Here is a 57,671-nt window from a genome sequence, read left to right as displayed (position 1 = left end):
ATTCTCCAGACGACTGGACAAGCGAAATGGCTGCGTACATTAAAAGCGTAGATTCTAATCATCTCGTCATGGACGGTCATTATGGCATTGCGGCGGCTTCTCTGGATGATCCCAATATTGATATCGTTTCCAACCATTATTATGAGGGCGGAGGCGCCGACTATGCTCTGCGCGCCGAAGCCGACAGAGCGTTGAGCAAAGGAAAGAAAGCACTTATTATCGGCGAATTCGGCGGCTCATCCACGTCGAACTTCACCAATCTGTTCAATGAAGTGATCCAGAACGGGACATCGGGCGCCATGCTGTGGACGCTGAAATTTCACAACAAGGACGGCGGGTTTTACAACGGAGATTATCGTTGGCCGGGATTTCCTTCAGGGGAGGCTTACGATGAAACGGCCGTCATGCAGTTGATTCGTGAAAAGGCTTACGAGATACGCGGCCTCTCTGTGCCGCCGAGAGAAGTCCCGGATGCACCGAGCTTGCTGCCGATCGAATCGGTTCTCGGGATATGGTGGAGAGGATCGGTAGGAGCGGAAACCTATAGGATTGAACGAGCTACGGATCCGAACGGCCCATGGGCAGTTGTAGGGGACAATGTACTGGACAGTGATATTCCGTTCGTACCCTATCAAGATTCAGACTTCATCGAAGGCGAAATGTATTATTACAGGATCAAGGCCGTTAATATAGCGGGTATATCGGAACCTTCCAACATGGTGGGTCCGGTGATGGCATCCAGCGTGCTTCCTGTTCCCATTGCGCCCGTCTTGTATCCGTTCCAATCTGTTTCCGCCATAACATGGGGGAAGGTGACATGGGCGGAATCGTACGATGTGGAACGGGCGACCGATCCCAGTGGGCCCTGGACGGTGGTAGGTTCGAACGTCTTGGCATCCGAGATACCGTTCAAAGATGCTTCGGCAAATAGCGGAATGCCATACTACTATCAAGTTAAAGCCAAAAATGCAAGCGGCACATCGGAGCCTTCCGGCATGTTCGGTCCGATCATAGTCAATAACGTTGCGCAATTGGCTCAATTGACTGTCGATTCCACAGACGGAACGCATGTGAAGGAAAATGCCGTTGACGGCAGATTGCATACCCGTTGGTTGTCACAAGACACCGAGATGAATCATTTCTTCCAACTTGATTGGGCCGTTCCTCAGACGATCAACCGGGTCAAAATATGGAGTGGAAACGTTGGAGGAAGCAATTGGCACATTCGCGATTTCACAATTGAATACTTGGATGGTTTGGAATGGAAAGTGCTTGCTTCGGTTACAGATAACGAGAAGGACGGGTTTTACGGTCAACATAATGACATCACATTTACGCCGATTCAAACAACGGCCATGAGAATGAACATTACAAAACCGTCCTGGGGCGGCTCCTCTGCTCATACAAACGATAAAATTGCGCGGCTGATCGAATTCGAGGCAAGCTACTCATCCGATCCGCCGCCAAACGAAGCGTTCGCTGGCCTTGACGGCCCAGGCTCGGTCAATGCGAACGAAACATTTACTATGCAATATGACTTATCAAATATGGTCAATGTGTCGGCTCAGGATGTCACCATAACTTATAACCCTGAACTATTCGTTTATCAGAATGCGGTGCCCGCGAATGCCCGGACGGTCATCCAGTCTGTATATCATGAACCGGCAGCGGCTACTGTGCGATACATCCTTGTGCATCCCGGTGAAGACAGCATGATGAACGGCGGCGCTCCCATGCTCGATATTGCGTTCACTGCTGCCGCAGGGGAGGCGGAGTTCGGAGAGATCGAAATCACGAAAGCCATTCTGGCTGATGGAAGCGGGGGAACGCAGCCGGCTAATCTGACAAATGCAAAGCTATCGGTGCAAATCAATGCGGATAAATCCGCCTTGCTTGCCTCGATTGCCGCGGCACAGGCTGTTGCGGATACGGCGGTTGTCGGTATCCAGGATGGTCAGTATCCGGATTACGCCTATTCGGTGCTGCTGGCCGCGATCGCCAGCGCGACGGTCCAAGCGGATGATCCTTCTGCAACACTGTCGCAGATTATGCTCGCCAAAGAGAACTTGGATGATGCGGTTGAATTGTTTCAAGGTTATGTCATTACAAGCGATACCGGCAATTTGAACGGCGATGGCGTCATCGATATTGGTGATGTCGGAATTGCGGCCGTACACTACGGCAAGAGAGAAGGCGATGCCGGATGGAAGCCGGAGTATGATTTGGATGGGGACGGTATGATTGGAATGTATGAATTGTCCTTCATCGTCAACCGTATGCTGGAACCATAAAGGAAGGTCATGGATTGAATCTTACGCAATGAATCTGCGGAGTCTACCGGAACGTTAAGGAGATCGCCAAACCACCTGGCATAACAGGTTGGATAGGCGATCTTCTTGTAATTCTAACATTCTACTTCGAATCAACTGCTGGAGTTCTTCCGTGTTAGTCTGCTGCTCAATGGAGCCGTGTCTCGTCTTCCTCTGCACAATCTCCTCATACGATACCTGATTGGTATTGCCCCACTTCATCCAAGGCAGCTTGTCATATTGATGATGAAGGATGTCCTTCCATGGATAGATGCTGCCAGGCGCATAATTATAGGTGCCCATGTTAACGGGATCGGTCACAATCTGTCCCGTCTCTGTATGATAGACCGCTTCGAAGCGACCGTTGTCCGATATAAACTTCACCTGATAGGCAGCATCCAGCTCCTTAACTTCATACCGGTGATACCTGGCACTGTACAGCCGCCATTTGCCGCATGCTGCAAGCTCGACCATTTCTTCCAATCGCTCAGGCGCTTCTCCGTACCGATTCAGTTCATTACGGAAATAATGAATCTCCTCGGTCGTATATGGAAGCTGCCTGACAGCCCTGTCGAATGTATCGAAGAAACGTTCAAAGTGATCATGTCCATCCAGCGCTTCAGGTTGCTTCCTCAAATCGCTCATCATTCGAACCAGGATGGCATGAGCCGCTATCGATTTGGAATGGTCAAATAGATACCATCTTCGATATTCCGAACGAATGCGGGCATATTGCTCGGAAAGCTGGGAGAAGTATGCTTCCGACAGAAATTTCGCTTCGATCTCAACAGGTACTGCGGGATAGACGATGTAATCAGCTAATCGATAGTATCCGAAGAACGATACGATTAGCGCCACAAGAAAAATGATGATAGCCATTTTCGGCACCCGGCTTTTGATGACTGTCTTCATTTTTCAACACCACCTCGCCAAGTTTATTTTGGTTCTTCTATTATAATTTCCCAAATTGCAATCGCTTCATTCTTACCTCATTCTATGGCAATATTCTATGTTTCGGACATGAAATTATCACGAAGATGATTTGTTTCAAGATTGTCATTTTTCCTGCGCCTCCATAGCTCTTTGTAGTCATGTGGAAACATGGTGCTGCTGGCTATAATGGCTAAGGGAACTGAAGAGCAGGGGGGTGATAAGCAATGAGATTATGCATAAGTAAAATGTCTCTTATCGTTCTTGTCTTGTTCGTCATGGCGGGTTGCTCCGAGCAAGCGCCGGCAGGAATAGATCCGATGGACGTAGAAGCGTCGCTTGATACGAATCCCGACATTGTCATGGCCGGAGAACAGGTGGAACTGATGACGTCGTTCACGGGTGCGGAGTTCGCAGAGACGGCCGAAGTCCAATTCGATATCCGTGTGGACGGCAAGGTGAAGCTGGTCGATGCAGCTTATACCGGGAATGGACAATTTACCGGAAGCTTCACTTTCCCGAAGAAGGGCATATACAACGTGTATATTCATCTATACGAAGATGAGCTGCATGTGACCAAGAAAAAGCTGCTTGAGGTGAAGGAACGATGAATGCGGGAGGGCAATGGAGGAGAAGTGCGATAGGTCTGCTCATACTGCTTTCGATTACAGCGGTTCAATGGCTGCACCATCCGCCCGAGATTGCGGCAAGCGGTTCTTCGTTGCAGGCTCTCATCGATCATGCAGATCCGGGAGCGAAGATCGTTATTCCTTCCGGATCGTACACTGGTCCTATTCGTATTGCCAAGACAATCTCGCTCATTGCGGAGCAGGATGCAACGGTTACGGTGACGAACGAGAGCGAGGAGCCGGCTATTTCGATCACTGCTGACGATGTGTCCATCGTCGGAATAACGGTCAATGACGAGTCCATGAAGGAAGCGCCAAGCGTGCTAGTGGAAGGCGACCGTGTACTTCTGAAGGGGCTGAGCATTGCCACAGGCTCCGATGGCATTCAGCTTCGGGGAACGCAAGGCGGCAAGGTGGACAGCAGCAGCATCACATGGGGCGCTTCGGATCGTACGAAAATTTTTCAACGCGGGAATGGCATCGATCTCTTTGAAGCTCATGCGGCGGAGTTGCGAGGCAACAGCATAGTCGCCATGTATGACGGCATTTATATGGAGAATAGCGATGATACGCTGGTCGCAGCCAATACGATCCGGCACTCCCGCTATGGTGTGCATTGTATGTATACGAAGGGGACGGTCGTTCAGGACAATATCGGGTCGATGAACATTACCGGCGCTATGATCATGTCGGTGCAAGAGGTGATCGTGGAGCGCAACGAATTCGCCAAGCAAAATGAAAACGTAAATTCACAAGGCATTCTGCTGTACGATGCGCATCATTCGATTCTGCGAAACAACATAACGGAAGGTAATCGCGTCGGCCTGTATATCGAGCAATCTGCGAGCAACACGATTGAGAACAATGAGATGATTAACAATTTTACCGGTCTGCAGCTGCTGTCTTCGGAAGGTAATATCATTCAGCACAATTCGTTTATTGGCAACGTCAATGATGCCGGAGCGAGAAGCAGCAGCGGGAACGAGATAAAGGAGAACTTCTGGGATTCCTTCCAAGGCATTGATGCTACCGGGGACGGCAGCAGCGATATTCCTTATGCCGTCAATCCGTTTTTCGAGACGCTGGTGAAGAAGAAGCCGGTGTTCCAACTGTTTTTCCAATCACCTGGCATGGTTTTTCTGGAAGGGTTGTATCAATCGCAGCGAAGCGATTGGGCGCGAGACGAGGCTCCATTGCTGTTGCCGCTTCCATCAATCGCCGACCCATCGTCGGGAACTGCGAATGGGCTAACTGGAATATTGGGCACCTGTATGCTGATTGGAGCAGGAAGTTTATTATTTGCGATGAGGAGAAGGGATAGATGAAGATGAAGAGATGGACGGTTACTGCAATGCTGGTCATTGTTATTACTGTATTGGCAGCATGCGGCAAGCAAGAGTATAAGCCGGAAGCTATTAATGAAGAAACAGATCGATGCGCGATCTGCAATATGGCGGTGAAGGATGATCAATATGCGACACAAATCATTACGACGGATGGACAATCGTTGAAATTCGACGATATCGGCTGTATGAACACTTGGAAGAAGGAGAACGGTACGGCAACAATCGGAGCCTCCTTCGTTCGCGATTACAACAGCAAGCAATGGCTTAATTATGAGAAAGCGTATTATGTCTACGATCAATCGTTGAAGACGCCGATGGCCTACGGCATCGTCTCATTCGAAAAGAAAGAAGACGCCGAGAGCTTCGTAAAGGAGCAGGGCATGGGCAAGCTAATGACGGCCGAGGAGCTGGCTTTTCATTCATGGGAAGTGAATCGCGACATGATGCAAGGGCATGAGGATTCGCATGATCACTCGCACGATATGGACAGCAAGGAGCATATGGACCAAGGAGAGCATCAGGCACAGGAGGAGCATATGGACAAAGAGGATCACCATTCGTGAGCCATGCCGTTCAAGTCTCCCTGAGAGAAATCAAGATGGGATTGCGCAATCCATGGTCTTATTCTTTCATGGCGTTGTTCTCGTTATTCATGCTGAGCTTGCTGCTGATCAACGCGCAAGGCTATGCGGAAGGTTATTCCGGCATTACGGGAACGATGATGAATCTGATTCTCTATCTGCTGCCGTTGATGGCGTTAATGCTGGGCTCCTTCTCGTTAACGGGCGAGAAGGAAGAGGGGAATGGGGAGCTGCTCTCTACGTATCCTCTTCGAACGAGCGCATTTCTTGCTGGCAAATACGCAGGACTGATCGTCGTCATGATCAGCATCGTTGCCATCGGGTTCGGCCTGGCCGGCTCAATCGGCTTCCTGACGGGTCAAGGCTTCAGCTTGCAAGCTTATATATTATTGCTCGCGTTGTCCGTTTCATTGGTGTTGATGTATACAGCGATCGCGTTGCTGATCGGTACGCTTGCGAGTAATCGTTGGCAGGCATTGACCGTGTCGGTCGGAATATGGTTCTTCACCGTTATCGCTTGGCCTGCATTGCTCATTGCCGCATTGGGCATGATGCCCTACATGTGGATCAAGCCGGCGGTATCCGCGCTGACGGCGCTGAATCCGGCAGAGCTGTCCCGGTTGTTCATTGTCGTCAAGCTTGGCGGAGGGGCAGTGCTGGGGCCGGACTACTATGAGTGGGTGAAGTGGGTGCGCACTCCGTCCGGTACGATCGCTTTCGTCCTCGCGGTTGGCTTATGGATTGGCATGCTAACGGGGATGTCGATTGGGCTGTGGGAGAGGAGGAGGAAGCGTGTCTGAAGCATTCGTCACGATAGACGGGATAGGGAAGACGATAAAGAAGCAGCCTGTTATTAAGGACTTCAGTCTAAGCATGAATAAGGGACAGATTGTCGCGCTTTGCGGCGGCAACGGAGCGGGCAAGAGCACGGTGCTGCGCATGGTTGCCGGGATCATGCAGCCGGATTGCGGCAGCATCCGAATCGGCGGGCTGGCGTGGAGGCAGGATCGCATCCGATATGCCGAGCAGATCGGCTACATGCCGGACGACTATCGCTTCAGCTCTGGCATGACTGCGATGGAGACAATGACGTTCTGGGCTAAGCTGAAGGGATTGTCGAAGCAGTCCGCTATTGAGCGGCTGCAACAGGTCGGACTGCAGGAGACGGGCAGCAAGCCGGTCACCTCCTTCTCCAAAGGGATGAGACAGCGGGTGCTTTATGCGCAAGCGCAGCTTGCAAGGCCGCCCCTGCTGCTCATGGACGAACCGACGAACGGGCTTGACCCTTATTGGATGGATGAATTCGTCCGGCTTGTGCGCCAGGCTGCCGGACAAGGACAGACCGTTCTGTTCTCCACCCATCAGTTGCAGATCGCGGCGTCGGCAGCGGACAGAATTGTATTTTTGAACGAGGGAGCGGTTGCCTTGGATGGAACAGCTGAAGAAATACGCGAGCAACTGGGCACATCGGAATGGATGCCGGCTTTCTCTTCCTTATATAGCGGGGCCGATGCTTCAGCTCCGGTGCGGAGTGCGACGGGGGCAAAGGGAGGGTGAAAGCGAAGCGCAGACAATGGCTGCAGTGGAGCATATTCCTTGCGTTAGCGGCAATATGCGCATGGGTCGTCTTCAAGGGGGAGGCAACCCCTGAGCCGCCCGCGATCGGAGACCTAGCGCCTGACTTCACGCTGAATACTTGGGACGGCGGGTCTGTGAAGCTGCAGGATTACGGCGAAAGGAAGCAGCCGGTGCTCATTAACTTCTGGGCTTCCTGGTGCACGCCTTGCGTGAATGAGCTTCCCATGATGAACGAGGCCTACAAGCTTAATGAAGACGTGGAAGTACTGGCCGTCAACGTTGGAGAATCCGGGGAGAAAGTGAACCGCTTCATGCAACGCTACGAGTTGACATTCCCGGTACTGCTGGACGGGCAGCAAGAAGTGAAGAAGCGGTATGGCGTTACCGGCTTGCCGCTCAGCCTGCTGCTTGACGGTGACGGGCGTATCGTCGATATCGTCAGCGGCGAGATGACTTTCGATGAGATTACGGCGTTATTGAGAAGTGCGCCTTAAAACTTCATTATATAATAGCAAGGGCAGCGATCAATTGCGGATCGCTGCCCTTGTTTCATTTGTTGTGCATTTGCCACTTACAATACGCTGCCGCCGAAGATCATGCGGTATTCCCACTGCGTACCTTTCACGGAATCGACGCGTACGCCGCCGCTTTTCTTGGAATACGTGTGCAGGATACGACCGTTGCCGAGATAAAGCGCCACATGAGTTACGGTTTGCTTCGACTTGTTGAGCTTCGTATAGCTGGACTTGGAAGATCCCTTGTACGACATGAAGAATACGAGATCGCCGCGCTTCAAGCTGGACCAGCTTGTTTTGGGTGTAGAATACTTCTTCACGTAGGCCGCTTGTGTGCGGGATGAACCCGGAATCGTCTTGCCGGCGGCTTTCTTGAATATATGTTTTACAAAGTCGGAGCAATCAAAAGTCGTCGTCGTATTGCGGTTGGAACCGAACTCGTAAGGCGTGCCAAGATACTTGCCGCCTAATTGGATTGTTCGCTCGATCTTCGCCGACTTCGATGAAGCGCTTGCCGCATAGGCTTGTCCATGTCCGTCCATCGGAAGCGGCACGATGCCGGCAGTAAGCAATGCTGTCGATACGACTCCTGCTATAATCGTTTTCTTGAATATATTTGGTCTCACGTTTGATAGCACCTCCTGGTTGGTAGCTATACCGTATCACAGCATTTGCAAGCGGTTTAAGCTGTAAAATATGGACTCATTCCCAATACTCCCCCTCAGGGCGGGTGCGAGACTCGACCTAGGTCTAGTGCAGAAACCGCCAAAAGTCCGTTTTATCAAGGGGTTAAAGCATCTATACTAAGTACATAAGCAAGAACAACCGCAACATGGTCAACGAGCTTTATGAGTAAATTCTAATCGAGGGAAAGGGGATGGGGATTCCAATGAATGGGAAAAGCGCGTTAGGCGTACTGCTCGTCATCATCGGTGCTCTGGCAGTGCTTAACATCTTCGACATCAGAATCGGAGCCATATTCGGCTGGATGCTCCCGTTCATACTGATCGGATTCGGGATATACGGTTGGATGAACGGGAAGAAGATGATCGGCGGGGCGTTAGTGGCGATTGGAGCGATTATGCTCATGAGCAAGCTGGGCAGCGTTCTGCTGCTGATCTTGGCAATCGGCCTGATTGTAGCCGGCATTACATTGTTCAAAGGCGGCTCAAGCGGCGGCAGAAGATCATACTGATTGGAGGATATGAGGGATGAGCATCGTACGGCGAATACGAGATATTACGGTAGCGACATTGAATGAGCGATTGGAGAAGGCGGAGGACCCCGTTCGCATGATTGATCAGTTCCTCTGGTCCACCAGGGAAGAAATCATCGCGGCAGAGAAGCTGTATCAGCAATACATGAATCACAGCGGTCAATTGAAATCGCAGTGGCTGAGCGCCGAACAGCAGAGGGAGCGCCGCGAGCAGCAAGCGTACACCGCTCTGAAGGCGGGGGAAGAGAGCCTGGCCCGGATGGCGCTCCATGAGAAGGCAAGCTGTGAGGAACGGTCGACGCAATATAGAGAATTGTACGAGCAGAGCAGACAGAATACGTTGGATCTGGAAGAGCAACTGCGGCAGCTAAGAAGCGAATATCAGACGGTATACGACAAGCGCGAATATTATGTAGCCCGCATGGAATCGCTCAAGCTGCAGCAGCGCATGAACCAGCGCATGCAGAATGGGGTAGGCGACGGCGGACATCCCGGCACCGTCTTCAGAAGAATGGAGGACCGCATCTCCGACATGGAGCATGAAGCCCGGAGCCTGCGCGACATCAGAAGAGCGGGAACGGGACTGGGAGATCAGATTGGCCGTTCGGTCGGCTCTGCGATTGAACAAGAGCTTGAGGAATTGAAACGAAAGCTTAAGAAGGAAGGATGGTCAAGTTGAGGAAACTATATCGCTCCAGACGGGACAAAAAGCTTTCCGGCCTGTGCGGCGGATTGGGCGAGATGCTGAATGTCGACGCGACATTGCTTCGAATTCTGCTGATCATCATCACTATATTGTCCAGCGGAACGGTCATTCTCATCTACTTGGTTGCCGCTTTGGTGGTGCCCAAAGAGCCTCCGATCTACAATGGATACGGACCAGGCGGTCACGGAGCTCTGGGCAGCGGATATGGACACTATACGGGTCAAGGTCCGAGTCCAGGTCCAGGCCCAGGTCCGCACTACGGCAATGGCGGAGGATACCACTACAATGCCCAACCGGGCGGATGGAAGCAGGGCATGGGCAATGCTTATGAGGAACCGGCACCCAATTCGCAATTCGATAGCATGATGGACGACTTGGAGAAGAAAGCGCTGCGTCGAGAGATTGAAGAACTGAAATCAAAATTGGCTCAATACGAGAAGGGAGAATCATAATATGGGTATTTTCAAAAGAATGAAGGATATGACGAAGGCTTCGATGAACGAGTTGCTGGATAAAGTGGAGGACCCGATCGTCATGCTGAATCAATACTTGCGTGACATGGAGACGGAAATTCATCAAGCGGAAGTGACAGTAGCGAAACAAATGGCGAACGAGCGCCGCATGCAGCAGCGCCTGGACGACGCGATTCGCAATGTCGCCGAGCGTGAATCCAAGGCGGAAGCCGCTCTGAGAGCGGGACAGGAAGAACTGACGCGCAAGCTGTTGGAAGAGAAGCTGTACTTCGATCAGAAGGTAACGGAATACAGCAACCTGCATGCCAGCACGAAGGCGCAAGCCGAGGAATTGATGCAGCAGCTGCATGGCATGAAAGAAGAGTTCTATCAGCTGCGCAATAAGCGCAACGAGCTGGTATCCCGTGCACAAGTGGCGAAGGCACAGAAGCAGATGGCTCAGCTGACGACGAACCATACGATCGACAGCGGCTCCGCATCGCGCGGCTTCCATCGGATGGAAGAGAAAATTATGCAAATGGAAGCGGAAGCCGACGTTATGCGCGCTCCTTATGCCGTAGGCTCCTCCCCATCGCCGGTCAGCTCCGCGGATATTGAGCGCCGCATGCAGGTGGATGAGCAGCTGGAAGCAATGAAGAACAAAATTAACGGCGCCAAAGCTTCCGAAACCAACTAAATCATCTGTATAATGAAAGCAGCGGACCGATAACGGCGGTCTGCTCTTTCATGCGTAGAGCTACACAGTGAAACAATAGGCGGCAAGGGGCGATGAAGGGGTATGCACGAAGGGCAGAATAAAGACGGGCAAGCGCCGGAGAAGGCGGCACGCAAGCGAAATGCGATCGAGATGGTCTTATGGCTGCTCATCATTATGAGCTTCGTCATCATCGTTCTGCAAGGCATCGGCGTAATCGAGCTGTTGACCTTGCAGGGAAAGTGGGCCATTATCGGCTTGAGCGGGGTCGGTATCGCCCTGGCTGCCGCGACATTGAACGGTTATCTGCAAAACTCCAAGCTTAAAGCGACATTGAAGCGTCTGACGGAGCAACAGGTGAGGCGCAAGTTCGCCGTTACTTTGCCTAGCGGCGAAGGAGAGGGAGAGGCGGAGGCAGCGCAAGCGGACGAGAATCAGGAATGGAAGGCGAAGGTCAGATTCACGGCCGTTATTGAAGAGAGGCAGCGGCTGGCCAGAGAGCTTCACGATGCGGTAAGTCAGCAGCTGTTCGCGATATCCATGACGGCAACTGCCGTAAGCCGAACGATCGAGAAGGACTGGGAGCGCGCCAGACGGCAAGTGCAGTTAATCGAGGAGATGGCTGCGGTTGCCCAATCCGAGATGCGGGCATTGCTGCTCCATCTGCGCCCCGTTCATCTGGACGGGAAAAACCTGGGTCAAGCCTTGACGGTGCTGGTGGACGAGCTGCAGCAGAAAATTCCGATGAAAATTACATTGGAAGTGGATAAGACCATTCAATTGCTGCCGCAAGCCGAGGACCACCTGTTCCGAATTGCCCAGGAAGCGCTGTCCAACACGCTGCGGCATGCAAAGGCGGACAGCATGCATATACGTCTGCTCCGACTGGACGACAAGGTGCACATGACCTTGCAGGACAGCGGAATCGGATTCGATCTGGAGGAGAAGAAGCAGACCTCCTACGGATTGCTGACGATGGAGGAACGGGTTAACGAGCTGGGAGGGGCGTTGCAGATGATCTCCCAGCCGGGCGAAGGCACGACCGTTCACTTGTGGATACCGATGAACGCCGGTTCGGCCATCAGTTAGCGCGGATGAATCATGGAAGGGGTAGGGAGAAGATGGAGGAAGCAATCAAGGTATTGCTTGTAGACGATCATGAGATGGTGCGGATTGGCCTGGCAGCCGTGCTGGACACGGAGGATGGCATTGAAGTTGTCGGCGAAGCGAGCAACGGAGTGGACGGCATACGGATGGCCCAGCTCTATAAGCCCGATGTGGTGCTGATGGACCTCGTCATGGAAGGCATGGACGGCGTCGAGACGACGGAGAAGCTGCTCGCGCAGCATCCCGACTGCAAGGTGATCGTTCTGACCAGCTTTATAGACGACAGCAAGCTGTATCCCGTCATCGAAGCGGGAGCGTTCAGCTACTTGCTGAAGACGTCCAGGGCGAATGAAATTGCGGAAGCGATTCGAGCGGCTTCTAGAGGGCAGTCCGTTCTGGAGTCGCAGGTAGCCGCGAAGATGATGAATCGCTTCAGGCAGCCGAAGCAGCAAGAGCAGGCCGCATTGCATGAAGATCTGACCGAACGCGAGATGGAAGTACTCTTGCGCGTCTCGCAAGGCTTGTCCAATCAGGAAATTGCCGATCAGCTCTATATCGGGGTGAAGACGGTGAAATTCCATATTACCAATATATTCAACAAGCTTCATGTGGAAGACCGCACCCAGGCGGCTATATACGCGCACAAGCACGGCATTGCGGAATAACGGAGTCAGTAGTACTTGTTGACCAGCAATCCTCTTGCCGGCAGCGGCCAGTACGTATACATTGCTCCATAATACATGGCGTAAGGATAAGCAGAGGGGAATGGCAGCTTGAGCAGATCGATTCCCCTGCGCTGTTCCGCATAGCTGAGCGCGCGGTTCAGCTCCGTCAGCAGTCCGTCAGTTCCGCCCAGCAGCCGCTTGACATGCGAAGCATCAAGCGGTTCTTCCATGTGCGCTTCCTCGCTGCCATCAGCTTCAATAGCGAGCGCCTCGATTGCCGGATGCCTCAAGGCGAGTGCGATGACGCTCCATACCTCTTCATGAAGATAACCTGCATGCTGCCTGTAGCTGTCTTGCAGTGAAGCAATCAACCTGGACAGAGAATTCCGAATGTCCATAGAACGCTCCTCCCATCCGGAGCTCCCCAACTGCCGGTGAAGATTGTCCAGCTCCGTCTGCGCAGCTCTCGCCTGCTTCAACCACTCCGCTGCGCTGTCCGCAGCTTGAAAGTACTGCTTGCTCCATTCGCTTCGGCATTCCCCGGCTATCCCTTCCGTATACCGCTGTGGCGGAATCGCGTAGCGATTCAAGGAGCGGATAGGCGTATAATCGGAAGTGTGTTCGATTCTTCTAATGCTGCTAGCATAATCTGCCAAGCTGATCCCTCCTGACCTGTTTTCTTCGTTACCGGATACGGCAAGTGTACAAGAGATAGTGCGAGAAGACTGGCGAACGGTGAAGTCGAAATTTGCGGTTGGGTGAAATGCGTGACATGGCGGCGAACAGGCAGGAAAATCCCGTACCGGAGTCAAATTAGTAGGGAGGTTCTGCATCCCATGTATACAGGCATCTTATTCATGCCAGGGCTTATGTGTGCGAACACGAGCTCTTGGGTATAAGGGGGCATGCTGCTTATGTATATTCCGAAGGACAAAGCTCTTCCGCTCGGTCATGACGAGCACGTTCGGAAGCGGGAGAGAGAGGGATCGAGCAAGCGCAAGGCCATCTATCCGTGGCTGCTGCCGCTGTTGCTGCTTGCGATGCTGTGCATTGCGGCATCCGTGCAATCGATTAACGGGAGCAGTCAGGAGCAGACGCAGGATATGGCGATTCATGATCTGGGTCAGCTCTGGGATTGGAGCGACGAGCTCTTCCTGGGCGGTGCCGGCGCTGCGGAATGGACGCTGCGCTGGGATGTTACGATAGCTGCAGAAGAAGCGGAGCGGCTGGCGGATACAATATTCCGCCATGAAGACGGTACTCCGCTTGACAAGACCGTCACGGAGGATGGCGAAGTCATATCCGCTCGTATGCCGGCAGGAGGGGAAGCCATCGGTTGGTATAAGGTGGAGCGCCAGGGCGATTACGATCGCTATATGCTGCTGCTGGAAGCGAAGGGAGAGCAGCCCATGACCTTGCAGCGACTGCTGGAAGCGGCGAACCGATTATCGACGCTAGTGGAGGCGCATTCAGCGCCTTATGCCGTCAGCATGAAGGCAAGCGGCTATACGAAGCATGGGAATGCCGCAGATACGCTGCAGCGGCTGGCTCTGGCCGAGGAGAGGGAGAAGTACAAAGATACGGGCACCATTAGCCGCACCTTGTATTCCGGGCAGTTGAGGAGCGGAATTGCCGTCGCGCAGGGACGAACGGCCAATCTTCAGCTTGCACTGCATGAAGATACGGAATCGGATGCCCGGAAGCTGACGATCGGCGTACCGCTTATTTCCGGAGAGTTCTAGCAGAATGATCGATTAGAAGAATTTACGTTGCTTATCATTATTTTTTATGACCTATACAATGGCGTACAGGTTTTGAATATGATACACTACATAACATGTGAATTGTCTAAAAAATAACAGAAAGAATGAGGCAAATGACCCAGAACACATCATTTGAAGCTGTCGCCCCGCAAGGTGCGGTTTACTATTTGTTCGGAGCTACCGGCGACTTGGCGCGCCGCAAGTTGTTTCCTGCATTATTCAGTTTATATAAAGAAGGCAAGCTTTCGAACAACTTTGCAGTCGTAGGATTGGCGCGCCGCCCTCGTACAAATGAGCAGTTCCGCTCCGATTTGTACGATTCCATAAATGAATTTTGCCGCTACAAAGCGGATGACGTGGAGCTGTGGCATGCCTTCGCACAGCACTTTGTGTATATGTCGCTTGACATCAATAACGTTGACGGCTTCCGCGAGTTGAACGCGCTGTCTATGGAACTGGAGGAGCGCTTCGATATTCCGGGCAATCGCTTGTTCTATCTTGCCCTTGCTCCGTCGCTATTCGGTCCTGTATCGTTCAATCTGAGAGACGGCGGAATGTTGGAGACGAAGGGCTGGCACCGACTTGTTATCGAGAAGCCGTTCGGCTACGATCTGCCTTCCGCGCAGCAGTTGAACGAACAGTTGAACCAAGTGTTCAAGGAAGAAGAAATCTTCCGGATCGATCACTACCTGGGCAAGGAAATGGTGCAAAATATCGAAGTGATCCGGTTCGCCAACGGATTCTTCGAGCCATTGTGGAATAATAATCATATTGCCAACGTTCAGATCACCTTGTCCGAAACGGTAGGGGTAGAAGAACGCGGCGGCTACTACGACAAATCCGGCGCGCTGCGCGATATGGGACAGAACCATATGCTGCAGATGCTGACGATGATTGCAATGGAGCCGCCAAGCCGTCTGCACGGCGAGGATATCCGCGACGAGAAGGTGAAGGTGCTCCGGTCGCTGCGCGGTTATTCTTCCGGCGAGGAGGTCCGCAGCAATGTTGTACGCGGTCAATATACGACGGGGCAAGTAGGAGAGAAGGAGCTGCCAGGCTACCGTCAGGAGGATTCCGTCGATGAGCAATCGACGACGGAGACGTACTTCGCAGCGAAAGTGTTCGTGGACAACTTCCGCTGGGCGGGCGTGCCGTTCTATATCCGTACGGGCAAGCGGCTTCCTGTGAAGACGACGGAGGTCGTGGTGGAATTCAAGTCCGAGGCGCAGAACATCTTGTTCGGACAGCGTCAGAAGCTCGCTCCCAACTTGCTTGTCATTCGCGTCAATCCGATGGAAGGCATCTATATTAAAATCAATGCCAAGAAGCCGGGCTCCGACAACGAGGTTCAGCCGGTATCGATGGAGTTCTGCCAGAGCTGTCAGATCGGCATCAACACGCCGGAAGCTTATGAGCGGCTCATTCACGATGCAGCGCGCGGCGATTCCACTTACTTCACACGCTGGGACGAAGTGTCCCATGCCTGGGCGTTCGTAGATGAAATTGCGAAGGCTTGGCGGGAAGACAGCAACGATCTGGAGTTCTACTCCGCAGGCTCGTGGGGACCGGAAGCGGCTGTGAAGCTGCTGGACAAAGACGGGTTCCACTGGTGGCCGGTGAACGGCCAAGATGAAGATAATGTCATATGGATAACGAATAGCGGTACATAATCGCAGGCGGTTATCCGATACGGAGATTGGTGAAGGGAAGGCAAGCATGAGCGATACATTAAGCAACGAAATAAAAAAGGAAGTCGAGAAAAGGCGTACGTTCGCCATTATCTCCCATCCCGATGCAGGGAAGACAACCCTGACCGAGAAGCTCCTCCTGTTCGGAGGAGCCATTCGGCTTGCAGGGTCGGTCAAGGCCCGGAAGGCGAGCAAGCATGCGACATCCGACTGGATGGAGATCGAGAAGCAGCGGGGCATCTCCGTTACTTCGTCCGTTATGCAATTCGATTATATGGGCCACCGTATCAACATATTGGATACGCCGGGTCACCAGGACTTCAGTGAGGATACGTACCGTACACTGACAGCGGCGGACAGCGCGGTCATGCTGATCGACGTCGCGAAGGGCGTGGAAGCGCAGACGATCAAGCTGTTCCAGGTATGCCGCAAGAGAGGCATTCCGATCTTCACCTTCATCAACAAGCTGGACCGTGAAGGGAAGAGCCCGTTCGAGCTGATGGAGGAGCTGGAGCAGGTGCTGGGCATCCGCTCGGTGCCGATGAACTGGCCGATCGGCATGGGACGCGAGCTGTCAGGCGTCTACGACCGGATGAAAAATCAGGTGGAACTGTTCCAGGGGGACGATCATTCCAAGATCGAAGTGCGTCCCGTTAGCGACTATCGCGATTCCGTCATTCGCGAGATGGCCGGCGACTATATGGCGGATCAGCTTATCGAGGAGTTGGAGCTGCTGGACGTCGCAGGCGATCCATTCGACCTCGACAAGGTGCAGGCAGGCGAGCTGACACCGATCTTCTTCGGCAGCGCCGTGAACAACTTCGGCGTACAGACATTCCTGGAGAACTTCCTGCAGCTTGCGCCGAAACCAACGCCGCGCATCAGCACGGAGGGAGAGATCGCTCCGACGGACGAGAACTTCAGCGGCTATGTATTCAAGATTCAAGCGAATATGAATCCGGCGCATCGCGACCGCATTGCATTCCTGCGCATCTGCTCCGGTCGCTTCGAGCGGGGAATGGCTGTGCGCCACGTCCGCAACGGGAAGCAGATCAAGCTGTCCCAGCCGCAGCAGTTCCTGGCGCAGGATCGGGATATCGTCGATGTCGCTTATCCTGGCGATATTATCGGTCTGTTCGATCCCGGCATCTTCCGGATCGGCGATTCGCTGTCACAGAAGACGGATATCGTCTTCGACGAGCTGCCGACGTTCTCTCCGGAGATATTCGCGAAGGTGACCGTGAAGAACGCGCTGAAGCACAAGCAGTATCAGAAGGGATTGGATCAGCTGACGGAGGAAGGTACGATTCAAGTATTCTATTCCACCGGCAATTTCGACGAGACGATACTGGGCGTCGTCGGCCAGCTGCAGTTCGAGGTGTTCGAGCATCGGATGCGGATGGAGTACGGCGTAGAGGTGCAACTGCACCGGATGAGCTTCCAGTTCGCCAGATGGATCGTCGATGAGCGAATCGATCCGTCCAAGTTCCGAATCAACTCGACGCTCGTGAAAGATAAGAAGGGCAACTATGTCGCTCTGTTCGAGAACGAATATGCTATGCGGACAGCAATGGACAAAAATCCGGATTCCAAGTTTTTGGAGACGGCACCGTAAACAACAGCACCGTAAAGACAGGCAACCTCTCGCGGCAGCATGCAAGCTGCTCTGCGAGGGGTTGTTTTTTTGTTTCAATTGCTGTCGCGCAACTTTTTGTCTCATTGCGTCGTTTGATAGGGGAGTGAATGATAGGACGTCATATTTGTGGTTAATAGTGGGGAAGGCGACTCTTTCATTGTCTCGGCCAGAATACTAGATTATAATGGTGGGATGGACTGCAGAAAAGGAGTTTGAGAGAAGTAGATGAATAACAAGAAGCCGCTTGTCTTCGCATTGGTTGGCGTAATTATTGTCATTATGGCCTCATTGTTCTACGTTGTATTGTCGCAAAGCAAAGGCTCGGACAAGTCGAATACGGTCGGACAGGGCGAGGATGAGCCTGTTGCCGTCGAGTTGCAGGAAGTGAAGCAGAGCGAAGCTCTGGAGGAGCAGTACGATGTCGTCGTCGTCGGAACCGATCCCGAAGGGGTGATGGCTGCGATATCCGCCGCCAGAAACGGACTGAAGACGCTGCTCGTAGACGGCAAGGATAGAGAAGTGCTGGGAGGCCTGTTCACAGTGGGCTGGCTGAACAGTCTGGATATGAACGGGACGCCTGATCGCAAGGGCTATTATAACGAAGGATTGTTCAAGGAATGGTTCGAGAAGGTCGAAGGCGATTCCTTCGATATTACGACCGCCGCCAATGCGTTCCACGAGATGGTCGCAGCGGAAGAGAATATTGACGTTCAAATGGGCATGAAGTCAATCGAGCCGGTAACGGAGCAAACCAGCGGCTCGAAGAAGATGAAAGGCGTGAAGCTGGTGACGGCTGAGGGGGAAGAGTTGGTCATCTCCTCCCACGCCGTTATTGACGCCACGCAAGACGCTGACATTGCCGCTGCAGCCGGCGCGAAGTTCACGTTCGGACGCGAGGATATCGGCGATAGCGAGTCGCTTATGGCGGTGACGCCGGTCTATACGCTGACTAATGTGACGCCGAAGGTATGGAAGGCAATCAACGACAGACTGAATGGCGACGACGACCCTGGCACCGGAGCCAATGCGCACAGCGCATGGGGGTACGCTGGCATGTGGAAGTATGAATCCACCAATCCGGAGCGGATTCGGACTCGCGGTCCCAATCTGGGCCGGTTAAACAACGAGACGATGCTCGTCAACGCGGTGCAAATCTTCGACGTCGATCCATTCGATCCACAATCGGTAGAGGAAGCCTATGAGATCGCGCGCAAAGAATTGCCGCTGATGCTGGACTTCATGAAAGAGCTGTATCCGGAATTGGAGCCGGTCGAGCTGGGGGAACTGGCTCAAGAACTGTACGTGCGCGAGACGCGCCACTTGATCGGCGAGTACCGTCTGTCGACGGTCGATCTGCTGGAGCAGCGCAGACATTGGGATGAGATCGCCTTCGGCTCTTATCCCGTCGATATTCAGAGCACATCTCCCAGCAATTCAGGAACGGTGCTGATGGACCCTGAGCAATACGGCGTGCCATTCCGCACGCTTGTGCCGAAGGAGCTGGACGGCTTGCTCGTGGTGGGACGGTCCGCCAGCTTCGACAGCTTGCCGCATGGCAGCGCACGTGTCGTGCCGCTGGGCATGGCAACGGCTCAAGCTGCCGGCGCTGCCGTCAAGTTGGCCATTGACAATGAGATGACGTTCCGCGAGCTGTCTGCTTCGAAGCTGCTTATCGCCGAGCTGCAGAAGCGCCTGACGGCTCAGGGGATGAAGCTGAATCCGCCGAAGGTGGAGCCGTTCCCTTACATGAGCCATCCGTCTTATGAAGGGTTGAAGGCAGCCGCGAGTATGGGAATAGCGACGAGCGGATACAGCAACGACTTCAAGTTGGACGAGCCCTCCAATCCCGAGCGGCTCGTGAACAATCTATTCAGTGCGGCGAAGCCGTACCCGGACATCTTCAAGGGGCCGTTCGGGGATGCGATTAAGGATATGGACAATCCCGACAAGCAGCCGCTGACGCTGGAGCAAGCAGCGTATACATTTGCACTGGCTATCTTCGGGGAGGGCGAGCGGGAAGCTGGTCTGAATCAACTGAAGTCCAAGGAGCTCATATCCGTCGCTACGCTCGACAGCATTAAGGACCGGGACAAGCTGACCAATGGCGATGTCTATATGCTGTTGAAGGATATTATCGCTGTGAAAGCAGGCGTAACCTACTAATCATCATAAGGCCGGCTGTACGGCATTGGAGCTGAACACTCAGTATCCGATACGTTGCAGCCGGCTTTTTCATCGTGTCGGGCTATGGCAGAACGGTGAGCAGGAAGGAACTCGGGACAGAGGAATAGGGAGGAATGACTTGAGACTATCTGTAACATCTGTTATATTCAATATATAACATATAATGCAGCTAGGATGGGCGGTGATGCGAGCGGATTTCCATTGGGGATAAGTGGAAGATATGAAACTAGTGAGAGAGTTGTTCGTAATAACGATTACGTGTCTAAAAAAGTAGATGGAATTGGAGAGTGAGAGAATTGACTATTGCAGCTTACTTTACCAAGCAGTCCAGGCTGGCCAAGACGATGGCTGCCGGGCTATTGTCGCTCAGTCTGTTGGCTCCCGCCGTACATGCCAGTTCGGAGGAAGTCGCAGCGAAGCCGAAGCCAACAGTTTTGAACGCCGAGACGGCATCCGCATTTCTAGATGAATTTTTTGACTCGGACGTTGCGAAGCCGCATTATGTCGGCGCCTCGGTCGTCATTGTGAAGGACGGGGAGGTCGTCGCGCAGAAGGGATACGGCTATGCCGACAAGGAAGCCGAGATCGAGGCTGATCCGGCCGAGTCAGTGTTCCGGATGGCTTCGGTATCGAAGACGTTCAACGCTGTCGCGGCTATGCAACTGGTGGAGCAAGGGAAGATCGGCTTGCATGACGATATCTCCCCCTACTTGAACGGCATTACATATGACAATCCATTCGACACCCCTGTCACTGTTGAACATCTGTTGACGCATACGACAGGCTTCCGCATTCAAGACCCGACCCCGGAGGATATCCACTTCGATCTGGATAAGCGCGTAGAGATCGAGGATTATGTGCGTCAGCATATGCCTACCGTGGAGCGGGAGCCGGGAAGCTCTTATATGTATGACAATTTTGCTTCCATGCTGCTCGGACTTATCGTACAGAACGTAAGCGAGATGCCGTATGAGTCCTATATGCAAGAGTATGTGTTCGAACCGCTGCAGATGAATAGCAGCAGCTTCGAGCTTCAAGCGGATCAGGTCGGGACGTTGGCGGAGGAATACGATGCATCCGGCAGTCCCATCGGCGTATACGCCGTGACGCCGACGGTCATGCCGCAAGGGGGCATGTTGTCGACAGCCGAAGATATCGGCAAATTCATGCTTGCTTTCCTGAATGGCGGAGCGGCCGGCGATCAGCGCATTTTGACCCGGGAGACGGTAGAGATGATGGAGGAATATCGTTCGTCCATACATCCCTTGCTGCCCAATACGACATACGGCTTCGAAGCTCCGTACCAATTGCCGGGAGCGGGAAGCAGCTCCAGCGTCATTACCAAGGCAGGTGACTTGATCGGTACCAGCACTTATATGTTCCTGATCCCCGAGCAGAATACAGGCGTATTTGTGGCCTACAATAAAACGGGAGCGTTGCGCAATCTGCTCTATACGCAATTTATGACGAAGTTTTTCCCAGCCTATGCGGAACCGGCAGAGCTCGGAGATTTCAAGCCGCAGTCCGGGGAGGAGCTTGCCGCATTCGAAGGCTACTATTCAGATCTCAGGATGAAATCAATCGTGTCTGTGCTGGATGTACAAGGCGAGCAAGGACTGGTCGTATCGGATGCCATCATCGGTCCTCGTCCGCTAAAGCAAGTGGACCGCAATCTGTTCGTCGACAGCTTGACGAATCAGTTCACGGCGTTCCAAATGGATGAAGACGGTGAAGTCGCCTATATGAAGGAGCCTTATCTGAATCCGCTCGGATATGCCGGCAAAGGCGCCAAAGCGGAGGGCTATCGGGATGTGGCGCAAGACAGCCCTTATGCCGAGCCGATTCACATGCTGCAATCGCTCGGGTATTATGCGAACGACGGCGATGCGAGCTTCTATCCGGAGAACGGCGCCACACGGGCGCAGTTTGTCGAGCATATTCTGAAAATTAGCGGCTTGAAAGGCAGCAAGACGACGGAACTGGCGTTCTCCGATCTGGAAGGGCATCCTTCCGCAGCCTACGTTCAACTGGCTTACGAGAGCGGAATGGTCAAGGGAACGACCTCCGGCACGTTCGCCCCCGATCGCACGATTACCCGGCAAGAAGCTGCAGTTATACTATGGAGAGCATTAAGCTTGAAGTATCCGGCCAATCTGTTCGATGAAGTGTCGTTGAGCGGGGAGGTAGACGAGTGGGCGAAGCAAGCCGTTCAGATGATGGTGGGCCTCGGCATCATCGGACCGGAGGTTCGGATCGGCGACGAAGGAGCAACTGACTTCCTGGCGAAGGAGCAGCTGACTCGCGAGCAGGAGGCGGCTATTCTATTCAAGCTGCTGACCCAGCAGACGGATCAGATCGTTGCTTCCCTGACGGCGGAGCAGAATACGGAAGCCGCTCCGGAGGCGGATGTGCAGGATGAGGAAGTCGAAGCTGAAGCTGGCGAAAATACCGAAGCTGGAGAAGCAGCCGGCACAGACGAGGAAAGCGCCAACGCGGCTTAATGAACACTTATCTTTGGAAGAGGTTGCCCGATATTGGCGATCTCTTCTTTTTTTTGCCCAATCCATGTGATATAAGCGGCGAAGCATCGTATAATAGGGAGAATACATCGATGAGGATGGGCGGATATAGAATGCGAACGATTATGTTTACCGGGGGCGGATCAGCCGGACATGTAACGGTGAATCTGGCGCTTATACCGGAGTTTCTGAAAGATGGATGGCAGGTGGAGTATATTGGCTCCACTGGGGGCATAGAACGAACATTGCTGGAGAGCAAGCCGGAGGTGCATTATTGGCCGATTGAAACGGGCAAGCTGCGCAGATATCTGGATTTGCAAAATGTAAAAGATCCTTTCAAGGTATTGAAAGGCATGGCGCAAGCGTACCGAATTATTCGAAAGCGAAAGCCGGCGGTGCTGTTCTCCAAAGGGGGATTCGTATCCGTGCCTGTCGTGTTTGCCGCTTGGCTGAATCGCGTCCCGGTTATTATTCACGAATCGGATATGACTCCGGGCCTTGCCAATCGGATTGCGATTCCGTTCGCGACAGGCGTGTGTACAACTTTCCCGGAGACGGCAAGGTCGCAAGCGGGCGGGAAATACCGGCACATCGGTCCCATTATCCGGGAGGAGATGCGTCAGGGACGCATGGAGCGGGGAAGATCACTGTGCGACTTCCATTCCGGCAAGCCTGTCTTAATGATTATGGGAGGCAGCCTCGGAGCGCGCAGGCTGAATGAAGCCGTCAGGGAATCGCTGGACGAATTGCTGGAGAAGTTCCAGATTGTCCATCTGTGCGGCAAGAACGGGGTGGACGGCACATACCGCCAGAGAGGCTACAAGCAGTTCGAATATGTGAACGAGGAGCTTCCCCATCTGCTTGCGATGTCGGATATCGTCGTGTCCAGAGCAGGCTCCAATTCGATATTTGAATTTCTGGCGTTGGAGAAGCCGATGCTGCTCGTTCCGCTGCCGAAGGGACAGAGTCGGGGGGATCAGCTGCAAAATGCGGAATCATTCCGCCGGCTGGGTTATTGCGATGTGCTGCAAGAAGAGAATCTGACGGCCGAGCGCTTCATGGAGCGTGTTCTGCATCTCTATGCCAATCGCCAATCGTACAGGGAAGCGATGAGAGAAGGCAATGAAAACCAGGGTGACGGCTTGGCCGCCGTGCGTCAATGGTTGTTGAGCGCCGCTCGCAAGTAAGCGGACGGAGAAGATAGTTGATCATAAGTAAATGAGGAAATTCTGTTGACAACAGAATTCCCTCATGCCATAATGTACGCGTGTACATTATGGCATGAGACATCAGGTTACATATAGCGGGATCAGGACATAGGCGCAAGACATCTCGTTATGAGGTGTCTGACGAGCGGGATGAAAGGAGGCAGTCGCAATTACCAGGAAAGAGGTCGCGAAGCTGGCGGGCGTGTCAGAGGCGACAGTATCGAGAGTGCTGAACAATGTAGGTCCGATGCGCGAGGAGACAAGAGTGCGCGTCATGAAGGCGGCAGCGGAGCTTGGCTATGAGCCGAACGCGCTGGCGCAGCAATTCGCAAGGCGAAGAAGCGGCAATATTGGGGTCATTTTGCCATTTGTTCCGAAGGTGCATTTATTCTCGACCTATTATTTCTCGGAGATATTGAGCGGGATTGGCGAGGCGGCGCAACGATTGGGCTATGACTTGCTTCTCATATTCCGGGACCCGGAGCAGCTTCCCGATTACGCCAAGCTGTTCCGCACGCAGAAGGTAGATGCATGCATCTTGTTGGGCTCGCGGGATGTACCGGAGGAACGTACGGCTCTTGCGGAGATGAAGCGGGAAGGGCATCCCTTCTGTCTGGTCAATCAGCGCTTCCCCGAGGAGTCGTTCTTGTCCGTCGATGCGAACCATGTCGCGGGCAGCCGGATGGCGACGCGCCATCTGCTGGATCGGGGATATACGCGAATCGCCTTCCTGAACGGCCCGCTTCATTACTCCAACAGTCGGGATCGGCTAGAGGGGTATGCTGCGGAGCTGGCGGCAGCAGGAATCCGGCTCACGGAAGAGTGGCTGCTGGAGGGCAATTACAGTCGCAAGAGCGGCTATGGGTTTGCGAAGCGCGTCGCGGAGAGAATTGCCAGCCGTTCCGTTGACGCCGTGTTCGCGGCGAACGACCGGATGGCGATCGGCCTTATGCAGGGATTGAAGGAGCTGGGGCTTGATGCGGGCAGAGATTACGCCATCGTCGGCTATGACGATTCCGACGGCTCAAGACTGACAAGTCCCGGCCTGACCAGTGTGGCGGTTCCGTTCTATGAGATGGGGACGATGGCTGCGGAACGGGTGCTGGAGGGGCTGGCCGATGCGGGAAGGTTCAAGGCTCCAGATATAGAGGGATTGGCTGGAGAAGGCCATGCTTACTTGCTTCCGGTCAGTCTGAAGGCAAGGGAATCATCCTAATGGAGAAGGTGGAACCCGACATGAACAATGTGAGAATCGGTATGATTGGCTATAAATTTATGGGGAAGGCGCACAGCAACGCTTACCGGGCGACGCCAATGTTCTTCCCGGACGCCTGGAAGCCGGAGATGAAGGTGATCTGCGGACGCGATGCCGCCTTGCTGGAGCAGGCGCGAGCGCAATTCGGCTGGGAGGAAGCCGTAACGGACTGGCGGGAGCTGGTGCAGCGTGACGATGTCGATCTGATCGATATTAATGCGCCGAGCAATGCGCATAAAGCAATTGCGATCGCAGCGGCAGAGGCGGGCAAGCATGTGTTCTGCGAGAAGCCGCTTGCGCTGACGCTGGCCGATGCCAGAGAGATGCTGACAGCGGCGGAGCAGGCTGGAGTGAAGCATATGATCGGCTTCAATTACCGCTTCGCACCGGCAGTGCAACTTGCCCGCAAGCTGATTCAGGAGGGCAGGCTGGGCCGAATCCACCACTTCCGGGCAGTCTTCCTGCAGGATTGGATACTGGACCCCGGCTTCCCGCTCGTATGGCGGCTCGACAAGGATATTGCCGGCTCCGGCTCGCATGGCGACCTGGGGGCGCATCTGATCGACATGGCCCGCTATCTTATCGGCGAATTCCGCGAGGTCGTCGGGATGAGCGAGACATTCGTCAAGCGCCGGCCAGCCGCATCCGCCATGACGGGACTTAGCGCGAAGGGAGACGGCGCGTCGGAGCTGGGAGAAGTGACTGTGGACGATGCAACGCTGTTCATGGCCCGCTTCGCCTGCGGCGCACTCGGCAGCTTCGAAGCGACCAGGTTCGCCGGCGGGCATCGCTGCACGAATGCGTTCGAGGTGAATGGAAGCAGAGGCAGCATCAAGTTCGACTTCGAGCGGATGAACGAGCTTCAAGTATACTTCACCGACGATGCCGAGGATGTGCAAGGATTCCGCCGTGTGCTGGCGACAGACCCGGCTCATGCCTATATGGACGCTTGGTGGCCGCCGGGCCATACGATCGGCTATGAGCATACGTTCACGCATGAAGTTCTGGAGCTGATGAAAGCACTGGAGGAGAATCGGCAGCCGGTGCCAAGCTTCGCGGACGGCGTGAAGTGTCAAGAAGTGCTGGAGGCGGTGGAGCGTTCGGTGTCGGAGCGCAGGTGGGTTGAGCTGCAAGAGCTGCAAGAGCTGCAAGAGCTGCAAGAGCAGTAGGAGCCAGTAAGAGCGCGGGGGCAGCATAGGTGGCGAGAACGGGAGAAGTTGTAAGAGAGCGAGAGTAGAAGAAGCGTGTCAACGGACAGAAGCTGCATGGGCACAGGAGCGGCGGATCGGAAGACTCATCAGGAATTTCATGAGTGCGAGGAACTATTGCAGCCGTAAGGCTGATCCGCTTTTCAGCGAAATCAAGGGGGATTGGAAGAATGAAAAAAGCGTTAATCGTATGGGGCGGCTGGGATGGCCATGAGCCGGAGCAAGTAGCGGATATATTCCGAAGCACGCTGGAGGCGGAAGGCTTCGAGGTGGAGGTATCGGATACGCAGGAGGCGTTCGCCGATGCCGAGAAGCTGAAGTCGCTGGATCTGATCATTCCGCACTGGACGATGGGACGCATCGAGCAGCAACTGGTCGATCATGTATCGGCGGCAGTGCAGAGCGGCGTCGGTCTGGCGGGGTGTCACGGCGGGCTGTGCGATGCATTCCGTGACAATGTAGATTGGCAGTTCATGACTGGTGGGCAATGGGTGTCGCATCCCGGCGGCGACAATGTGAACTATACCGTCAATATGCGTCACAGCACCAGTCCTCTCACGTCGGGCATCAAAGATTTCGAGATCTGCTCGGAGCAATATTATCTGCATATTGATCCTGCCGTAGAGGTGCTGGCCACGACCCGCTTTCCCGGCACGCCGGGACCGCACAGCGCCAATGGGGCGGTAGATATGCCCGTTATCTGGACGAAGCGCTGGGGGCTTGGCCGCGTCTACTACAACTCTCTTGGACATAAAGCGAATATCATGGAGATTCCGGTTGTGAAGGAACTGATGCGCCGCGGGTTTCTCTGGTGCGCGGAAGGCAAGCGGGACTCCGACAGCGAATGGGTATGACAGCATGACGGCTTATACGGGAATGGAAGACAATCAGCTGTAAAATATAGTCCAGTCCGCTACAAGTTAAAGGACCCGCATTCGGGAGAAGAGGTGGATGAAGCATGAGGAAACTGAAAGCCGGCATTATCGGCACAGGCAATATTAGCGGCATATACTTTCAGAACGGCCGTTCATTCGAAGCGATGGAGCTTGTCGCTTGCGCGGATCTTGACGTCGAGCGGGCAAAGGAAAGGGGAGAGAAACATGGCGTTCGCGGATGTTCCGTGGATGAGCTGTTGGCCGATCCCGAAATCGAGATGGTCATTAACTTGACGATCCCTGCCGCGCATGCGGCTGTGAACAGGCAAGCACTGGAAGCGGGCAAGCATGTCTATGTCGAGAAGCCGTTCGCGGTTACCCGCGAGGAAGCGCAGGAGGTGCTGCATCTGGCGGAGGCGAAAGGACTGTATGTCGGCAGTGCGCCGGACACCTTCCTCGGCGGCGGGATACAGACGTGCATCAAGCTCATTGACGACGGCTGGATCGGTACGCCGATCGGCGCGACAGCGTTCATGGTATGCGGCGGGCATGAATCGTGGCATCCGTCACCGGCCTTCTATTATGAGAAGGGCGGGGGACCGATGTATGACATGGGCCCGTATTACTTGACGGCTCTGGTCGCTATGCTTGGCCCCATGACCCGTGTGACCGGCTCGGCGGCGATCTCGTATCCGGAGCGGACGATTACGAGCCAGCCGCTGCAAGGGCAGAAGGTGACAGTGGAAACGCCGACGCATATTGCCGGCATCATGGACTTCGCATCCGGCGCCATCGGCACGCTGCTGACGAGCTTCGACGTGAAGGGCGGCTCTACCCTGCCGCGTATAGAAGTATACGGCAGCGGCGGAACATTGCTTGTGCCCGATCCCAATGGATTCGGCGGAGAGGTGAAGGTATGGCGGGCCGGCTCCAACGAGTGGAGCACCATTCCGCTCGCGTTCGGCTACGAGAACAATGCGCGGGGAGTAGGCGCGGCCGATATGGCGAAGGCGATACTGACGGGGCGCAAGCACCGGGCGAGCGGCGAGCTGGGCTATCATGTGCTGGAAGCGATGCACGGCTTCCATGACGCTTCGGAGCAAAGCGTGCATTACAGGATGAAGAGCAGCTGCGAGCGTCCGGAACCGCTTCCGATGGGGCTTGCTCCCAATACGCTGGATTAAGCTAACCCCGGCAAGACATGTGCGCGAATGAGAAAAGGGCTATCCACGGGATAGCCCTTTATTAGTCGTATTACTTCAGCCAAGCGTCGACTTTGTCGGCGTTCGCTTCCACCCATGCTTTAGCAGCTTCCTCAGCGGATTGGCCCTCTACGATGTCGACCATGACAGTCGCCATATCGTCCGGAGTCCAGTTGAAGGCGTCCAGGAATGCATAAGCTTCAGCATCGTCTTCCTTCAGACCGTTGCGGACGATCGTATGAATTTGCTCATCGGCGCCGTAAATGCCCTTCGGATCTTCCAAATATTTCAGATCCATCTTGGCGAATTTCCAATGCGGCGTCCAGCCAGTTACGATAATTGGCTTCTCGTCTTCGTATGCTTTCTCCAAGGCCTGCGCCATGGCAGCGGAAGAGCTGTCCAGAAGCTTCCAGTCGCTGAGGCCGTAATCCTCAATGACTTTCTCCGTCTTCATCATCAGGCCGGCACCCGGCTCGATGCCTGTAATCGTGTAATCAAGTGATTTGCCCACTTCGTCGTTCAGATCTTCAATGCTGTTAATGTCCATATACGATGGAACAACCAGGCCCAGCTTCGTACCGTTCAGGTTAGGACCGAGATCCTCAAGCTTGCCTTCATTCTCGCTCAGATACGTCTCATGCGTCGTAGGCAGCCAAGCCGCTACCATCGCATCCGCGCTGCCGTCCGCAACGCCTGTCCACATTGGACCTGCGTCAACTTGCAGCATTTCCACAGTGTAGCCCATTTTGGACTCCAGTACTTCCTTCACGACATTCGTGCTTGCAATTTCAGAATCCCATGCCACATAAGCGAGCGTAATTTCTTTTTTCTCTTTGTCGCCGCCCTTGTCGCCCCCGTTGCTTGCTCCGCCATTGTCAGAACCGCCGTTGTTCCCGCCGCATCCGGACAGAAGTCCGACCACCATTGCGACAGATAGTAACCATGCTGCTTTCTTCATTCGTAAGACCACTCCTCTTTCTAAAATGATAGATTTATTGCAACCCGGCATAAATGCCGAACTGAAACCCGAATAAATGATGCCTTCACAAACTTATTGCGCCTTGGAGCGCTTCGTAATCTGCTGTGTCATGCGGTCCAGGATGATGGCGATAATGACAATCGCCAGACCGGCTTCAAAGCCGATTCCCGTCTTCAACTGGGTGATTGCCCGCAATACGATAGAGCCTGTGCCTTGCGCACCGACCATGGATGCGATCACGACCATGGACAGAGACAGCATAATCGTCTGATTGACGCCGGCCATAATCGTAGGCATAGCGATCGGAAGCTGCAGCTTGACCAGCTTCTGTCCCGGTGTGGAGCCGAATGCGTCCGCCGCTTCCACCAGCTCCTCCGGCACTTGCCGGATGCCCAGATTCGTCAGCCTGATCGTAGGCGGTATGGCGAATACGATGGAAGAGATGACGCCGGGAACAACTCCGAGCCCGAAGAATACGATGACGGGCAACAGATAGACGAAGGCAGGCATCGTCTGCATGAAATCCAGAATCGGCGTCACGATCTTCTGCATCTTGTTCGATCTGGCACAGAGAATGCCGATCGGAATGCCCAGCACAATCGAGATGAATGCTGCAGTAATGACTAGCGACAGCGTCTGCATCGTGGGTTCCCACAGCTCAAGATTCTCAACGAGCAGCAGGCCGACAGCAGTGAATACGCCAAGCCGCCACTTCCCGAGATACCAGGCCAATGCTGTGAACAGCGCGATGATAACGAACGGATGCGGGGCATCCAGCAGCCAGTTCAATCCTTCGACGATACCTTTGATGATAACGCCGATAAAATCGAAGACAGGCTCCAAGTTGTCCTCCAGCCAGTCTTCGGTGGCTTCGACCCAATCCGCGAGCGGAATTTTAGGCAGATTCATGCTGTACACCTGCTTCCATGTCCGAGTTTCCTGCTAATGCGGCGAGTACCGCGCCTTTAATGACGACGCCCTTCAGCCGCCCGCTCTCATTGATGACAGCAACGGGAAGTCGGATATTGCCCATCAATTCGAATAATTCATTCAATAATGAGTCCGGCGATGTCGTTGGCACATCGGTCACCATAATGTCCTGGAGCGTGCTGCCGTCCTTCACCGCGCCCGAGGCATCTTCCGCCGTCACCAGGCCGAGCAGGTTCATCGCCTTGTCGACAACGTAAAGGCTGGAGACGCCATGGTCCTTCATGAATTGCAGGGCGACGCGAGGCCCCTTATCCAGCGTAATCGTCTCCGCCTTCTCCATGACATGAGAGGCGGTCAGCACCTTGGACAAGTCGACGTCCTCGACGAACCGCTCCACATATTTGTTGGCCGGCTGCATCAGAATCTCCTCCGGCGTGCCGATCTGGACGATGCTGCCGTCCTTCATTAGAGCGATCTGGTCGCCGATGCGCAGCGCCTCGTCGAGATCGTGGGTGATGAAGACGATCGTCTTCTTCATCTTGGACTGCAGCTCCAGCAGCTCGTCTTGCATATCCTTGCGGATGAGCGGATCAAGCGCGCTGAACGCTTCGTCCATCAATAGCACGTCTGGATCGTTCGCGAGCCCTCTGGCCAGTCCGACACGCTGCTGCATGCCGCCGCTCAACTGATCGGGATAGCTGTTTTCCCAGCCTTTCAGGCCGACAAGCTCCAGCGACTGCATCGCCATCTCGCGCCGTTTCTTCTTGTCGATGCCTTGCACCTCAAGTCCGTATTCCACATTTTGAATGACGGTCCGATGCGGAAATAACGCGAATTTCTGGAATACCATGCCGACGTTGCGTCTTCTGAACGCTCTAAGCTCCTCCGCCGACATCTTCAGCACATCCTTGCCTTCGAACAGCAGCTGGCCGCTCGTAGGCTCAATCAGTCGGTTCAGCAAGCGGACGAGCGTGGACTTCCCGCTTCCCGACAACCCCATAATGACAAAAATTTGTCCAGCTTCTATGGTGAACTCGGCTTGATTGACACCGACGGTCAGTTTCGTTTCCGCCAGAATCTTCTCTTTTGACCATCCTTGATCCAGCAGCGGAATCGCCCGTTTTGGATCATTTCCGAATATTTTTGTTAGTTTCTTCGCTTCGATAATGGTCATGCTGTGCCCCCTTTCGTGATAGTCCCCGTGGACAACAAGTACTATATAAGTGTAGATGGATATTGTTGCTATGGTCAAAGCGGCTGAGCCTTCGTATACTTTGTACAGTAAGAACTTTACAAACTTTATGGACTGTATACTCTGAATAACTCCTTTTTCCTCAAGGATCGTAGTCTTTACAGTCTATTCGACTATTGATTACAATAAATTTAGTAAGTATGATGGGTGCAAGCCACTCCTCGGGAGGAACAAAATGAATGAACTTGCTGGGTTGACGGAGGAGCAGCGCGGTAAGCTGCTTCAGACGAGAAGACGCGTAATTGAATCGATTGGCAAAAATATGGACTTATACGGAATCACGCTATCGATCGGCCATCTATACGGCAATATGTACTTTAATCAGCATCCCGTTACACTGGATGAAATGAGTCAGACGATGGGGATGAGCAAGACATCCATGAGCACAGGCATGCGCACGCTTCATGACTTGAAGATGATCGAGAAAGTATGGGGCAAGGGGACGCGCAAGGACTTGTACGAGGTCGTCCCGGACTGGCACCAGAATTTTGCGGATTTCTTCACGATCAAATGGAGGAAGGCCGTTGAGCAGAATATGAGCGTGATGAACCGTAGTCTGAAGGAAATTCATGCGCTTATGGAGCAGTATGCCGACGATGAGGCATTCATGGAAGTGCTGAATCAGGACAAGGAGAAAATATCGGAAGGCTTGAAGTATTACCGCTGGCTGGACCGGCTGATCGATTCCTTCGAGACCGGGGAAATCTATGAGTATATTGCGAAAGAAGAATAAACCCCGACATATTTGGTGCCGAAGATCCGCCGCAAGGTTTCCTTGCGGTTTTTTCCTGTGATTGTGATAAAATGACTTCATTAAATGAATAACATGTAAAGGGTGTTGGATATGGATGCAGCAAGAAATGTTCAGCCATATGACGATACAACTGCGCCTATCCTTATCGTGAACGGCACAGTCGTGCTTCAAGATGAGGTGGTACGGGCTGCGGTAGCCGTTGAAGGGACTGTTATTTCGGCGCTGTTAAGCGGGAATGAGGAAATCGGGGCATGGAAAAAGGAGCGACCGAATGCCATCACGGTGGACGCCTCCGGAAAGTATGTGCTGCCCGGATTGATCGACATCCACTGCGATGCGATCGAGAAGGAGGTGCAGCCGAGGCCCGGAACGCTATTCCCGCTGCCAATGGCGCTTATGGAATTCGAGCGGAAGCTGCCGCTTCATGGCATAACGACGATGTTTCACTCGCTTTCGCTGGGGACAGGCCTTAGCCTGAGAGGTGTGCATCTGCTGACGGATATGGTAGATCAGATTCGCCGGCATCGACGTGGAAGCACTTATGTTAGGAACCGGATTCATCTGCGCTTCGAAATTTCCTTCCATGACGGCCGGGACATATTGGAGAAGCTCTTGAACGAAGGGGACATTCACTATTTGTCCATTATGGATCATTCGCCGGGGCAAGGCCAGTACCGAAAGCCCGGTTCCTTCGAGCGATATGTGATGAAAAATCAGGGCGTTACCGCCGCTGAAGTAGCCGTGATCGTAGACGAGCTGATGGAACGGAGGGAGCGGGTCGATTATGCATGGTTGAAGTCGATCACAGAGCAAGCCGTCTCTCAGGGAATCGCCGTCGCATCCCATGACGACGACTCCCCCGAATTGATTGAGCGTCAGCGGGAATTGGGCGTTACGGTCAGTGAATTTCCCATAAATATGGAGACAGCCCGTTATGCTGCGGAAAGCGGGATGTATGTATGCGTCGGAGCGCCGAATGTCGTAAGAGGCGCCTCGCACGATGACAATCTGCGAGCAGTGGACGCGATTAAGGCCGGGGCCGCCCATATTCTTTGCTCCGACTATCACCCGTCCTCATTGCTCGCGGCCATATTCAGACTCGCGGATGAAGGATCGGCCGAGCTGCCCGCCGCCGTGGCGATGGCTTCATTGCGTCCGGCGGAAGCGATGGGTCTTTCGAAGAAGCTGGGCTCCATCGCAGCAGGCAAAGCGGCCGACCTTATTCTTGTTGATTTTTACGAAGGAATGCCTCTGGTTACGAATACGATTGTAGACGGTACATTGGTGTATTCAGCCTGTACACGACACTGACAAGCGTTAGGAAGGGGACGGATTGGCAGCCGTATTGTTCCCGGCCGAGGACAGATGCTGATGCAAGGCTTGCACCATCTGGCCTTGAGATGAAGGGTTCGATTGCTTCCAGATCATCTCGAACAGAACGCCGAGGCCAGGCAAGGCGCGCTCGTCATGATCGATGGAGCTCTCGATAACCTCCTTCAGTTGGTCCGCCGTATTGCTCTGCACACGATTGATAATCGCTTGCCGAAGATCGATGTTGTTCACGGGTAATAACCTCCTGCGGCATGGGATTTGCAATCTTACTATGCCCAACAACCGGACTGCCCATCCTTCCTCATTCCGTGCTTGAATCGTCGTCAGTAACCGTACCCGCCGTAACCACCGCCGTAACCACCGCCGTAACCACCGCAGCCTCCACCGCATCCGCAGCCCCCGCCGCAGCCTCCGCCATATCCGCCTCCGTATCCGCCGCCGAAGCCGAACGGCACGATGAACAGGGCGGCGATTAAAGCGACGGCAATGGCAATGCCGAAGAAGAAGAAGAAGGATACATTCGCCTTTTTGGAATTTTTACGGCTCCGTCTAGACCGTTTCTTAGCTTTGTTGAAGGCGGCTCCCGATCCTTTCGTATCTTGCGAGAAATAGACTTTCCCGTTGCTGCAGGCTTTAATGGTTCCACATACGCGAGAGCCGTCAACCAGGCGGGCGCATACTCTTCTTCCGATATAAGGGCGCAAGGCGGCTTCTGTTGGTGAGAAAAGTTTCATGTTAACACCTCGCTTTCATAAGGACTATATGTAGTATATTCTTGCGATCCGTTAATAGATTGGACAAATAGCGGGGTGGAAAAGCCATTACCTCTGCCGGTATAGCTTCATAAAATAAGATAAGCTATCGATTGAATACGCATGAGGGGCGAAGAAGCATGAAATTCAGGAAACCGTTCTGCGGCTGCCGCGTGAAAATCATTCGTAATGAGGGGACTATTATTATTGGCAATATCGGTAAAATCATCTATTCCAGCAACTCTGTCACGAATAGTCCGTCGGGATCGGGCAACAACGGGGAAGTGCAGCTGGAGAACATGAAGCTCAAAGAAATAAAGGGCTGGAAGACGATTCAGGGCAAGCAAAAGAAGAAAGGGACAGGCAAGAAGCGGGTGAAGGGGAGTTAGTCCTCACGCTTCCATTACGTAAATGTCATGGTATACTGGGAACACAGGTAACAAGAATGGAAGAAGGTTAAGGATGCATGGATAAGAGTGAATTCGGGAAACATCATAAATACATAGCTTCTCTTCAGAACGAGCGGGCCAAGCTGTGGTCTTCGCTGCTTGAGAAGAAGCATCGCGATCGGCAAAAGCGATTTCTTGTGGAAGGCATTCACCTGATCGTAGAGGCGGCGAAATACGGCGCAGCTGTTGAAACGGTCGTCTATGATGAGGAACGAGGCGTGCCGGCGGAGCTGGCAGAGGTGCAGGACCATCTGAATGGGACGGAATGGATGAGCGCTTCGCGCGCCGTGATGGCGAAATGTACAGGAACGGATTCGCCGCCGCCAGTGTTCGCCGTCGTCGTCAAGCCCGGCTGGAGCGGGGAGACGATCTATCGCAGCAATGGCCTTGTCGTCGTGCTGGATAATGTGCGCGATCCCGGCAATGTGGGGACGATTATCCGAAGCGCGGATGCGGTCGGCGCGGATGCGGTCATACTGGGAAAGGGCTGCGCCGATCTCTATAATCCGAAGACGGTTCGCTCTACGATGGGCTCGTTGTTCCATCTGCCTGTCGTGGAAGGCGATCTTCTGCAGCTTATGCCGGAGGCCAGAGCGCGAGGGCTGCGTCTTGTCGGAACGAGCCCGCAGGCTTCGCATAATTGCTATCAATATGATTGGAAGCAGGGGATCTGGCTGGTCATGGGCAATGAAGCGGACGGGGTGTCGGAAGCGGTGGAAGCGCTGCTGGACGACCGACTTATCATCCCGATGAAGGGGAAGGCGGAATCGCTGAACGTGGCGATGGCGTCCACAGTGCTTTTGTACGAAGCGCTGCGGCAGCGGACATTTTAACGAGTAACAATTCCATTTCCCTACAACGCCGTACAACTGTTGCTGAGTGAAAATAACCGTCTCAAATCACTTAAGACTGGAAGTTGGTTGCCGCTTTTCATCAACCACACCTCCAGTCTTTTTCTCATTCATTTAAACCACCACAGCAAGGATTTCCCATGTAACACCTGAATAGGTAATCACTGATCAATCATCATTCAATACCCACAGTTTTGGAACAATACGATCCTAAGCTCTGTTCCCGCATACGCTCGTACAGGAAATAATGGTGAAGATATATTCTGAAGTCAAATGGAAGCTCATGTTAATATTGTTTGGGTGCTTATGCGGTATATCGTTAAGTCACTTTCAGTATAAGTGGTGTGACAAGAAGTATGATGATTTAATGGGTTTTGCAGATAGACATTTATTTGAAATAACAGATGATTGAATTTGGTACACTTCATTTAATTGGTGTACTTTTTTTTGTATGAAATTCATGTGATAGATTAAAATATGTTCCATTTTAATCGATCAGTGTCATTTCGGCCCCTTTCTTCTATCCGATATACTGAGTATAACTTCAGAAGGAAGCTCAGAGGGGAGGTGAACATATGCAGCGAGTGATAGAAGCGCAGCTCGCCAAGGACGGTCAAGCCCGGTCAAAGCAAGTTGTACGCGGACTCCGACGTTATTGGTTTTTGTACGTTCTGTTCATACCGGTCATTCTTTATTACGCGGTGCTTCGCTATTATCCCATCGTCCTGCAAGTTGTACTGGCATTTAAAGACTATAAATTGTCTTTGGGCGTATGGGACAGTCCTTGGGTTGGTTTCCATCATTTTGAGCATATATTTGGCAAGCCGGAGTTTTATTCCGTACTCGAGAACACAATCGCAATCAGCTTGCTTCGAATTGTGTTCGGATTTTTTCCGCCTATCATTCTAGCCATTCTATTATTCGATCTACGATCGCTATGGATTCGAAAGGTTAGCCAAACGATTTTGTATATCCCTCATTTCTTTTCCTGGGTGATCATTTACGGTATTGTGTTCGCGATTTTCTCCAATAGTGGGTTCGTGAACCAAATCATCGAAAAATTCGGCGGGGAAGCGCAAAATTTCCTGATGGCATCAGAATGGTTTCGTCCACTCATCGTAGGCAGCGGCATCTGGAAGGAGATTGGCTGGGGCACGATTATTTATTTGGCGGCATTGACGTCAATCAATCCGTCGATTTACGAGGCCGCCAAAATCGATGGCGCGGGACCTCTGCAGCGGATTTGGCATATTACGCTGCCGGGCATGAAGTCGGTCATTGTGTTTTTGTTCACACTGTCTCTGGGTAGCGTACTGAATGCAGGGGTCGAGCAAATCCTGCTGTTCTATAGTCCTGCTACATATGAGGTCGGTGACATAATCGATACGTACGTGTACAGGCAAGGACTTAACGGATTGCAGTACAGCATGGCGACGGCCGTCGGTCTGTTCCAGTCGGCTATCGGACTGATCCTGATTCTGACGGCGAATCACTTAGCGAAGAAATACGCAGGAACGGGTATCTGGTAATGAGGAGAGAGAGTATGACCAATTTCAATGAAAGGTTATATCAAGCGATAAACATCACCGTCGTGCTTGGCCTTGCACTATTATCCGCCATTCCTCTTGTTTACGTCATTTCCATGTCATTGGTCAATGAACAGGAATGGATTGCTCGAGGAGGTTTTATATTATGGCCGAATCAACCAACACTGATCGCTTATGAAAGGCTATTTCAAGGCTCAGCCGTTATCCAAGCGCTTGGCTCTACAGTCGTCCGCACAGTGCTTGGCACTTCGCTCGTTCTTACAATGACTACGATTGCTGCGTATGTACTGTCCAAGAAAAATCTGCCCGGAAGAACGCCGATGCTGTTTTTCATTCTTGTGACGATATTGATTAACGGGGGGCTTATCCCGACTTATCTGGTCGTTCGCGATTTACATTTGCTCGATTCGATCTGGGCACTCATTATTCCCGGCTTGATCGATAGCTGGAGCGTATTGGTGCTCAAGCAGTTTTTTGAAAATATCCCTGATGAGCTGGAAGAGTCTGCTGTTATAGATGGTGCGGGAGAGTTCATGCTTATGCTTAAAATTATGATTCCGATGGCTGCCCCGGCAATGGCGGCAATAGGACTATTTATCGGAGTTGCGCAATGGAATTCATGGTTCGATGCGCTTATATATTTGAATGATCCGCAATGGCATCCGATCCAACTGCTCATTCGCAATATGTTCTCCAGCTCGGAGATAGGCGCACAGTTCAACAATGCCTCTCAGCACAATGCGCTCAATCCGGTGAATCGTGTATCTACGGAGTCGTTAAAGATGGCGCTTGTCGTCATCGGCACGCTTCCTATTATGTTCGTCTATCCCTTCTTGCAGAAGCACTTTATGAAAGGGATGTATCTGGGTGCGGTTAAAGGATAATGTGATTTCTATCCGATATCAAAATAATGAATGAATAGAAGGAGATGCTTGTTCATGTTCAATGGAAGCAATAAAGGAAAGTACTGGACCACTGGATTGCTTATAGGCTCGCTATTGCTGTCGAGCGGCTGCGGCTCGGGTAATGGAAAAAATGATGCAAATCAATCAGAGAAGCCAGTAATAAAGGGTGAGCAAGCGGAACGGTTCAATATCGAATTGATGGAGGTCGGATGGGTCAATACACCGCTTGATGATAATGATCCATACAAAAAATGGATAGACGAGAAGTTCAACATTGATTTCAAGCTGACTGCGCTGCCCGCTGCAGATATGGAAGCGAGAATATTGACCCGCTTCGCCAGTCAAGAGCCGCCCGATTTCATTTTCACCTATGATAAAAATCAAATTCTAAAGCTCCAATCACAAGGTGTGCTAATGGAAGATGTGAGGCCGTTGTTGGAAAAACTTCCATCGATTAACAATGAGTTGAGCGAGAATGCCAAAACGTATGCGATGCAGGACGGTAAAATGATCGGTATTCCAAAGCCGGCCGAGCCCGGCAACTGGACAGTAATGATTCGCAAAGACTGGCTGGATAACCTAGGGCTGTCTATTCCGACGACGGAAGAGGAACTGATGGATGTTATACGCAAGTTCACGACTGACGATCCCGATCAGAATGGAGAGAACGACACCTGGGGCATAAGCTCGGCAGGAGGCGGCAGCAGCTTGGGAGAGATTGCCAACTTCCAAGGGATGTTCGGACAATTTCATGGCTTTCACGTGAAGGATAATGCTGCGGCGCATGCGGTGACAACCGGCGTTCACAAGCAGTTCCTAGATTTTGTTAAAACGCTTGTGGATGAGAAAACAATAGATTCCGATTGGTACACACAAGGTTGGGAGCAGCGAAAGCCAAAGTTGTTCGGCAACAAGATCGGCATTGCATGGTATCCGGGGTCGATCGTTGCCGAACACGAGAGTGTGAATGAGAATAAGGGAGAATATGTGGATGTGTGGGAAGCGATTCCTATGCCGAAAGGCTCCGGGAACGGTGGCGTTAGGCCGCCTAACAATCTTGCTAACGGGATGTACGCCATATCCGCGAACGCCGCGAAAAATCCAGCGAAGCTGGAGAAAATCACGGAGTTGCTGGAAGGCGTCAGCTATCCCAATGACGGTTACTGGGCACTTCGTTGGGGTGTAGGCTCCGATGGTCAGGAAGTCGTCGACTTGGACAATGGATTTAAGTTCTATACGGAATTCAACGACAAGTACCGCAAGGAATATCCCGGGGCGTGGGATTACGGCACTTGGATCAGCACCAGCCGCGACAAAGTGCTGCAAAGCAATTCCGAAGAGCCGAACGAAACCGGCATGAAGCAATTGGAGCTGGATGAAATGGCAAGAAGCTTTGCCGATTCACCGAATTTTAATGACCAGTTGAAACTCGATCCGCAATTGGTATCGGATGTGTCTAAAATGACGGAAGAATTCCAAATCAAATATATTTTAGGCGAGAAAACAGATTACGATCAGTTCATAGAAGACTGGCTGAAGGCTGGGGGGCAGAAGCTGCTGGATGAGGCAGAAAGCCAATTCAAGTCGATGAATTTGATTCAGTAGCAATAAGCTCGACCCATAATGAAGCATAAGGAGACTGAGCTATGGTACCGAATAACACGAAATATATCCTGTTTAAAGGTTTGCTTGTTGGTCTCACATTAACTTTGTTATTGACGAGCGTATTGACATTGCAGCCGAAACGTGCAGAAGCCGCAGGCTGGACGAAGCTGTATACCGAGGAGGGGGGACGCACTCCCTTCGATTTCAATCAGGCGTCCACCAGAGGTCAGAAATTCAACGCTTCGAACTTCAATTCGCTTCGCGTTGCCGCTCCGAGCTGGGGCAACAGCATTGGCAACTTGACCTTATCTTTATATCAGTGGAATACCGATTATGCGACAACGACGAGTCAAACGCCTGTCATGCAGAAAACCTTTGTCGATTACACGGATAACGCGTGGCTTCTGTTGGAATTCCCTATGCAGGGGCAAGGGGAGTTCTTATGGGAGCTAAGCAATCCAACGGAGTGGGTCGGGATATATGCTTATAACCGTGACACTGGAGATACGTCTGTTTCCTATGAGAACGGCCAAGCCGCGCCGGTTCAAAATTACAACTATCAGGCAGAGACAGGGGTAGGATCTGGAGGCTGGAAAGCGCTTTATGAACCTTCAGGTGTGCGCGGCCGTTCGGTAATAGGAGACACAATTGACGGCATGATCCACTCGCGCGGGGAGAAGTTCTACGGTTCTTATTTCGATACGCTGCGTGTACGAGTATCCAATTACGGCGATCAGAACAGGGATGTTACGTTAAGCTTGTTCAACTGGAATACTGATTATGCGACAACGATTGCCGGAGAGCCCCTCGCCACGAAGACATACGAAGATCTGCCGTCGAACGACGTATGGGTGGAACTGAATATGAGCCGTCAGCCGTCGGGTTATTATTTGTGGGTGCTTCATGATCCGGCGGGACAAGTCGGGGTCTGGACGTATACCGAGAGCGTGCATCACGCTCAGGCTTTCGTCAATGGTTCATCGCAAGGCAATGGCTTAGGCGCGTCATATGATTACGAATCTGAAGTATATGCTTATAGCGCGGTTATGCCAGGGAAAGCAGAGAGGCCGATCGGGCCGCAGACTGCTGGAATAAGAGAAACGATTGAGTATTATAGCGGTGCAAGCAATTCCGCGGACAGCGAACAATTGTATTTGTTCGACTGGGGAGACGGTACAGTCTCCTTGTCCTCGTCCGTCAAGCCGATGAATGGAACGGAAACTTATCGTAAAGGGCGCTCCACGCATGCCTGGAAGGAAGCGGGAACGTATGCGGTGAAGGTTCGAGCCTATGACAAAGATGGGAATCCATCCTCAGAATGGTCCTTGCCTCTGCAAGTGACCGTCAGCGGGTCTGCCGTATCCGAACAAATTGAAATACAGGGGTTCACTTCGTCCTCGCGATCGGGTACGGCACATGCGACGGCATATGCCTTCGATAACGATGCATCCACCTACTGGTCGAGCGATATTTCACCGTTTAACGGTTATTCGGAGCAATTCATTGCCGCCGACTTGGGAGAGGTTTACACGGTTGATCAGCTGGAGCTGAAGCCGAGGGCTGGAGGATATGGATTCCCTATTGCACTCAAGCTCTCATACAGCACTGACGGTCAGGTCTGGCATGACATACCTGTGCATCAACAGTCGTATGTACCGAATCCTGTTAATAAGACATTCGTCCTGGAGACAGGGGGGATTGCGGCACGTCATTTTAAATTATCGACAGATCGCATGAGATGGGACGAGAACGGCAGCTATGCATTTCAACTTGCGGATTGGAAAGCCTTCGGCAGGCAAGGCAGCCGCTTCTATACGTCCTTAGGCGATTCGTTCGATGCGAATTGGAGCAATATGTTCCTCGTATACGGATTGGCGCAAAATGAGCTGACGCCGGAAGGGAACCGCTGGCTGAACGGCCCCGGAGGAATATTGGGGATCGGTCCGACGGAGTGGCAATTGTGGTCGGCACAAAAACTGGCTTGGACGAAACAAACTGGCCTCAAACAAGAATTGCTTCAGCAAATGCAGAACGTGCCGATGGACCCGGATGGATTTATATGGGCGCATGCCTATGGACAAAAACATTTGGACTTGTCTAAGCACTACTCTAATAATCCGCTCTATATTATGGGCGTGCACCGTCTGTATATGTGGACACGGGACGAAGGCATGCTGACTGATCCGCTTCCGCCGCTGCCGAATCTCAATGCGCCCGCCTATCCGCAAGGTGTGACCACACTGCTGGAAAAGGTTCGCAAAGCGATGCTATTCATGCTGGAAGAGCAGCAAGGCAATAGCGGCCTTATCCTCATTGACGATCCCGACAATGATGGTACGGCTACCGCCCACGCATCCAACTATTGGGATAACTATCCGATGGGCTATAAAAGCGCATATGAGAACATTTTATTCTATGGGGCCGTACAAGCCATGGTCGATTTGGAAGAAGCCGCCGGCTGTCAAGCCGAAGCGGTAAAGCTGCGTAACCTGCTTCCGATTATTAAAGCTTCGTTCAATGAGACGTTCTGGGATGAACAGAAAGGCCGTTATATCGGTTCGATCGATGTGAACGGAATTGCTTATGATTACGGTTTTACTTTCCTTAATGCGATGGCTGTCATGTATGGCTTGGCCGATACGGAGCAGGCGGATATGATCTATGGCTGGCTTGACGGAAGTCGGATCATAGCGGAAGATACTTCAACCGGGACTGATATTTATGATTGGGGATGGGCGCCAAGGGCGAACACAGTAGCCGTTGAATCGCAGCAGCCGTACTGGTGGTACAGCTACAACGGCGCCATCAGTGTGGCGCCGGGCGGAAGCGCAACGTTCGGGAACCACTTGGAGAACGGCGGCGCAATTTTATATACGTCGTATGACGATATGATGGGCAGGCTGAAATCCAGTGGAGGTGCGGACAGTGCGTTCGCAAGGATGGAGACAATCATTGCGGAATTCAGTCTGGATGAGCTGCGGCGTGATCCGGCCAATAACGTAGGGGCTCCTTGGACGATTGGAATTGTCGGTGAATATCCGGAGTCGGGTATTGTGCCGTTACTGATGCTGGATGGATTTCTGGGCATTCAGGCAAAGCCCGACGGTCTTCATATCAAGCCCGATCTGCCTCATTCACTGGATTACGTAGGTGTGCGCGATGTGATGTATCAAGACCGAATCTATCATATCAGAGGAAGCCGATCGGCATCCGTTCCAGCCGTTACGGAGCAACAGGACGGATCTTATGAGGTGATCGTACCGAACGGTATGGAATATATTATTGCGGAAGTTTGTGAATGAAGCTTAATGCGAAATGAACAAAGGAATGATTGCGAATGAATCGAGCAAAATGGATATGGTATCCAGGTGATTTTGAGCTATGGCTGCATCTGCAAGTGATGATGCGCCGAGATGAGCGCGGCATGTTTATCCCTCCGATCTGGAAGGTGGATTCCTGGCATCCGAATGTCAAATTTCACAAAATCGTGGAGCTGAAGGAGGCAGAGACGGTATCGATCACGGCCAACGGTAGATTCAACGTTATGGTTAACGGGACTTATCATTACAATGCCAAACGGGAATTCACGCTGGAGGAGGGTAAAAACGAGATCGTCATCTCGATGATGAACGATCAGAGCTTGCCGACTATCTTCGTAAGTGGTCCTACCGTAAGGACGGACGACACCTGGAACGTATCCTATCAAAACAATAGATGGACCCCGGCAGCGTCTTGGACATTCGATCATCCAGACCAGTCTCCTGTAACTTATCGCTTGGAAACTGAACGGATATCACCTGTACGGATCGATAAGCAGCCAAACGGCATGCTTCTTGATTTCGGGAAGCAAACCTTCGGTTTTGTGCAGCTGCATGGTATCCAGGGCAAGGGGCACATCCATGTCTATTACGGAGAATCCCCTCAGGAAGCCTTGTCGGAGACACATTGTGAAACGTTCGATGCTGTATATATGGATAATAAATCGAATTATTCGTTCAAGCTGGGCAGAGCCTTTCGATATGTCTATGTAGTAGCGGGTGAAGGGATATGTGTGGAAAGAGTCGATGCACTATACGAATATCTGCCGGTAGAGTATAAAGGGAAATTCCGCTGCTCCAATGAAGTAATCAACGAGATTTGGGATGTATCCGTCCGTACGCTGCATTTGAACACAAGGGAATTCTTCCTCGATGGAATCAAGCGCGACCGCTGGGTATGGTCTGGCGATGCTTACCAGAGCTTTCTGATGAATTATTACAGCTTCTTCGACGAAGCGGTATGCCGGCGTACGCTCATTGCCCTTCGCGGCAAGGATCCGGTGGACATTCATCTGAACACGATTATGGATTATACCTTCTACTGGTTTATTTCGCTGTACGACTATGTGATGTATACGAATGATATGGCCTTCATTAAAATGTTGTATCCGAAAATCGTGACGCTGATGCAGTTTTGCCTGGACCGTACCAATGACGAAGGGATGATGGTCGGGGTGCCAGGAGAGGATTGGATCTTCGTGGATTGGGCGGACATGGGCAAGGATGGAGCGTTGTGCGTCGAACAGATACTATTCTGCCGCTCGCTTGAAATCGTCGAGGGCTTCGCCAGGCAACTGGGTGATAGGGAGGCGGCAGACCAATACAAGGGGATTGCATCACAATTGAAAGCGAAGGTGCTGAACACCTTCTGGGACGAGAGTCAAGGCGGACTCGTGCACAGTCTGGCAGGCTGCGAGCTGAACCGCCATATGACCAAATACGCCAATCTGTTCACCGTCCTGTTCGGATATCTATCGACAGAGCAGACCCTTACTGTGAAGCAAGCGGTATTGATGAACGATAAGGTGCAGAAAATCAAAACGCCTTATATGAGGTTCCATGAGCTTGCGTGCTTGTGTGAAATCGGCGAGCAGGATTACGTCATGCAGGAGATCATAAATTATTGGGGGGCTATGCTGAATTACGGGGCCACGTCGTTCTGGGAGGAGTACGATCCCCATGTAGAAGGGGAGCGGCAGCTCGAAATGTACGGCCGTCCGTTCGGGAAAAGCTTGTGTCATGCTTGGGGAGCTAGCCCAATCTATCTGCTTGGAAAATACTACTTAGGCGTTCGTCCGACATCGCCGGGCTATGCAAGCTATGTTGTAGAGCCTGTCTTGGGTGGGCTCCAATGGATGGAAGGCAGCGTTCCTACACCACATGGAACGGTAGAGGTGTATATGGATCTATCAATGATCAAGATCCGTTCGGCTTCAGGCAATGGCGTAGTCAGGTTCCGTTCAGGCGAATTTCCCACTGTTGCCGGCGGGGAGTTAAGGTCTATCGGTGATGACAGCTATGAGCTATTCATGGACGCGCCGGATACATGGTTCCATATTGCATATACTGCAAGCTTAGATGATGCTGTAGTATAATAGTTGATAACTTGACGACTAAGGAGATTGAAAGCAAGTGAAGAAATGGCAGCGCTTTAAAATGAAAAACCTTCCGTTATTCGCTAAAATTTCGATTGTTTTCTCACTTGTCGTTATATGCTTTAACCTTATTATCAGCTACAGTTCATACTCGGTTTACCGAAACAGCATGGAGAGGCAAGTCGGGGAGTTCGTACCGCAGATATTGTCCCAGGTTAGCGGACAAATCGAAAGCTATGTCAACGAGCTGCTCATGATTCCCCAGTCGATCTTCTATCTGCCGGGGGAGCGCGAGGCTGCGGATATATTCCGAAGCATTAACGAAGCAGCCGATAAACGGTCGCTAAGGGACACGCTGCAATTGCATTCTATTCTCAATCAGCTCAACTTCAGGACGAGTGAAAATCTGCAGGCGATTACCTATTACTCGCTGTCAGGCGATGCCTATCTGCTTTCCAAAGACGGAGGAAAGTGGGTTGAGCAAGACTACAGAAATCAGCACTGGTACGCGGATTTGGATCTCGAGTATAACTCGCCTGCGGTATTAGGGACGTATCAGGATAACTTGCTGCTGGGCAAACCATATGTCTTCTCTATCATTCAACCGATCCGCGGATCGAACCGGCAGCAAATCGATGGCATTATAAAAATATCGGGATCGATTGAAGCGATCGGAAACATGATTGACCAAGTGGATTTTGGAGCAGGATCAGTCGTGTACGTGCTGGATCATCGCAATCATGTCGTCTATTCAACGGCTAAGCGGTATATCGGACAAACATGGAACGACGCTTACGGCGTCAACTGGAGCAAGCGCTCAGTAGGCTCAGATACGTTCGAGCTTGCGGTGAACGGTAAACCGTACTTGTTCAGCTATAATTGGTCGACAGATTCCGGCTGGAAGGTCGTCGGCTTGATTCCGAGCGAGAATATGAGTAAAGGCATTTATCAAATCAAATCTTGGACATACATACTCGTCGCAACGAGCGTGTTGATCGTCATCGGACTGGCTGTCGCTATCGCATACGGTTTTACAAAGCCGCTGCGAAAGCTGAGCGACAAAATAAAACATCTGGATATCAGCTCATTGAACGAGCAGTCCAATGTGGATCGATTAGATGAGATCGGCTACTTATCCAGCTCATTCCACAACATGATCAAGCGTATGAATAGCTTGTTCGGCGAGGTACTGCATGAGAAAGTACTGAAACAGGAAGCGGAAATCAAAGCGCTGCAAAGTCAGATTAACCCCCATTTCATGCATAATGCTTTGGAGACCATACGCATGACCTATAAGACGGGTCGTCACGAGAACGGTGAGCAGGGGCTGATATCGCTGGGGCATGTTCTTCGCTACCAGGCGGCCCAGGAGAAGGAACGAATAGCGATTCCTGATGAAGTCGAGTTTCTGATCAAATATTTAAGTCTTCAGAAGCTGCGATTCGGCGAGCGGCTGTCGATACAAATGGACGTCAATCTGGAAGTAAAGAAGCACACTATTCCCTGTATGATCCTGCAGCCGTTAATCGAGAATGCTCTGAAATACGGGATCTCGCCATTCGATCATACGATATCATTGACGATCCGGCTTCGCGTGGAAGAAGCATTCGTTGTAGGTGAAGTGATCGATGAGGGGAAAGGAATGACCCCGGAACGACTGGAGCAAGTAATAGCCCAAATGCAGTCAACCTCCCGAAGCCAGCAATCGAGAATCGGACTTGCGAATGTGTATCAACGTCTGCGGCTTTTGTTCGGTCCTGCGGGAGAATTAAGTATTGAAAGCCAAGAAAATGTCGGAACGATAGTCAGATTCCAATTCCCATACCAATAACAGAACAGGATGAAGCCGAAATATGCGAATCTTAATCGTAGATGACGAGAAGGAAATACGTTCAGGCATTTGCTTCTTGCTAAGTCAATCGAAGCTTTCAGAACGCTTGGAGGTTATCGGTACGGCTAGCGACGGTAACGAAGCTTTGTCCATTGTCAACTGCAACGATATAGATATCGTAATAACGGATATTCGCATGCCGGGTATGAGCGGTATGGAATTGATCAGGGAAGTGCGTACTGCGCACCCTCACATTCATATAATCATTCTCAGCGGATACGATGATTTCGGTTATGCGCGTGAAGCGATACGATACGGTGCGTTGGATTATTTGCTGAAGCCGGTCGATGATAAGGAGTTAATAGGCATTCTAACAAAGATCGTGGAGCAGTCCGAAAGGGATAAAGGTCTGAGTCTATTCAAGAGCAAAGAGGACTTCAGGATGGAGAGTGAGGACTGGAAAGCTGTCGTTCTCTGCGGAATCGACTACTTGCCGGAGCGCAGGGTGCATGAACTGGGCGGTGAGAATGTGCTTCTGTGGATGCTTGGCAAGCTCTTTACCGAGGTGGCTCAGGATATCGGAGATGCCTGTATCATTACTGGCGATCATGCGATTCCCTTCCGTTACATGTTCGGCTTGTCCGCTGCGGACAAGGAAGAGCTGCAGCAGAAACTGTCAGCGTTTACGCATTCGATTCACCGCTTCTGCGCGGAACGGATCAAGGTTCCTCTCAGTTTAGGCGTATCTGGCCTTTATCACAACGACGCCCTGCATACGTTAGAATTGTATGACTATACCCTCTTTGTCCAAGCGCATCGCGCCTTGTTCTCCAGAGTGCTGCTCGGCAGCGGCATATATGATGATGAACGTGACGGCGAACCGAAGCATCATCTTGTGAGCGAGCGGCTGGAAGCGGCGTTGGAGATTCATGACGAGGACGTTATTATGCGGGAAATTCACACACTCATCGATGCTTGCGTAGAAGAAGGGGATGTGAAGGTATTACTGCTGACGCTGGAGAAGCTGCTGTTCATCGTACATGATAAATTGCAGGAGAAATTCGCTCCTTCGGATCGATTGGGCATAGAGCAGATGAAACAGACGCTAGAGGTGCTGCTGTGGTCAAGCGACATCGGACAATTAAGGAAGATTATGATGGAATGGATGCAAGATGTACTCTCCAAGCTCGATCCGGACAAGCAGGAAGGACAGTTGCTGGGTCGAGCCAAAAAATATATTCAAGCCCATTTGCACCATCCGATCAATTTAGCCGAGGTCAGTCAGGAAACGCACATCTCTCCGCAATATTTAAGTAAGTTGTTTCGCGAAAAGACTGGAGAAACCTTTATCGAATACATGACGAAGCTTCGGATTGATGAAGCCAAACGACTGCTTCAGGAACCGGGGGTCAAGGTGTACGAGGTGGCCGAACGGGTGGGCTATAGCAATTGGAAGCATTTCAGCCGCGTATTCAAGCAATATACGGGATATGGACCGTCCGATTATAAGAAGCATTCCTGAACCCTGTTCCGGGTGAACCGCACATTATACTTGTGCGGTATTTATTATTTTATGACGGACGGTACTTAAGTATCTATATAGATCGCATTATTTATCTGCTTCCTTTATATCTAACTGGATTTCATGTCATTAAATTCATTGAAATGCTCCGACTAATCGCAATGAACTGGATTTCATGCTACTCTTTCCGCCGAGGTTAGCGATCTTGTATCATATGGCCTGTTTTAACTGTACGAATTCCATTTGTAACGCGTGAGACATCCAATATAACTGTATTAATAGCATAAAATCCAGTTAGCAGTCTCCTCCGCGCTCATCGGCAAGTTGAATTGGTCCATGCTTGATACACTTTGCTGCAACAGCTGACTTTATAAGGGTTGCGGACTTGCGGAAATAACGGGAAAGGATTATTCTGAAGGTCCATACAACTTAAGAAATGGAGGGCCTTCATGCAGCTGATCATTCCATCGGAAGTGCAACGACGAATTGAAGACCTGAAAAATCAGGATCTCTATATTCACCTGGAGCAGACAACGGGCGCCTATGCCGCTCATATAGACAGCTCGAAGCATCCTGCCGCCACATTTATTACCAATGCGGTCGTTCGTTATGCTCACGGTTCGATCTCCGGCAACGGACCTTACCGGATCGGCCTCAAGATGCCGCATGGCTGGATCTATTCGGAAGGCTTGACCCATTATGAAGAAAGCGAGACAGACAGGCTCATATTGGCGGGCCATGACAGTCAAGGCAAGCTCATCGTAGCGTTGCAATTAAGCAGGCAGCCCTTCTAGGGAAAGGAGAAGATGATCTTATGGAACACCGTATACTTGTCGTGCTGCCGCATCCCGATGACGAAGCTTTCGGACTGTCGGGCACACTGGCTGCCCATATCCAGAACGGCGAACAGGTGACTTACGCCTGTCTGACATTGGGGGAGATGGGGCGGAACATGGGCATTCCGCCTTTTGCCAGCAGGGTGACGCTCCCGGCCATCCGGAAGCTGGAGCTGGAGTCCTCTTGCCGGGCCATCGGCATACAGGACTTAAGATTGCTCGGGTTCCACGATAAAACGATCGAATTCGAGGATCAGTCGCTGCTGGACGAATCGATCGGGAACCTTCTGGAAGAGCTCCGCCCTTCGCTCATCTATACCTTTTACCCGGGGTACAGCGTTCATCCCGATCATGATGCGACCGGCGGGGCAGTTGTCCGTACGATCGGCAAGCTCCCAGAAGCGGATAGACCGCCCGTCCGCTGTATCGCCTTCGCCAAAAATATGAAGCAAGCTATCGGCGAGCCGGATTGCGTCTACGATGTCCGGGATTTCCTGGAGCAGAAGATGGCTTCCATTCAGTCTCACCGGTCCCAGTTCCAGGCAGCCGAGCTGCTTGGTAAAGGAGAGTTGACGAAGGAGCAAATCGAAGAGCGCTTCGGAACGGAACGGTTCTGGACATTCCCTTTCAATAGTCCGGCCGCAATTCGGTGACGGGAGCGTTCCTTGTATGCTATACGAGCTAGCTAGTTGCAAAGTTTTAGAGGAAAGAGCCCTGATCGTATCCAGGGCTCTTTCTCGTATGCATATGTCGCAGTGAAAAATGCTATTCAGCTTGCTATTCAGCTGCCATCGCAATCGCTTTTGTTTCGTGAACGGTTCCGAATGGATGCTGAGGCGGTGCATAGATGACATAAACTTTAAGCGGCTCATGACCTGTATTGGTCACATTGTGCCATTTCCCCGCAGGAACCATAATGGCGTCGTCATCGCCCACTTCTGCCGTGAAATCCAGTCTGTCCTTGCTGTCACCCATCTGAACAAAGCCTTGCCCCTCTTCAATTCGGATAAATTGGTCGGTATGAGGGTGAACCTCCAAGCCGATATCAGCCCCCACATCAATACTCATTAAGGTTACTTGCAAATGTTCCCCAGTCCATATCGCGGTGCGGTAAGTCTTGTTTTGCTTGGCAGCCTCTTCGATATTGATAACCAACGGATATGGACCGTAATCTTTTAACACCAATTGCCGATGGTATTGGTTCCAATCATGTCGTTGGCTCTGGGTGTTCCAGTTGTAATAAAGGTTCCAAGGATAATGCCAGCCGTGATCGTTCCAACCGAACGAATGGTATGGGGTGATGCGCTGCCAGCTATGATCGAACCAGTTGTACGAGTTGCAAGGAATGCTGGGCTGCCGAACATGATGCTTGTAGCAATCGTGATTCATCGATCTTACTCCTCTCGCTATTCATCTTCTCTATCCTATGCAACAGCCCAGCTATAGGTAATCGACAGAAGCGAATTGGCGAGAAGCTTATCATTATTCGTAATAAAAGGTTGCCGTAGCTACGGTATCGCGATTGGCGGCAAGACGGACCCACTGCGCCGCATATCCCGCCGGGAATGCGTGCTCCAGCGTCTCTCCCGGTGCAACGGAAAGGACGCCGTACACTGCCCAGCTGTCATCCCCTTGGAAATCTACTTCTACTGTAAATTCCACCGCTTCTGTATCGCTGTGGGATAATGCCAGCCGCTTCTCCCGATACCCTCTCATGAGATAGGGATCGGACGGAATGCCCGCCGCTGCTTCAGCTTGCAGCCACGGTCCGCCAGTACCGCACGTCGCGCCGAAGGAGCGCAGATCGTCTACGTTGCCGAACCATAGCGCAGCCGTCCCGTCTTCCGAGCGAACGATATGATCATTAGAATCGGGGGATGCGTCGATTACTGTCGCAATGCCGGATAGAACGAGCATACCGCGCCAAGAGCAGAAGTCGTGGATCAGCTTGTTATGCGTACATATCGGCTGAATGCGATGAAGCCCGCCCGAATGATGATCGGGCAACTCGTAGAAGGTGCCATGCACATTCATCAAGGAGCGTTCCGTCACGACTTCACGAATGACTCTGCGATAACCGCTTGTACGCTCCTCATCATAAGCGGAGTGTCCCTTCGGCAGCCGGTAGCGTCTGCCATCCCCGTCTGTGACAATGACGGATGCGTCATCCAGTTCGTATTGGGGGGCCGGCGTCAATTCATCTCGCAATCGGGCATGCAGCTTCTCATCGTTCAGCTTCGCGAAGCGGATGTCCTCCCTAAGCTCGTAAAGCGTCTCCGCCATGACAGCGACTTCGCCATTATAGTGCGTCGCGGCGACATGAAGCGGCAAGCGCATATCGTCGGAAGCGTACAGAATGGCGTCGCTGCGCGGACCGGCATAGCCTGCATCGGCCAAGCCGGCCAGGAGGTCCTCCCGGCGCAGGTTGCCAGATGCGTGATGGTAGACGAACGCGGCGGTTGCCGAGCCGGCATCTTGCAGCGGCACGATTCTGACCCATTCCGCCTCCAAGTCTTCCGGGAAAATATAATAATGATAGCCGCACGCAGGCACAACGAGCGAAGCATGCTCTTCCGTCCACTTGCCGTTGCCCTCGAGGTCGAGCTGGATACGGAAGGTTACTTCATGCGGCTCCGTATGGCTGACGTGGAGTACGCGCGTCTGGAAGCCCGCGAAGTGGAAAGGCTCCGACGGCATGCCTGCATGGATCGCTTCCCTGCTCCATACGCTGCCCCAGCCGAACGGCTGGCCGAACGTCTTCAGCTTGTCGATGGAAGTGAACAGCAGATTGGACTGGCATCTGCCCGTGAGCGGATTGTACTGAACGGATGCATCGTTGCAGCCCAGCACCAGTTGACCGTTCCATTGCTCGTAATCGACGATCATGCCATGGTGCACGGACAGGGGGCGGATGCCTGCTGTATAGTCATGCGAGAATGCCGGAGGGAACTCGTAGAGCATGCCGAACTTGTCCATCAGCCACTTCTCCGCTCCGATGTCGCGAATGCGCGGCCATTCCGTGAACCAGCCGTTATCCGCGATATGCGTAAAGCTTGCCATCGGCAGCCGGTATCGCTTCCATTGCCGCTTATGGCAGACTTGCAGCAGAACGGATTTGTCGTCCCAGCCGAGAGCCCATATCGGGGCGTCTTGATCCGGAGCGCCATATAAGCCTCCCGGTCCCGTCACCTCTGTATACTTGTTCGCGTCGACGATATTCCAACTGTCTCTCTCGCCCGGGTGTCCGTCGCCGAGCCATTCCGCCAGTGCGCCGCCTTCCCCGTTATTGGACACGACCAGCCGCTCCTGGCCCGTGTAAGCCCCTTTGCCGTGTACGCCGGGAAGCAGATAGTTCCCCTGCAACTGCTTCATCACGTTAGGATCGCGGTATAACGTAGTGACTTCCAAGGTGTGCACGTCGACTTCATATAGACCCGATTCCATCGTATAGAAAATGACTTTGTTCGCAGGATCGGTGAGATGGCGGGCGACGCCGGTAAGCCGTCCTTCCATCGCCGAAGCCGGTACCGCTCGAACGCGGTCATGCCTGTCAATGAAGTATGGCCCCAGGATCAGTTGCTCGCTCTCGCGATGAATCATTCTGCTGGCATGCGTGCCGCCAACGCTCTCCGGATGTACGGTCGCCCTCATTTCGCTATCGAGCGAGTAGAGCTTATCTTCGCTTCCGAATGGGCAGTGGGCGGGATAAGTCATATACCATAGCTTGTCATTCCAGGCAGCTACCGCTCCGATTCCGCATTCCCATTCCGGTTTGAGCGGCGTACCGTTCGTACAGACAAGATGGGGGTATACGCCGCTGAACGATCGTTTCGTTTCACTTTTTTGGCTGGAAGGCATAAGTCTAATCACTCCTTGGACAAATTAACTTACTCGAGTAAGTTTGACTATATCATATATTCGTCGGATAATTATTGCAATACTCTACTTGGATTTTAAGTCATATTAATTACTCGAGTAAGTAAAAGTGTTCAAAGAGAAGCGGGAATGCTATGATGGGAAGATAAGTGATGAAATTGGATGGGAGACATGAATATGGTATCTCGCAAGGAAGTGGCGGAGCGTGCAGGCGTTTCGGTTGCAACGGTATCGTATGTGCTCAACGGGAAACCGGGGGTGAGCGAACAGACGAGACGGAAGGTGCATGCAGTCATGAGCGAACTGGGGTATAAGCCCAGCTATGCCGCACGTGCCTTGAAAATAAAAAAAACGAACCATCTAGCGGTGCTGGTGCACTACTTGGGCGATCCGTTCGAGGCGGGGATACTAAGCCATATCGAGCATCAGGCGCGCAGTCATGGGTATTTCGTCAGCTTCCAGACGTATCATCGAGAGGATGAGGAACGCTTCCTCCAGGACGTGTCCGGAAGAATTGACGGTGTGCTGCTGCTGGGACAGAGCCTTATGGAAGAGAACTTAAGCGGGCTTCTTGCGTCCGGCATCCCGGTCGTCTCCATCTTGGAGCCGATGCGTCGGACTGGAGGGGACGCATTCGTCGATATGGATTGGGAGGAGGGGATGAGACAGCTAATCCGCCACTTTGCCGAGCAAGGTCATCGTCGGATCGGGTTCATGGCTACCGGTATTTCCGACCATCCCCATGAGCGCCGAAGAGAGGCGTTCCGAATCGCAATGGCAGCCGAAGGACTGCATTATACGGAAGAAGATGTGCTTATCGGAGGCGGACGTCTGGAGGGAGCGAAGTCGGCCATGAAGCAGCATTTGACGGGCGGAACTGACCTTGTACCTGCCGCATGGATCGCCGCCAATGACTTGATGGCCGTCGGCATGCTGTCGGCATGTCGCGAGGCGGGAGTTAGAGTGCCGGAAGACATGGGAATAGCGGGCTGCGAGAACATCTTGATGACGGAGCAGACCGAGCCTCGAATGACCGTTCTGGATTATCCGAGACGGCATATTGCCCATATGGCTGTAGACATGCTTGTCGAATGCATTGCGAATAAACAGCCCCGCAGCTGCAAGATAGAGAGCCGGCTTATCATTCGCGGCTCAAGCGCGAGGGAATAAGCCGGCATCGCGTATCAGATTTATACTTACCGATGAAGCAGTGACGCAGTCTGGCCTCCATACGTAATGTGAGAATTTTGTGAGAAAGGGATGGTAGATTATATATGATTGTGATTATTTACTAGTCAAAGAAGGTGGAATTGTGCGCGTAAGCATGCATAGGACAATGGAAAGGCAACATGTCAAGCGCTTGTATCGTTCAGCGTTCGAACCGGTCATTCTATCTGCAATTGCAGGCGGTGGCCAAGTGACTCTCCGGTGGATCGGTACTCCGAACGACTCCAACTACAATCTCTACGTAACAACAGACTCCGGTCGTTACGATGCCAGTCCGACTGTGACTGTGGCAGGCACCTATTATACCTATGTCGGATTGGACAATGGCGTTACCTATTACTTTACGGTTACGGCCGGACAACTGGGAGAAGAGAGCGCGCCATCCAACGAGGTGTCGGCGACGCCGCGGCGAGAGTCTGTTTTGCGTCGCTGATTCGCCCGACCTCCGTTCATAGTAAAAATTGTATCGTACTTATGGGAAGATTCCGCTCTGCGTGTTAAACTGAATGAGAGACAGATGATGAGCATTGACAGGGTGGAATGCGGATGTACAAGGCTATAGTTGTTGAAGACGAGATACCGAATCTGGAACTGATGAAAGTCATGTTGACGAAGTTTTCGAATATTGACATTATAGGATCTTTCGATAGCCCTCTGGAGGCGTTCGCCAGCATGAAGGAATCAACCGACATGCCTCATGTGGCGTTCATCGATATTGAGATGCCGGAGATGAACGGCATTGCCTTTGCACGAAAGCTGTTGGAGCATTGTCCCCGGACAGCTATCGTATTCGCTACGGCCTATCGGGAATATGCGCTTGAAGCGTTCGATGTGCAAGCGCTTGATTATATTTTGAAGCCGGTTACTCCTCCTGCGATTGAAAGAGTATTGTCGCGGCTTGAGCAGCATACGGGGGGGATGGAAGATACGAATCCATCGCTGGCCGGCTCTGCCGAAATTCGCTGCTTCGGCGGATTCGAAGTGCGCAGCAGCGCCGGCGGCCTTATACGTTTCCCGTCGCGGAAGGCAGAGGAACTGTGCGCCTATTTGTTATGCCATCCCGGAAGGGATATAAGCAAATGGCAGCTTATCGATTTGCTATGGCCGAATATGGAGATTGAACGGGCAACTCATAATCTGCACAATGCGGTGTACTTATTGAAAAAGCTGATAAAAGATAACCGTCTGCATATGGAACTGAAAAAAACGAACGACGGTTATGTTCTGGAATCGAATGGGCCGCAATACGACTATTTGCTATTCCAATCGCAAGCCAGATTGGCAGGACTTGATCCAAGCGGCCGATCTCACGCGGAGCAACTCTGCTTGCAATACCGCGGAGCCCTTCTGGAGGGCAAGCCGTATCTATGGAAGCTGGCACTGGAAGAGGAGAGCTCCAAGCAATATGAAGCCTTGATCGGAAGCATCGTCCGTTCCCACATGTCCCTTGGGAATTGGTCATTAGCGGAGGAATGGCTGCTCCGACTGTTGGCCATCTATCCGCTTCATGATGAAATGAACGGCCTGCTGTTAGAGTTGTATGGCCGAAGCGGCAAGCGGGAGAAAGCGATGGCCCACTACAATAGACTCAGGGAAGCTTATATCCGGGAGATGGGTATGGAGCCTCCATGGGAACTGAAGGAGAAAGCGACAGCCGAATAGCGAATGGATTGCGACCGTAATCGTCCTATTTTAAGGATGGTAACGGTTTTTTTCTTACACAGTTGATTGTGCCGTCGCAGTTTTTTTTGCAGCGTACTACTTTAGTAGGACTACTAGCTAGGAGCGCTCCTTGTATAATGCAGAATGATGTCGAAATACGGTTATGCATTCAATACTAGAACAGGAGTGAGCAAGGCATTGAATATGCCATAATGAACATCTTGACAGTCTGGATTCGCTGTTGTCGCAGGTCTAGGACGAAGGTGCATTGCGGTTTGTCGATGAGCTTGGTCGATTCGTGAGGGATTGTGAGAATTTTGTGAGTAAAGACCTATACAATAGTTGGAGGTTAATGTGATTGCCAATGAATAGCGAGTGAGAACAGCAACTAGATAAATAGAGAGGCAGGTGGGCTGGCTATTGGCAAGTGAAAAAGTCGATTTTGACTGAAGTATGTCGGTCTTTTTTGGCATGTGCTAATAGGAAGCTGCAGACTGCGACGACAGGGAAGCGTGCCGTCCGTACTGCATAATGTAATGAGTTATTTTATCGGGAGGTAATGGTTGGAATGGAAAAAGTAAATAGGGAAATGAGTAAGAAGATCGCATTCATGTTGAAAAATATGTTTGTATGTACACTCATCATTGCAGTGATTGGCACGGGAGCGGGGATTGCGCAGGCAGCCGGTTCCTTCCGAGATGTTCCGGTGAATTCATGGGCACATAAATACATAGCGAAACTGGAAGCAATGGGAGTCGTTGAAGGAGACGAGCAGGGCAATTACAATCCGAACGCTTCCATCAGCCACCAAGAAAGCGTCATTATGGCTCTTCGATTCATGGGCTATGATACAGTTCCTGCAAGTGAAGAATCATTCTCCTATCAAGTGGATGACTGGGCCGCAGATTGGGTCAACTTCGCAGTCAAGAAGGGAGTTGTTAGCCCATCTGAAGAGACGGAGTCGGAGCATTGGGGCAAGGAGAACGTTTCCCGCGAGTGGGCGGTCAAGCTTGCGATCCGAGCGTTAGGCGATCAACAATCGGCCGAGGATATGGCATCTCAGCCGACCGGGTTCGCGGATGATTCCAGCATTTCCTCCGGGTATAGAGGATTTGTTCATGCTGCGCATCAGAAGGGCATTATTAATGGGTTCCCGGATAATACGTTCAATCCGCAAGGGAATGTCACCAGAGCGCAGATGGCGGTCATATTCGGCAATGCGGAGAAATATATGCTGCAGCCTGCCAACGGAGCGCTTCGCGGCCTTGTGTTGAGCGTATCCGCGAATGAGCTGACGGTACGCGTTGCAGACGGAGCTGTGGAGACATTCGAGATGGCTCAGGATGCGTACATCTACGGAAGCAACGGACTGGGAAGCGAGCTCGAAGAGGGACAGCAAGTACTCGTTATTCATCAGCAAGGCTCTGCTTACTTCGTAGAGGTGTCTTCCGATTCCGATGACAAGCTCTCAGAAGGGCTGAAGGGCGATAAAGGCGATAAAGGCGACCAAGGCGAACAAGGAGAGCAAGGCGAAAAAGGTGAGAAGGGCGACCAAGGCAATCAAGGTATTCAAGGATCACAGGGTGTTCAAGGTCCGCAAGGCGTGAAAGGCGACAAGGGTGACCAGGGCGAGCAGGGCATCCAAGGCGTGAAAGGCGACA

At 52.3% G+C, this 57,671-nt stretch carries 49 protein-coding genes and 1 pseudogene (1 of these 50 running past the window's edge); 40 read left to right on the top strand and 10 right to left on the bottom strand.

Going from position 1 to position 57,671, the window contains the following annotated elements; all coding sequences use genetic code 11:
- Positions 1-2,291 carry the 3' portion of a discoidin domain-containing protein gene (locus tag M6D81_RS25080; protein WP_262679915.1) on the top strand. It extends 1,099 nt beyond the left edge of the window, so the window shows 2,291 of its 3,390 coding nt (coding positions 1,100-3,390); its start codon lies off the left edge, out of view; it ends in the stop codon at positions 2,289-2,291.
- Positions 2,292-2,345: 54 nt separating this feature from the next.
- Here M6D81_RS25080 and M6D81_RS25075 read toward each other — a convergent pair whose 3' ends face one another.
- A complete protein-coding gene (locus M6D81_RS25075) occupies positions 2,346-3,221 on the bottom strand; it encodes a hypothetical protein (RefSeq protein WP_262679914.1) in 876 nt (291 codons plus the stop codon).
- Between the two features lie 245 nt (positions 3,222-3,466).
- On the opposite strand from M6D81_RS25075, the gene M6D81_RS25070 reads away from it, so the two are divergent.
- Genes M6D81_RS25070 through M6D81_RS25045 form a run of 6 tightly spaced genes read left to right on the top strand, consistent with a single transcriptional unit; the run spans position 3,467 to position 7,867 of the window.
- Complete coding sequence (locus M6D81_RS25070) at positions 3,467-3,850, top strand: hypothetical protein (RefSeq protein WP_262679913.1); 384 nt, start codon at positions 3,467-3,469, stop codon at positions 3,848-3,850.
- A complete protein-coding gene (locus M6D81_RS25065; protein ID WP_262679912.1) occupies positions 3,847-5,193 on the top strand; it encodes a right-handed parallel beta-helix repeat-containing protein in 1,347 nt (448 codons plus the stop codon). Before M6D81_RS25070 ends, M6D81_RS25065 begins: the two co-directional genes overlap by 4 nt.
- The gene (locus M6D81_RS25060) at positions 5,190-5,777 is read left to right on the top strand and encodes a nitrous oxide reductase accessory protein NosL (protein WP_262679911.1); all 588 of its coding nucleotides are present in this window, start codon (positions 5,190-5,192) and stop codon (positions 5,775-5,777) included. The genes M6D81_RS25065 and M6D81_RS25060 overlap by 4 nt, the downstream gene beginning before the upstream one ends.
- A gap of 35 nt (positions 5,778-5,812) precedes the next feature.
- Entirely contained in the window at positions 5,813-6,595 is a 783-nt protein-coding gene (locus M6D81_RS25055; RefSeq protein ID WP_262679926.1) for an ABC transporter permease, read from the top strand.
- On the top strand, positions 6,588-7,352 hold the full coding sequence (locus tag M6D81_RS25050) for an ABC transporter ATP-binding protein (protein WP_262679910.1): 765 nt from the start codon (positions 6,588-6,590) through the stop codon (positions 7,350-7,352). Before M6D81_RS25055 ends, M6D81_RS25050 begins: the two co-directional genes overlap by 8 nt.
- A complete protein-coding gene (locus M6D81_RS25045; protein WP_262679909.1) occupies positions 7,349-7,867 on the top strand; it encodes a redoxin domain-containing protein in 519 nt (172 codons plus the stop codon). The genes M6D81_RS25050 and M6D81_RS25045 overlap by 4 nt, the downstream gene beginning before the upstream one ends.
- A gap of 77 nt (positions 7,868-7,944) precedes the next feature.
- On the opposite strand, the gene M6D81_RS25040 is transcribed toward M6D81_RS25045, so the two are convergent.
- Positions 7,945-8,514: a C40 family peptidase gene (locus M6D81_RS25040; RefSeq protein WP_262679908.1), complete on the bottom strand. Its 570-nt coding sequence runs from the start codon at positions 8,512-8,514 to the stop codon at positions 7,945-7,947.
- A gap of 263 nt (positions 8,515-8,777) precedes the next feature.
- Here M6D81_RS25040 and M6D81_RS25035 point away from each other — a divergent pair, with 263 nt between their 5' ends.
- The 6 genes from M6D81_RS25035 to M6D81_RS25010 all read left to right on the top strand — a co-directional run bounded on the left by M6D81_RS25035 (position 8,778) and on the right by M6D81_RS25010 (position 12,749).
- Complete coding sequence (locus M6D81_RS25035; RefSeq protein ID WP_262679907.1) at positions 8,778-9,083, top strand: LiaF transmembrane domain-containing protein; 306 nt, start codon at positions 8,778-8,780, stop codon at positions 9,081-9,083.
- A 16-nt stretch (positions 9,084-9,099) separates the two neighbouring features.
- The gene (locus M6D81_RS25030; RefSeq protein WP_262679906.1) at positions 9,100-9,783 is read left to right on the top strand and encodes a PspA/IM30 family protein; all 684 of its coding nucleotides are present in this window, start codon (positions 9,100-9,102) and stop codon (positions 9,781-9,783) included.
- Positions 9,771-10,262, top strand: a complete 492-nt coding sequence (locus tag M6D81_RS25025) for a PspC domain-containing protein (RefSeq protein WP_262679905.1) — start codon at positions 9,771-9,773, stop codon at positions 10,260-10,262. Before M6D81_RS25030 ends, M6D81_RS25025 begins: the two co-directional genes overlap by 13 nt.
- A 1-nt stretch (position 10,263) precedes the next feature.
- Entirely contained in the window at positions 10,264-10,959 is a 696-nt protein-coding gene (locus tag M6D81_RS25020; RefSeq protein ID WP_262679904.1) for a PspA/IM30 family protein, read from the top strand.
- A 102-nt stretch (positions 10,960-11,061) separates the two neighbouring features.
- Complete coding sequence (locus tag M6D81_RS25015; RefSeq protein WP_262679903.1) at positions 11,062-12,066, top strand: sensor histidine kinase; 1,005 nt, start codon at positions 11,062-11,064, stop codon at positions 12,064-12,066.
- 32 nt (positions 12,067-12,098) lie between these two features.
- On the top strand, positions 12,099-12,749 hold the full coding sequence (locus tag M6D81_RS25010; RefSeq protein WP_262679902.1) for a response regulator: 651 nt from the start codon (positions 12,099-12,101) through the stop codon (positions 12,747-12,749).
- Between the two features lie 5 nt (positions 12,750-12,754).
- Here M6D81_RS25010 and M6D81_RS25005 read toward each other — a convergent pair whose 3' ends face one another.
- Complete coding sequence (locus M6D81_RS25005; protein WP_262679901.1) at positions 12,755-13,405, bottom strand: hypothetical protein; 651 nt, start codon at positions 13,403-13,405, stop codon at positions 12,755-12,757.
- Positions 13,406-13,663: 258 nt separating this feature from the next.
- Between M6D81_RS25005 and M6D81_RS25000 the strand changes: the two genes are divergently transcribed.
- From M6D81_RS25000 to M6D81_RS24955, 10 genes and pseudogenes are all read left to right on the top strand, one after another.
- Entirely contained in the window at positions 13,664-14,491 is an 828-nt protein-coding gene (locus M6D81_RS25000) for a YwmB family TATA-box binding protein (RefSeq protein WP_262679900.1), read from the top strand.
- A gap of 134 nt (positions 14,492-14,625) precedes the next feature.
- Positions 14,626-16,182: a glucose-6-phosphate dehydrogenase gene (gene zwf / locus M6D81_RS24995; protein WP_262679899.1), complete on the top strand. Its 1,557-nt coding sequence runs from the start codon at positions 14,626-14,628 to the stop codon at positions 16,180-16,182.
- A 46-nt stretch (positions 16,183-16,228) separates the two neighbouring features.
- On the top strand, positions 16,229-17,815 hold the full coding sequence (locus tag M6D81_RS24990; RefSeq protein WP_262679898.1) for a peptide chain release factor 3: 1,587 nt from the start codon (positions 16,229-16,231) through the stop codon (positions 17,813-17,815).
- A 246-nt stretch (positions 17,816-18,061) separates the two neighbouring features.
- The gene (locus tag M6D81_RS24985; protein ID WP_262679897.1) at positions 18,062-19,999 is read left to right on the top strand and encodes an FAD-dependent oxidoreductase; all 1,938 of its coding nucleotides are present in this window, start codon (positions 18,062-18,064) and stop codon (positions 19,997-19,999) included.
- Positions 20,000-20,316: 317 nt separating this feature from the next.
- Positions 20,317-22,521 carry a serine hydrolase domain-containing protein gene (locus tag M6D81_RS24980; RefSeq protein WP_262679896.1) on the top strand — a complete coding sequence of 735 codons (2,205 nt, stop codon included), beginning with the start codon at positions 20,317-20,319 and terminating at the stop codon, positions 22,519-22,521.
- A gap of 110 nt (positions 22,522-22,631) precedes the next feature.
- Positions 22,632-23,726 carry an undecaprenyldiphospho-muramoylpentapeptide beta-N-acetylglucosaminyltransferase gene (locus M6D81_RS24975; protein WP_317259165.1) on the top strand — a complete coding sequence of 365 codons (1,095 nt, stop codon included), beginning with the start codon at positions 22,632-22,634 and terminating at the stop codon, positions 23,724-23,726.
- Positions 23,727-23,916: 190 nt separating this feature from the next.
- A complete protein-coding gene (locus M6D81_RS24970) occupies positions 23,917-24,963 on the top strand; it encodes a LacI family DNA-binding transcriptional regulator (RefSeq protein ID WP_262679924.1) in 1,047 nt (348 codons plus the stop codon).
- A gap of 20 nt (positions 24,964-24,983) precedes the next feature.
- The gene (locus tag M6D81_RS24965) at positions 24,984-26,171 is read left to right on the top strand and encodes a Gfo/Idh/MocA family protein (RefSeq protein WP_262679895.1); all 1,188 of its coding nucleotides are present in this window, start codon (positions 24,984-24,986) and stop codon (positions 26,169-26,171) included.
- Positions 26,172-26,380: 209 nt separating this feature from the next.
- Positions 26,381-27,107 (top strand): annotated as a pseudogene (locus tag M6D81_RS24960) (ThuA domain-containing protein).
- Between the two features lie 61 nt (positions 27,108-27,168).
- On the top strand, positions 27,169-28,269 hold the full coding sequence (locus M6D81_RS24955) for a Gfo/Idh/MocA family protein (RefSeq protein WP_262679894.1): 1,101 nt from the start codon (positions 27,169-27,171) through the stop codon (positions 28,267-28,269).
- A 70-nt stretch (positions 28,270-28,339) separates the two neighbouring features.
- Here the strand turns inward: M6D81_RS24955 and M6D81_RS24950 are convergent, their stop codons facing one another.
- From M6D81_RS24950 to M6D81_RS24940, 3 genes are all read right to left on the bottom strand, one after another.
- On the bottom strand, positions 28,340-29,245 hold the full coding sequence (locus M6D81_RS24950; protein ID WP_262679893.1) for a glycine betaine ABC transporter substrate-binding protein: 906 nt from the start codon (positions 29,243-29,245) through the stop codon (positions 28,340-28,342).
- A gap of 93 nt (positions 29,246-29,338) precedes the next feature.
- Entirely contained in the window at positions 29,339-30,175 is an 837-nt protein-coding gene (locus M6D81_RS24945; protein WP_262679892.1) for an ABC transporter permease, read from the bottom strand.
- Complete coding sequence (locus tag M6D81_RS24940) at positions 30,162-31,370, bottom strand: quaternary amine ABC transporter ATP-binding protein (protein WP_262679891.1); 1,209 nt, start codon at positions 31,368-31,370, stop codon at positions 30,162-30,164. The genes M6D81_RS24945 and M6D81_RS24940 overlap by 14 nt, the downstream gene beginning before the upstream one ends.
- Before the next feature lie 253 nt (positions 31,371-31,623).
- On the opposite strand from M6D81_RS24940, the gene M6D81_RS24935 reads away from it, so the two are divergent.
- A complete protein-coding gene (locus M6D81_RS24935; protein ID WP_262679890.1) occupies positions 31,624-32,181 on the top strand; it encodes a GbsR/MarR family transcriptional regulator in 558 nt (185 codons plus the stop codon).
- A gap of 111 nt (positions 32,182-32,292) precedes the next feature.
- On the top strand, positions 32,293-33,513 hold the full coding sequence (locus M6D81_RS24930) for an alpha-D-ribose 1-methylphosphonate 5-triphosphate diphosphatase (protein WP_262679889.1): 1,221 nt from the start codon (positions 32,293-32,295) through the stop codon (positions 33,511-33,513).
- A gap of 6 nt (positions 33,514-33,519) precedes the next feature.
- Here M6D81_RS24930 and sspI read toward each other — a convergent pair whose 3' ends face one another.
- Together sspI and M6D81_RS24920 are read right to left on the bottom strand one after the other, a co-directional pair.
- A complete protein-coding gene (gene sspI, locus M6D81_RS24925) occupies positions 33,520-33,765 on the bottom strand; it encodes a small acid-soluble spore protein SspI (RefSeq protein ID WP_262679888.1) in 246 nt (81 codons plus the stop codon).
- 92 nt (positions 33,766-33,857) lie between these two features.
- Positions 33,858-34,268 carry a hypothetical protein gene (locus M6D81_RS24920; RefSeq protein WP_262679887.1) on the bottom strand — a complete coding sequence of 137 codons (411 nt, stop codon included), beginning with the start codon at positions 34,266-34,268 and terminating at the stop codon, positions 33,858-33,860.
- Between the two features lie 158 nt (positions 34,269-34,426).
- Here M6D81_RS24920 and M6D81_RS24915 point away from each other — a divergent pair, with 158 nt between their 5' ends.
- The 11 genes from M6D81_RS24915 to bshB2 all read left to right on the top strand — a co-directional run bounded on the left by M6D81_RS24915 (position 34,427) and on the right by bshB2 (position 49,898).
- A complete protein-coding gene (locus M6D81_RS24915) occupies positions 34,427-34,675 on the top strand; it encodes a hypothetical protein (RefSeq protein WP_262679886.1) in 249 nt (82 codons plus the stop codon).
- Between the two features lie 77 nt (positions 34,676-34,752).
- A complete protein-coding gene (locus M6D81_RS24910; RefSeq protein WP_262679885.1) occupies positions 34,753-35,568 on the top strand; it encodes a TrmH family RNA methyltransferase in 816 nt (271 codons plus the stop codon).
- 593 nt (positions 35,569-36,161) lie between these two features.
- The gene (locus M6D81_RS24905) at positions 36,162-37,115 is read left to right on the top strand and encodes an ABC transporter permease (protein WP_262679884.1); all 954 of its coding nucleotides are present in this window, start codon (positions 36,162-36,164) and stop codon (positions 37,113-37,115) included.
- Between the two features lie 14 nt (positions 37,116-37,129).
- Positions 37,130-38,017 (top strand): carbohydrate ABC transporter permease, encoded by an 888-nt coding sequence (locus M6D81_RS24900; protein WP_262679883.1) that lies wholly within the window; start codon positions 37,130-37,132, stop codon positions 38,015-38,017.
- Positions 38,018-38,071: 54 nt separating this feature from the next.
- Positions 38,072-39,643, top strand: coding sequence for an extracellular solute-binding protein (locus M6D81_RS24895; RefSeq protein ID WP_262679882.1), 1,572 nt, complete (start codon positions 38,072-38,074; stop codon positions 39,641-39,643).
- Positions 39,644-39,684: 41 nt separating this feature from the next.
- The gene (locus M6D81_RS24890) at positions 39,685-42,945 is read left to right on the top strand and encodes a discoidin domain-containing protein (protein WP_262679881.1); all 3,261 of its coding nucleotides are present in this window, start codon (positions 39,685-39,687) and stop codon (positions 42,943-42,945) included.
- Between the two features lie 35 nt (positions 42,946-42,980).
- Complete coding sequence (locus tag M6D81_RS24885) at positions 42,981-45,056, top strand: alpha-L-rhamnosidase-related protein (RefSeq protein WP_262679880.1); 2,076 nt, start codon at positions 42,981-42,983, stop codon at positions 45,054-45,056.
- Positions 45,057-45,093: 37 nt separating this feature from the next.
- Entirely contained in the window at positions 45,094-46,887 is a 1,794-nt protein-coding gene (locus tag M6D81_RS24880; protein ID WP_262679879.1) for a sensor histidine kinase, read from the top strand.
- Positions 46,888-46,909: 22 nt separating this feature from the next.
- On the top strand, positions 46,910-48,409 hold the full coding sequence (locus tag M6D81_RS24875; RefSeq protein WP_262679878.1) for a response regulator: 1,500 nt from the start codon (positions 46,910-46,912) through the stop codon (positions 48,407-48,409).
- Between the two features lie 449 nt (positions 48,410-48,858).
- Positions 48,859-49,203, top strand: coding sequence for a YojF family protein (locus M6D81_RS24870; protein WP_262679877.1), 345 nt, complete (start codon positions 48,859-48,861; stop codon positions 49,201-49,203).
- Positions 49,204-49,223: 20 nt separating this feature from the next.
- Complete coding sequence (gene bshB2 / locus M6D81_RS24865; RefSeq protein ID WP_262679876.1) at positions 49,224-49,898, top strand: bacillithiol biosynthesis deacetylase BshB2; 675 nt, start codon at positions 49,224-49,226, stop codon at positions 49,896-49,898.
- A gap of 124 nt (positions 49,899-50,022) precedes the next feature.
- Here the strand turns inward: bshB2 and M6D81_RS24860 are convergent, their stop codons facing one another.
- Entirely contained in the window at positions 50,023-50,634 is a 612-nt protein-coding gene (locus M6D81_RS24860; RefSeq protein WP_262679875.1) for a cupin domain-containing protein, read from the bottom strand.
- Positions 50,635-50,727: 93 nt separating this feature from the next.
- The gene (locus M6D81_RS24855) at positions 50,728-53,103 is read right to left on the bottom strand and encodes a hypothetical protein (RefSeq protein ID WP_262679874.1); all 2,376 of its coding nucleotides are present in this window, start codon (positions 53,101-53,103) and stop codon (positions 50,728-50,730) included.
- Positions 53,104-53,292: 189 nt separating this feature from the next.
- Here M6D81_RS24855 and M6D81_RS24850 point away from each other — a divergent pair, with 189 nt between their 5' ends.
- The 4 genes from M6D81_RS24850 to M6D81_RS24835 form a co-directional block, all read left to right on the top strand.
- Positions 53,293-54,291, top strand: a complete 999-nt coding sequence (locus tag M6D81_RS24850; protein WP_262679873.1) for a LacI family DNA-binding transcriptional regulator — start codon at positions 53,293-53,295, stop codon at positions 54,289-54,291.
- Positions 54,292-54,457: 166 nt separating this feature from the next.
- A complete protein-coding gene (locus M6D81_RS24845) occupies positions 54,458-54,781 on the top strand; it encodes a fibronectin type III domain-containing protein (protein WP_262679872.1) in 324 nt (107 codons plus the stop codon).
- A 113-nt stretch (positions 54,782-54,894) separates the two neighbouring features.
- Positions 54,895-56,010, top strand: a complete 1,116-nt coding sequence (locus M6D81_RS24840) for a response regulator (protein ID WP_262679871.1) — start codon at positions 54,895-54,897, stop codon at positions 56,008-56,010.
- Positions 56,011-56,578: 568 nt separating this feature from the next.
- Positions 56,579-57,671: S-layer homology domain-containing protein (locus M6D81_RS24835; RefSeq protein WP_262679870.1), on the top strand; the 1,093-nt coding region annotated here is incomplete at its 3' end.

Origin of the sequence: Paenibacillus sp. J5C2022 (assembly GCF_025567625.1) — a bacterium.
Taxonomy (GTDB): Bacteria; Bacillota; Bacilli; order Paenibacillales; family Paenibacillaceae; genus Pristimantibacillus.
Note: the sequence above shows the minus strand (reverse complement) of the source record. Positions and strands in the feature narration are given on the sequence as shown.

Coding starts and splice junctions, on each gene's coding strand:
- M6D81_RS25075 (WP_262679914.1), bottom strand. CDS start 3,221: ATGAAGACAGTCATCAAAAGCCGGGTGCCGAAAATGGCTATCATCATT.
- M6D81_RS25070 (WP_262679913.1), top strand. CDS start 3,467: ATGAGATTATGCATAAGTAAAATGTCTCTTATCGTTCTTGTCTTGTTC.
- M6D81_RS25065 (WP_262679912.1), top strand. CDS start 3,847: ATGAATGCGGGAGGGCAATGGAGGAGAAGTGCGATAGGTCTGCTCATA.
- M6D81_RS25060 (WP_262679911.1), top strand. CDS start 5,190: ATGAAGATGAAGAGATGGACGGTTACTGCAATGCTGGTCATTGTTATT.
- M6D81_RS25055 (WP_262679926.1), top strand. CDS start 5,813: ATGGGATTGCGCAATCCATGGTCTTATTCTTTCATGGCGTTGTTCTCG.
- M6D81_RS25035 (WP_262679907.1), top strand. CDS start 8,778: ATGAATGGGAAAAGCGCGTTAGGCGTACTGCTCGTCATCATCGGTGCT.
- M6D81_RS25030 (WP_262679906.1), top strand. CDS start 9,100: ATGAGCATCGTACGGCGAATACGAGATATTACGGTAGCGACATTGAAT.
- M6D81_RS25025 (WP_262679905.1), top strand. CDS start 9,771: ATGGTCAAGTTGAGGAAACTATATCGCTCCAGACGGGACAAAAAGCTT.
- M6D81_RS25020 (WP_262679904.1), top strand. CDS start 10,264: ATGGGTATTTTCAAAAGAATGAAGGATATGACGAAGGCTTCGATGAAC.
- M6D81_RS25015 (WP_262679903.1), top strand. CDS start 11,062: ATGCACGAAGGGCAGAATAAAGACGGGCAAGCGCCGGAGAAGGCGGCA.
- M6D81_RS25010 (WP_262679902.1), top strand. CDS start 12,099: ATGGAGGAAGCAATCAAGGTATTGCTTGTAGACGATCATGAGATGGTG.
- M6D81_RS25000 (WP_262679900.1), top strand. CDS start 13,664: ATGTATATTCCGAAGGACAAAGCTCTTCCGCTCGGTCATGACGAGCAC.
- zwf (WP_262679899.1), top strand. CDS start 14,626: ATGACCCAGAACACATCATTTGAAGCTGTCGCCCCGCAAGGTGCGGTT.
- M6D81_RS24990 (WP_262679898.1), top strand. CDS start 16,229: ATGAGCGATACATTAAGCAACGAAATAAAAAAGGAAGTCGAGAAAAGG.
- M6D81_RS24985 (WP_262679897.1), top strand. CDS start 18,062: ATGAATAACAAGAAGCCGCTTGTCTTCGCATTGGTTGGCGTAATTATT.
- M6D81_RS24975 (WP_317259165.1), top strand. CDS start 22,632: ATGAGGATGGGCGGATATAGAATGCGAACGATTATGTTTACCGGGGGC.
- M6D81_RS24965 (WP_262679895.1), top strand. CDS start 24,984: ATGAACAATGTGAGAATCGGTATGATTGGCTATAAATTTATGGGGAAG.
- M6D81_RS24955 (WP_262679894.1), top strand. CDS start 27,169: ATGAGGAAACTGAAAGCCGGCATTATCGGCACAGGCAATATTAGCGGC.
- M6D81_RS24950 (WP_262679893.1), bottom strand. CDS start 29,245: ATGAAGAAAGCAGCATGGTTACTATCTGTCGCAATGGTGGTCGGACTT.
- M6D81_RS24945 (WP_262679892.1), bottom strand. CDS start 30,175: ATGAATCTGCCTAAAATTCCGCTCGCGGATTGGGTCGAAGCCACCGAA.
- M6D81_RS24940 (WP_262679891.1), bottom strand. CDS start 31,370: ATGACCATTATCGAAGCGAAGAAACTAACAAAAATATTCGGAAATGAT.
- M6D81_RS24935 (WP_262679890.1), top strand. CDS start 31,624: ATGAATGAACTTGCTGGGTTGACGGAGGAGCAGCGCGGTAAGCTGCTT.
- M6D81_RS24930 (WP_262679889.1), top strand. CDS start 32,293: ATGGATGCAGCAAGAAATGTTCAGCCATATGACGATACAACTGCGCCT.
- M6D81_RS24920 (WP_262679887.1), bottom strand. CDS start 34,268: ATGAAACTTTTCTCACCAACAGAAGCCGCCTTGCGCCCTTATATCGGA.
- M6D81_RS24915 (WP_262679886.1), top strand. CDS start 34,427: ATGAAATTCAGGAAACCGTTCTGCGGCTGCCGCGTGAAAATCATTCGT.
- M6D81_RS24910 (WP_262679885.1), top strand. CDS start 34,753: ATGGATAAGAGTGAATTCGGGAAACATCATAAATACATAGCTTCTCTT.
- M6D81_RS24905 (WP_262679884.1), top strand. CDS start 36,162: ATGCAGCGAGTGATAGAAGCGCAGCTCGCCAAGGACGGTCAAGCCCGG.
- M6D81_RS24900 (WP_262679883.1), top strand. CDS start 37,130: ATGACCAATTTCAATGAAAGGTTATATCAAGCGATAAACATCACCGTC.
- M6D81_RS24895 (WP_262679882.1), top strand. CDS start 38,072: ATGTTCAATGGAAGCAATAAAGGAAAGTACTGGACCACTGGATTGCTT.
- M6D81_RS24890 (WP_262679881.1), top strand. CDS start 39,685: ATGGTACCGAATAACACGAAATATATCCTGTTTAAAGGTTTGCTTGTT.
- M6D81_RS24885 (WP_262679880.1), top strand. CDS start 42,981: ATGAATCGAGCAAAATGGATATGGTATCCAGGTGATTTTGAGCTATGG.
- M6D81_RS24875 (WP_262679878.1), top strand. CDS start 46,910: ATGCGAATCTTAATCGTAGATGACGAGAAGGAAATACGTTCAGGCATT.
- M6D81_RS24870 (WP_262679877.1), top strand. CDS start 48,859: ATGCAGCTGATCATTCCATCGGAAGTGCAACGACGAATTGAAGACCTG.
- bshB2 (WP_262679876.1), top strand. CDS start 49,224: ATGGAACACCGTATACTTGTCGTGCTGCCGCATCCCGATGACGAAGCT.
- M6D81_RS24860 (WP_262679875.1), bottom strand. CDS start 50,634: ATGAATCACGATTGCTACAAGCATCATGTTCGGCAGCCCAGCATTCCT.
- M6D81_RS24855 (WP_262679874.1), bottom strand. CDS start 53,103: ATGCCTTCCAGCCAAAAAAGTGAAACGAAACGATCGTTCAGCGGCGTA.
- M6D81_RS24850 (WP_262679873.1), top strand. CDS start 53,293: ATGAATATGGTATCTCGCAAGGAAGTGGCGGAGCGTGCAGGCGTTTCG.
- M6D81_RS24845 (WP_262679872.1), top strand. CDS start 54,458: ATGGAAAGGCAACATGTCAAGCGCTTGTATCGTTCAGCGTTCGAACCG.
- M6D81_RS24840 (WP_262679871.1), top strand. CDS start 54,895: ATGTACAAGGCTATAGTTGTTGAAGACGAGATACCGAATCTGGAACTG.